48 protein-coding genes and 1 pseudogene (1 of these 49 running past the window's edge) are annotated in these 57,671 nt (G+C 63.2%); 21 read left to right on the top strand and 28 right to left on the bottom strand.

All coding sequences use genetic code 11. The annotated features are described in order from the left end of the window. Both NKI25_RS24735 and NKI25_RS24730 read left to right on the top strand, forming a co-directional pair. Positions 1–21 carry the end of a YjiS-like domain-containing protein gene (locus NKI25_RS24735; RefSeq protein WP_198023510.1) on the top strand. The gene continues 237 nt to the left of window position 1, outside the view, so 21 of the gene's 258 nt are visible here — the last part of the coding sequence; its start codon lies beyond the left edge, outside the window; its stop codon occupies positions 19–21. After that, a complete protein-coding gene (locus tag NKI25_RS24730) occupies positions 18–848 on the top strand; it encodes an alpha/beta fold hydrolase (RefSeq protein ID WP_352999648.1) in 831 nt (276 codons plus the stop codon). The genes NKI25_RS24735 and NKI25_RS24730 overlap by 4 nt, the downstream gene beginning before the upstream one ends. 63 nt (positions 849–911) lie before the next feature. On the opposite strand, the gene NKI25_RS24725 is transcribed toward NKI25_RS24730, so the two are convergent. From NKI25_RS24725 to NKI25_RS24710, 4 genes are all read right to left on the bottom strand, one after another. Continuing rightward, a complete protein-coding gene (locus NKI25_RS24725) occupies positions 912–5,630 on the bottom strand; it encodes an alpha/beta fold hydrolase (RefSeq protein ID WP_352621161.1) in 4,719 nt (1,572 codons plus the stop codon). Positions 5,631–5,865: 235 nt separating this feature from the next. Next, entirely contained in the window at positions 5,866–7,359 is a 1,494-nt protein-coding gene (gene cysK, locus NKI25_RS24720; protein WP_352621163.1) for a cysteine synthase A, read from the bottom strand. A 121-nt stretch (positions 7,360–7,480) separates the two neighbouring features. Continuing rightward, positions 7,481–8,659, bottom strand: a complete 1,179-nt coding sequence (locus NKI25_RS24715; protein WP_352782041.1) for an MFS transporter — start codon at positions 8,657–8,659, stop codon at positions 7,481–7,483. A gap of 393 nt (positions 8,660–9,052) precedes the next feature. Then, entirely contained in the window at positions 9,053–10,390 is a 1,338-nt protein-coding gene (locus NKI25_RS24710) for an aminotransferase-like domain-containing protein (protein ID WP_352590167.1), read from the bottom strand. A 109-nt stretch (positions 10,391–10,499) separates the two neighbouring features. Between NKI25_RS24710 and NKI25_RS24705 the strand changes: the two genes are divergently transcribed. The 5 genes from NKI25_RS24705 to NKI25_RS24685 all read left to right on the top strand — a co-directional run bounded on the left by NKI25_RS24705 (position 10,500) and on the right by NKI25_RS24685 (position 15,293). Next, entirely contained in the window at positions 10,500–11,474 is a 975-nt protein-coding gene (locus tag NKI25_RS24705; protein ID WP_352704689.1) for a substrate-binding domain-containing protein, read from the top strand. Positions 11,475–11,546: 72 nt separating this feature from the next. Then, on the top strand, positions 11,547–12,377 hold the full coding sequence (locus tag NKI25_RS24700) for an ABC transporter substrate-binding protein (protein ID WP_502897429.1): 831 nt from the start codon (positions 11,547–11,549) through the stop codon (positions 12,375–12,377). An 8-nt stretch (positions 12,378–12,385) separates the two neighbouring features. Further along, a complete protein-coding gene (locus NKI25_RS24695; protein ID WP_352455187.1) occupies positions 12,386–13,306 on the top strand; it encodes an amino acid ABC transporter permease in 921 nt (306 codons plus the stop codon). Next, complete coding sequence (locus NKI25_RS24690; RefSeq protein ID WP_352704693.1) at positions 13,293–14,066, top strand: amino acid ABC transporter ATP-binding protein; 774 nt, start codon at positions 13,293–13,295, stop codon at positions 14,064–14,066. The genes NKI25_RS24695 and NKI25_RS24690 overlap by 14 nt, the downstream gene beginning before the upstream one ends. Positions 14,067–14,111: 45 nt before the next feature. Beyond that, positions 14,112–15,293: a M20 aminoacylase family protein gene (locus NKI25_RS24685; protein ID WP_023674015.1), complete on the top strand. Its 1,182-nt coding sequence runs from the start codon at positions 14,112–14,114 to the stop codon at positions 15,291–15,293. Positions 15,294–15,416: 123 nt separating this feature from the next. Here NKI25_RS24685 and NKI25_RS24680 read toward each other — a convergent pair whose 3' ends face one another. The 4 genes from NKI25_RS24680 to NKI25_RS24665 all read right to left on the bottom strand — a co-directional run bounded on the left by NKI25_RS24680 (position 15,417) and on the right by NKI25_RS24665 (position 21,233). Further along, positions 15,417–16,970 (bottom strand): autotransporter outer membrane beta-barrel domain-containing protein, encoded by a 1,554-nt coding sequence (locus tag NKI25_RS24680; protein WP_352621172.1) that lies wholly within the window; start codon positions 16,968–16,970, stop codon positions 15,417–15,419. A 161-nt stretch (positions 16,971–17,131) separates the two neighbouring features. After that, complete coding sequence (locus tag NKI25_RS24675; protein WP_352999644.1) at positions 17,132–19,114, bottom strand: ABC transporter permease; 1,983 nt, start codon at positions 19,112–19,114, stop codon at positions 17,132–17,134. Beyond that, positions 19,111–20,187, bottom strand: a complete 1,077-nt coding sequence (locus tag NKI25_RS24670) for a quaternary amine ABC transporter ATP-binding protein (protein ID WP_352621176.1) — start codon at positions 20,185–20,187, stop codon at positions 19,111–19,113. Before NKI25_RS24670 ends, NKI25_RS24675 begins: the two co-directional genes overlap by 4 nt. Positions 20,188–20,261: 74 nt before the next feature. Then, on the bottom strand, positions 20,262–21,233 hold the full coding sequence (locus NKI25_RS24665) for an ABC transporter substrate-binding protein (protein WP_031211023.1): 972 nt from the start codon (positions 21,231–21,233) through the stop codon (positions 20,262–20,264). A gap of 399 nt (positions 21,234–21,632) precedes the next feature. On the opposite strand from NKI25_RS24665, the gene NKI25_RS24660 reads away from it, so the two are divergent. Both NKI25_RS24660 and NKI25_RS24655 read left to right on the top strand, forming a co-directional pair. After that, positions 21,633–21,761: a hypothetical protein gene (locus NKI25_RS24660; RefSeq protein ID WP_352782026.1), complete on the top strand. Its 129-nt coding sequence runs from the start codon at positions 21,633–21,635 to the stop codon at positions 21,759–21,761. A gap of 32 nt (positions 21,762–21,793) precedes the next feature. Next, entirely contained in the window at positions 21,794–22,870 is a 1,077-nt protein-coding gene (locus tag NKI25_RS24655) for a D-alanine--D-alanine ligase family protein (protein ID WP_352782025.1), read from the top strand. A gap of 56 nt (positions 22,871–22,926) precedes the next feature. Here the strand turns inward: NKI25_RS24655 and NKI25_RS24650 are convergent, their stop codons facing one another. From NKI25_RS24650 to NKI25_RS24630, 5 genes are all read right to left on the bottom strand, one after another. Then, positions 22,927–23,712 carry an SDR family oxidoreductase gene (locus NKI25_RS24650; RefSeq protein WP_352782023.1) on the bottom strand — a complete coding sequence of 262 codons (786 nt, stop codon included), beginning with the start codon at positions 23,710–23,712 and terminating at the stop codon, positions 22,927–22,929. A gap of 8 nt (positions 23,713–23,720) precedes the next feature. Beyond that, complete coding sequence (locus NKI25_RS24645) at positions 23,721–24,485, bottom strand: SDR family oxidoreductase (protein ID WP_352590138.1); 765 nt, start codon at positions 24,483–24,485, stop codon at positions 23,721–23,723. A 127-nt stretch (positions 24,486–24,612) separates the two neighbouring features. Further along, a complete protein-coding gene (locus NKI25_RS24640; protein ID WP_352621184.1) occupies positions 24,613–26,121 on the bottom strand; it encodes a sugar ABC transporter ATP-binding protein in 1,509 nt (502 codons plus the stop codon). 33 nt (positions 26,122–26,154) lie between these two features. Continuing rightward, positions 26,155–27,093 carry a sugar ABC transporter substrate-binding protein gene (locus NKI25_RS24635; protein WP_254820381.1) on the bottom strand — a complete coding sequence of 313 codons (939 nt, stop codon included), beginning with the start codon at positions 27,091–27,093 and terminating at the stop codon, positions 26,155–26,157. 150 nt (positions 27,094–27,243) lie between these two features. Beyond that, a complete protein-coding gene (locus tag NKI25_RS24630; protein WP_502897030.1) occupies positions 27,244–28,227 on the bottom strand; it encodes an ABC transporter permease in 984 nt (327 codons plus the stop codon). A gap of 308 nt (positions 28,228–28,535) precedes the next feature. Between NKI25_RS24630 and NKI25_RS24625 the strand changes: the two genes are divergently transcribed. Continuing rightward, the gene (locus tag NKI25_RS24625; protein ID WP_352621190.1) at positions 28,536–29,498 is read left to right on the top strand and encodes a sugar-binding transcriptional regulator; all 963 of its coding nucleotides are present in this window, start codon (positions 28,536–28,538) and stop codon (positions 29,496–29,498) included. Here the strand turns inward: NKI25_RS24625 and NKI25_RS24620 are convergent. The 4 genes from NKI25_RS24620 to NKI25_RS24605 form a co-directional block, all read right to left on the bottom strand. Then, positions 29,495–30,988 carry a xylulokinase gene (locus tag NKI25_RS24620; protein ID WP_352999643.1) on the bottom strand — a complete coding sequence of 498 codons (1,494 nt, stop codon included), beginning with the start codon at positions 30,986–30,988 and terminating at the stop codon, positions 29,495–29,497. The two genes, NKI25_RS24625 and NKI25_RS24620, sit on opposite strands and share 4 nt — an antisense overlap. 20 nt (positions 30,989–31,008) lie before the next feature. Next, a complete protein-coding gene (locus NKI25_RS24615; protein WP_352590126.1) occupies positions 31,009–32,331 on the bottom strand; it encodes an NAD(P)H-dependent oxidoreductase in 1,323 nt (440 codons plus the stop codon). A gap of 213 nt (positions 32,332–32,544) precedes the next feature. Beyond that, entirely contained in the window at positions 32,545–33,651 is a 1,107-nt protein-coding gene (locus NKI25_RS24610; protein ID WP_352590123.1) for a mandelate racemase/muconate lactonizing enzyme family protein, read from the bottom strand. A gap of 50 nt (positions 33,652–33,701) precedes the next feature. Then, on the bottom strand, positions 33,702–34,427 hold the full coding sequence (locus tag NKI25_RS24605) for a GntR family transcriptional regulator (RefSeq protein WP_352590120.1): 726 nt from the start codon (positions 34,425–34,427) through the stop codon (positions 33,702–33,704). Between the two features lie 251 nt (positions 34,428–34,678). On the opposite strand from NKI25_RS24605, the gene NKI25_RS24600 reads away from it, so the two are divergent. Next, on the top strand, positions 34,679–35,299 hold the full coding sequence (locus NKI25_RS24600) for a TetR/AcrR family transcriptional regulator (protein ID WP_352455172.1): 621 nt from the start codon (positions 34,679–34,681) through the stop codon (positions 35,297–35,299). After that, on the top strand, positions 35,286–35,759 hold the full coding sequence (locus tag NKI25_RS24595) for a cupin domain-containing protein (RefSeq protein ID WP_352590118.1): 474 nt from the start codon (positions 35,286–35,288) through the stop codon (positions 35,757–35,759). Before NKI25_RS24600 ends, NKI25_RS24595 begins: the two co-directional genes overlap by 14 nt. Positions 35,760–36,079: 320 nt before the next feature. Here NKI25_RS24595 and NKI25_RS24590 read toward each other — a convergent pair whose 3' ends face one another. The 3 genes from NKI25_RS24590 to NKI25_RS24580 are packed head-to-tail and all read right to left on the bottom strand — an operon-like array spanning position 36,080 to position 40,696. Beyond that, complete coding sequence (locus NKI25_RS24590) at positions 36,080–37,234, bottom strand: efflux RND transporter periplasmic adaptor subunit (RefSeq protein WP_352590115.1); 1,155 nt, start codon at positions 37,232–37,234, stop codon at positions 36,080–36,082. 16 nt (positions 37,235–37,250) lie between these two features. After that, positions 37,251–40,430: an efflux RND transporter permease subunit gene (locus tag NKI25_RS24585; protein ID WP_352782020.1), complete on the bottom strand. Its 3,180-nt coding sequence runs from the start codon at positions 40,428–40,430 to the stop codon at positions 37,251–37,253. Beyond that, entirely contained in the window at positions 40,424–40,696 is a 273-nt protein-coding gene (locus NKI25_RS24580; RefSeq protein WP_031211028.1) for a hypothetical protein, read from the bottom strand. The genes NKI25_RS24585 and NKI25_RS24580 overlap by 7 nt, the downstream gene beginning before the upstream one ends. Positions 40,697–40,949: 253 nt before the next feature. Between NKI25_RS24580 and NKI25_RS24575 the strand changes: the two genes are divergently transcribed. Continuing rightward, on the top strand, positions 40,950–41,531 hold the full coding sequence (locus tag NKI25_RS24575; RefSeq protein ID WP_352569411.1) for a TetR/AcrR family transcriptional regulator: 582 nt from the start codon (positions 40,950–40,952) through the stop codon (positions 41,529–41,531). Between the two features lie 542 nt (positions 41,532–42,073). Here the strand turns inward: NKI25_RS24575 and NKI25_RS24570 are convergent. From NKI25_RS24570 to NKI25_RS24545, 6 genes are all read right to left on the bottom strand, one after another. Beyond that, a complete protein-coding gene (locus NKI25_RS24570; RefSeq protein WP_352590109.1) occupies positions 42,074–43,096 on the bottom strand; it encodes a LacI family DNA-binding transcriptional regulator in 1,023 nt (340 codons plus the stop codon). 59 nt (positions 43,097–43,155) lie between these two features. Beyond that, on the bottom strand, positions 43,156–43,950 hold the full coding sequence (locus tag NKI25_RS24565; protein WP_023674040.1) for an ATP-binding cassette domain-containing protein: 795 nt from the start codon (positions 43,948–43,950) through the stop codon (positions 43,156–43,158). Between the two features lie 3 nt (positions 43,951–43,953). After that, complete coding sequence (locus tag NKI25_RS24560; RefSeq protein ID WP_352590106.1) at positions 43,954–44,940, bottom strand: ABC transporter permease; 987 nt, start codon at positions 44,938–44,940, stop codon at positions 43,954–43,956. A gap of 107 nt (positions 44,941–45,047) precedes the next feature. Then, complete coding sequence (locus tag NKI25_RS24555) at positions 45,048–45,980, bottom strand: substrate-binding domain-containing protein (RefSeq protein WP_023716807.1); 933 nt, start codon at positions 45,978–45,980, stop codon at positions 45,048–45,050. A gap of 250 nt (positions 45,981–46,230) precedes the next feature. Next, on the bottom strand, positions 46,231–47,025 hold the full coding sequence (locus NKI25_RS24550; protein WP_352621194.1) for an SDR family oxidoreductase: 795 nt from the start codon (positions 47,023–47,025) through the stop codon (positions 46,231–46,233). A gap of 77 nt (positions 47,026–47,102) precedes the next feature. Further along, positions 47,103–48,260 (bottom strand): fumarylacetoacetate hydrolase family protein, encoded by a 1,158-nt coding sequence (locus NKI25_RS24545; protein ID WP_352621196.1) that lies wholly within the window; start codon positions 48,258–48,260, stop codon positions 47,103–47,105. 225 nt (positions 48,261–48,485) lie between these two features. Here NKI25_RS24545 and NKI25_RS24540 point away from each other — a divergent pair. The 7 genes and pseudogenes from NKI25_RS24540 (at position 48,486) to NKI25_RS24510 (ending at position 56,021) form a co-directional block, all read left to right on the top strand. Continuing rightward, a pseudogene (locus NKI25_RS24540) lies at positions 48,486–49,768 on the top strand (NAD(P)/FAD-dependent oxidoreductase). A gap of 84 nt (positions 49,769–49,852) precedes the next feature. Further along, positions 49,853–50,740 (top strand): ABC transporter permease, encoded by an 888-nt coding sequence (locus tag NKI25_RS24535; RefSeq protein WP_352590094.1) that lies wholly within the window; start codon positions 49,853–49,855, stop codon positions 50,738–50,740. Then, complete coding sequence (locus NKI25_RS24530; protein ID WP_352590091.1) at positions 50,737–51,615, top strand: ABC transporter permease; 879 nt, start codon at positions 50,737–50,739, stop codon at positions 51,613–51,615. Before NKI25_RS24535 ends, NKI25_RS24530 begins: the two co-directional genes overlap by 4 nt. Continuing rightward, on the top strand, positions 51,600–52,670 hold the full coding sequence (locus NKI25_RS24525) for an ABC transporter substrate-binding protein (protein ID WP_352590088.1): 1,071 nt from the start codon (positions 51,600–51,602) through the stop codon (positions 52,668–52,670). The genes NKI25_RS24530 and NKI25_RS24525 overlap by 16 nt, the downstream gene beginning before the upstream one ends. Positions 52,671–52,875: 205 nt before the next feature. Then, the gene (locus tag NKI25_RS24520; protein ID WP_352590085.1) at positions 52,876–53,484 is read left to right on the top strand and encodes a cupin domain-containing protein; all 609 of its coding nucleotides are present in this window, start codon (positions 52,876–52,878) and stop codon (positions 53,482–53,484) included. Then, positions 53,474–54,559: an ABC transporter ATP-binding protein gene (locus tag NKI25_RS24515; protein ID WP_352590082.1), complete on the top strand. Its 1,086-nt coding sequence runs from the start codon at positions 53,474–53,476 to the stop codon at positions 54,557–54,559. Before NKI25_RS24520 ends, NKI25_RS24515 begins: the two co-directional genes overlap by 11 nt. A 34-nt stretch (positions 54,560–54,593) precedes the next feature. After that, the gene (locus NKI25_RS24510) at positions 54,594–56,021 is read left to right on the top strand and encodes an aldehyde dehydrogenase family protein (RefSeq protein WP_352590079.1); all 1,428 of its coding nucleotides are present in this window, start codon (positions 54,594–54,596) and stop codon (positions 56,019–56,021) included. 124 nt (positions 56,022–56,145) lie between these two features. On the opposite strand, the gene NKI25_RS24505 is transcribed toward NKI25_RS24510, so the two are convergent. Next, positions 56,146–56,631 (bottom strand): SRPBCC family protein, encoded by a 486-nt coding sequence (locus NKI25_RS24505; protein ID WP_502897426.1) that lies wholly within the window; start codon positions 56,629–56,631, stop codon positions 56,146–56,148. Further along, complete coding sequence (locus tag NKI25_RS24500; protein WP_352590076.1) at positions 56,628–56,978, bottom strand: ArsR/SmtB family transcription factor; 351 nt, start codon at positions 56,976–56,978, stop codon at positions 56,628–56,630. Before NKI25_RS24500 ends, NKI25_RS24505 begins: the two co-directional genes overlap by 4 nt. 169 nt (positions 56,979–57,147) lie before the next feature. On the opposite strand from NKI25_RS24500, the gene NKI25_RS24495 reads away from it, so the two are divergent. Further along, positions 57,148–57,498, top strand: coding sequence for an ArsC family reductase (locus tag NKI25_RS24495; protein WP_352590073.1), 351 nt, complete (start codon positions 57,148–57,150; stop codon positions 57,496–57,498). Positions 57,499–57,671: the final 173 nt, after the last annotated feature.

The following is a 57,671-nucleotide window of genomic DNA, read 5'->3' as shown; positions in this document are numbered from 1 at the left end:
GAGGAGGGCGGGGCTCGATGATTGCCGCATCGACGTCCCACGTCTCGCATAGGGTGTGCCAGGCACCGCTTGTCATCGCCCTGCACTGCTCAGGCGGCAGCGGACGGCAATGGCGCAGCCTGGCGGAGCGGCTCGATGACAGCTACCGGCTCATCGCACCCGATCTGATCGGGGCGCCGGGCGGCGGCACCTGGACTGGTGCCGGCGCTTTCCATCTGACCGACGAAGCCGCCGGTATCCTGGAGATGATCGACCACCATGACGGGCCTGTGCATCTTGTTGGCCATTCCTATGGTGGTGGATTGGCCCTGCATATAGCAGCGGTGCGTCCAGACCGGCTGGCCAGCCTCTCCCTTTATGAGCCGTCTGCCTTTCACCTGCTGCGCGAGCTGGACTGTGAAGGCCACGAGGCGCTCGGCGAAGTCTTGGCGATCGCAGGCACCGTCCATGACGGCCTGATCAACGGCAGTTACCTGACCGCGACAGCTCATTTCATCGACTACTGGGGTGGGGCCGGCATCTTCGCCGCGATGAAGCCGGAACTTCAGGCTGCACTCGTGCGGTTTCTGCCGAAGGCCAGCCTGGACTTCCACGCATTGATCCATGAATCGACGCCAGCAAGCGAATATGCCCGATTTGGCTTTCCGCTCTTGGTATTGCGCGGCGAATTTGCACCAGTTCCGACGCGGCTCATCGCCCGCGAACTCGTTTCCCGCGTTCCGGCCGCAATCGGGGCGATTGTTCCTGGCGCCGGACATATGGGACCGCTGACCCACGCAGACGTGGTGGCGGATCGTTTGGTCCGGCAGATATCGTTCCATGACACCGCGGGGTCGCGAGCTGCGTGACCGCGGCTTGCTTGCCCTACAGGCAGCGCAAACCTTCGAAGCAGATCCCTGGATGCGGAGGGATCAAGCCGTAACCGCCATGGGAACGCGATCGGGCAGGACACTTCCGGTCGGCTCCTCCATGCCGGAGAAATCCTCCCGCATCTGCATTTCTGTGTAGAGCTTGGCCGCTTGCGCGAGAGTTGCATCCGCGCCAGCAATCTTGCCGCGCCGCTTCGCGAGCCCGAGAGCTAGCAAGGAGCGGGCAAGCTCCGGCCGCAATTCAACCCGCCTGGCAAGATTGCAGGCCTGTTCGAGCCAGCCAATGGCCGATCTGGAAGGCTTCAGCTCGGCAAGGCCGCGCAGTACGATGATCTCGCTCCACGGATCGCCGCGTCCCCGCGCAAGCTCGAGCGCATGGCCGAGATTGGCCGCAGCTTCCGGCTCACAGAGGCGCGCACGCACGCATGCGAGCACCGCGCGCGCGTGACATTCGAACTGGGCAAGATCGAGCCGCTCAGCCTCGGTCACCGCCATTTCCAAGGTGGCGCCCGCGTCGTGGTTGCGGCCGAGCAGGAATTCCGCATGCCCGAGCACGGTCAACAGCCATGGCCGGAGTAGGATAGATGCGCTGGTAGCGGCTTCGGAGGACCACAATTGCAGCGCCTCGACAAGCGCCGGCTCGGGGCCGCGCAGGACGCCCACCACACCGGTGAAATAGGCGGCCGCGCAGCTATCGATCGGGCGCGCCACTTCGGCGGCGACCTTCTGCAGTTCGGCAAGCGAACGTTCCGCATCATCGAACCGGCCAAGGCGTGCTTCCGCCTGCGCGCGGTGCCCCAGGTACCAAACCGCACGCGCACCGAGCTGTCCGAAACGCTCCAGACGCCAAGCTTTGGTGAACCTCTCCTCATGCGGAACAAGCCGCTCCAGCACCTGCCGCGCCTCGCTGCGGATCAGAAGCGCCTGTGAGGCGGCCAGGTCCGACTCGCTTATGCAGCGCTGCACGCCATTTGCCGTCGCGCCGCGCTTGAGTGTGTCGGCCGGTTCCAGCGCCTCCTCGTAGCGGCCGTGGGAGCTGTTGAGATAGCTCAAGTGGAGCAACACGTCGGAGATGAGTTGCGGATCGCCCAGTTCCATGGCCAGTTCGCGCGCTTCCAATAGCTGCGGCAGCGCCTTCCGATAGGCACCCAGGGCGCCGTAGGCGGGCCGCATCCGCACCCGCAGGTTGATCGCCTGGGCGAGGGTTTTCGGATTTCGGGGCAGCGCGGCGACTGCTTTGCGGGCGTTTTCGAGGAACTGGACCGCGGCGGAATAGGCCGAGCGTTCCTCGGCCCGGCCCGCCGCTTGCAGCAGATAATCCGCGGCCGGTTCCCAAGCCTCGGCACGAAGCGCGTGTTCGGCCAGTTCCTCGATGTGGTGGTTCAGCGATCCGGCATAGAGTCTGTCCATCGCAACCAATGCAGCCCGATGCAGCCTTTTTCGGTCCTCCGCCAGGAGAGATTCGTAGGTCACCTTGAGCGTCAACGCGTGCTTGAACGTATACTCCACGTGAGGATAGCTCTGGACCTCGAACAGGAATTCCAAACTCTGCAGTTTGGCCAGGCATACCCCCAGCTCCGCCTCCGAGAGCGGCGAGAGCGCCCTCAGCAGGGGATACGGAACATTCTTGCCGATAACCGAAGCGAGTTGGAGTGCCTGCCTTTCCGAGTCACCCAGCTGCTGGATACGTGCGGCGATGAGCGATTGAACTGTCGACGGGATGGTGATGGAATCCACTGGCCTCTTGAGCTCGTAGCGGCCGGACTGGCCGGCAAGTGCACCGTCCGCAACCAATCCGCGCACCATTTCTTCCAGGAATAGCGGCGTGCCCTCGGCCCGCTCGGCAAGCGATTGCCGCAGTTCCCCCAAGCTGGGATCGGATCCCAGCAATTCGGTGAGGAACTGCTCCATTTCGTCCCGCGCGAACCGCTCCAACCTTATCTGCTGGAAATAGCCGCGGCGGTTCCATTCGTGTCGGTACTGCGGCCTGTAGGTGGCGAGCAGCATGATACGGTTGGCGCCCATGACCTCGACCAGCCTGTTCATTACGGCCTCGCTCTCGGCATCGATCCAGTGCAGATCCTCGATAAGCACGGCTACGGGCGAGGCCCGGCTCAAGGCAACGAGAAATGCGCTCATCGCCTCGGATACCCGTGAGGTCCGCTCCCGCGCATCGAGATGCCACCAGGAAGAATCGTCGACCGGCAGGTCCGCGAGGAAGGAAAGCGGCGCCGTATGACTTGGATCCAGGTCCAGTTCAGCCCGTTTGAATGCAAACAGGCGCTGGGCTTCCGCCAAGCCGTCTTCGCCACGAATGCCACAAGCCGAGAGCAGCAGCTTCTTTACAGCACCCAGAGTAACTGATGAATCAAACTCCAGACCGCCACATTCAAGCACAGTAAAACCGGCCACCTCGTCGAGGGAGAGAAATTCATGGGCAAGCCTCGACTTGCCCATGCCGGCGTCGGCGACGATCCCGGCGACCTGGCCGTGGCCCTCCCTGACCCGGCGCCAGATTGCAAGAAGGATTTTCAGCTCGAGCTCGCGCGCCACCAGTCCGGTGAGGCCGCGATTGGCCCTCAGGTGCCAGCGCGACAAAGCGTGATTTTCGCCCAACAGCTCGTAAATGCGTTCCTCGTGGCCAAGTTGCGGATGCTCCGAATGCGCTAAGCGGTGCATCTGCACATAGCCCCCGGCGGCTGCGCGCGCCCGGCCTGTCGCGGCGATCGTCGCACGGTGCAAGGCACGCATCAGCCGGTTGGCCGCACGCGGCGCGGCTCCGGCCAGTTCAACCTTGCTGGCTTTGGTCGTCCATTGCTGCCGCACGATCACCTCGCCGGTGTCTATTCCGGCCCTCAACTGGATCCCGCCCTGGGAAAGCTCCTCCACTGCCAGCTTGGCCGCAAGCGCGGCGCGGCATGCAAGATAAGCGTGATCCTCGGTGGCGCGAGCGAGGCCGAATGCTGCGGTGATTGTCCCGTCAGCAGCCGACGTGACGACGCCGCCATGGCTCTCCACGACGTCTATCACCCGATCCTCGACGGGCTGGAATTCGCGGATCGCCACTTCCGGATCCTCCGTTTCGAGGAGATGCATGGGACTGACCACTTCCGCGGCCAGCACTGTTATGTATTGCCGAGAGCGGTTGATTCCCAAGGACGCCGGAGGGCCTGCCAGTTGCTGCGTCTGTTCGGGGTCGGCAAGGAAACGACGCGTTTCGTCGACGAAGGTCGCGAATGCCGGTTCGTGGCCAAGCAGCACGTGGTTGACGCTGTCTAGCGCAACGAAACGCGCGCCGGGGATTTTCCCAGCCATCGCCTGGCCATGATCGAACGGAATGACCGCGTCTCCCGTAGCATGCATCACCAGGGTCGGGACGCGGACCCGCGGTAACAGCTCGTCAACGTCAATGACGGCGCCTTCCTCGAAGATGCGATGGGCAATCTCCGGCGAGACGGTATTGCGTTGCAACTCGTTATACCAATTCCTCTGTTCCGGCGTTGCTTCCGGAATGAAGAGGGAGGTGAACATTTGCCGGAACACCGGGTCGTCTTGGCCCCAGCCTTCCTGAATCAGCGCTCCCATCGCTTCGCGGCGCGCTATTTCGCGCTGATTGCCCCGTTTGCGCCAACCTTTGGTGAATCCGCCATACAGCACCATCCCCGCCACACGCTCTGGATGCCGGACGGCATAGGCTATCGAAACGGCGCACCCCTGGGAAATGCCAAGCAGGGAAACGCGGCGCAGACCAGCGGCATCGATGATGCTCTCCAGGTCGGCAACCATGGCCTCGAAGGACAGGTCGGCGGGATACCGGTCCGACAGGCCGTTGCCGCGCTGGTCGTAACGTATCAGCTGGTAGTGCGCGGAGAGGCCCTCGATCCAATGCTTCCACACCGGACTGTCCCATTCGAGCTCGAGATGGGACATCCAGTGGGCGGCCCTTACCAAAGGGGGGCCTTGACCACTCAAGGAATAGGCCAAGCGCGCGCCGTCGGGCGTCGTGCACCGGCGAATCTCCTGCGCAAGGATTCGCTCCGGCGGAGAGGCAAGCTGTATCTCCGACGCAGGCAAAACACGCGTCGGAGGGACGTTCTCATCGGCGGGAGCGACCCCGATGTCGCTACTCGAAGCGCGGCTCTGGACCATGGCGGATTGCCGTGCTGCCTCGCTCAGCCGGCGGATGTCCGCTCGAAGAGCCTCGTCCCCAGGCTCCAACCCGTCCAGGACATGCGCGTACGGAAGTGCCCGCGCCGGCTCAAGCCGGTCGACGAGCACCCGAAGGATGCGCAGATGCGTCACGTGCAGTTCGTCGGCGGTCGCAATGCGCCAGGCTTCGAATTCCGGACAGCGCGGCAGTGAAAGATCATCCAGGAAACGGCCGCGGAACGCTCCGGCGAGGGCCTCCAGTTTCTCCGGTCCGAGAGCCTCTATGTCACGACCGCCGAGGCCCCGGAGCGGCGCGATGTCCAGCACGACTTCGCTGGTGTTCAGGCGAACTGCGTTGCGGTCGGCTTGCAGGATCTCGCCGTTCCCGAGGTCGACGACCTGTCGGATCTTCGAGAGACTCCAGCGCAGGGCGCCGCGAGGATCGTCCGGTACCTCCCAGAACATCTCGCAAAGGCGCTCGCGCCGCTGCGGGCGCTCTACGAGCGCAAGATAGGCCAGTAGCGCCCGCGTCTTTTTCGAAGGCGGCAAGGAAACGACCTCGCCAAGGCGAAGGACGGTCAGACCTCCGAGAACGCGAATTTCGAGCGACACTTTGCCAATCCCAGTCGCTGCTAAATTAGCCATGGATTGTATCAAGTCCGTGCCGTTGCCGAAAGCGTTCGTTTCCGGAAGCGTGAGGTTTCCGCCTGCGCTCTGATTTGCCTTCCCTTCGTGGGAAGGCCGACACGGACAAGTCCACATGAATGCCGAGCCGGAACGGGATCACGCCCGTTCCGGCTCGCTTTGATGGTGGCGACCGCACTCTGAAAGGCCCGGAGGCGGGGTCTCACGCTGCCGCGCGCACCCATCGGGGCAGCAGGCTCTCGGGATTTGCGCATGCGCCGGGCGTGTAGTTTGCGCCAACGAACTCCAGCCGGGCGGCGAGCGTGCCGTCCCGCCAGGCCGCAAGCGTCTCCATGCAGCCACCGATATGCTTGCCGCCGACAAAGACCTGCGGAATTGTAGGCGAACCGATCCGGGCCCTCAGAGCCTTGCGGATTTCCCCGTCCCGGCCGTTCTTCTGGAATTCCGGAGCATCGATGTCGATGGACCTGTAGACGATTCCGGCACGGTCGAAGAGCTTTCTTACCGTCCAGCAGAATTCGCACCATGTCAGGGCGAATATGACCACCGGATGCTCCGCATCATAGATCGCCTCATCGACAAACGCATGCGCCGACTGATCGATTTGGATTTCGTTCACGGGCGCCGATGAAAGGGCGAAGGACGGCGGCCGGTCGAAGCGGTAGCCGGGTGTGGAGCGAGAGATCGCCTCTTCGGCCGGCGACATTTCCTCGCTGATGTGATCGAACAGGATCGTGCTGAGATACCGCTCGCCCGTGTCAGGCAACATACAGAGCACGTTGCGGTCCGGTCCGACGCGTCGAGCGATTTCCAGTGCGCCGCTCAAGGTAGCCCCGCCGGAGATCCCCGCCAGTATTCCTTCTTCCGTCGCAAGCCGGCGCGCAGCTTCCAAAGCGCTGGCGCCTGAAACCGGCAAGATTTCGTCCACAAGATCGTCAGCCATCGCGTTGCCGACGATCTGCGGAATGAAATCAGGGCTCCAGCCCTGCATCGGGTGTGGCCGGAAGCGAGTGTGCGCCCGAGTGGGCAGTCCGTGTTCGTCGAAAGTTTGGGGAATGCCACTCGACAGCAGCGCCGAATTGTCGGGCTCGCAGACGATGATCCGCGTTTGCGGGCGCTCGCGCTTGAGTACTCGCGCCACACCGGCCAGCGTTCCGCCGGTCCCGGTGCCGGTGACCCAGTAATCGAGTGGACGGTCCTGGAACGCCGCGAGGATTTCGAGCGCTGTCGTGCGGGCATGGACATCGGCGTTGACGGGCGTCTCGAATTGCCGGCAGAGGAACCAGCCGTGCGCTCCGGCCAGCTCGACCGCCTTGGCGAGCATGCCGCTGCCGCGCTCGACGGCAGGGGTCAACACGACCTTGGCACCGAAGAAACGCATCAGCTTGCGGCGTTCGAGGCTGGCGTTCTCCGGCATGACGATGACGAGAGGATAGCCTTTCCGCGCGCAAACCATGGCAAGTCCGATGCCCGTGTTGCCGCTCGTCGCCTCGATCACCGTCTGGCCGGGCCGAAGTGCACCCGAACTCTCCGCTTCTTCGATGATCGCGGCGGCAAGACGGTCCTTGACCGAGCCGCCAGGATTGAACGCCTCGATCTTGGCATAGAGCGAAGCGGCACCATTGTTGATGCGGGAAAGGCGGACGACCGGCGTGTCGCCGATCGTGTCGAGAATGCTGTCGTAAATACTGCTCATCTCAGCTGTCCTTGCCTGGTGATGACGGTGCTCCGCCCTCTTCGATCTCTAAGGTTGGCAGGAAGGCCGTGGTTTGCAGCGTTCGAACCAACGTGGAATTAAATGGATTTCGACGTTTGAATCAGCGGCTCATCGCAGGACCGGCAAGGCGGCGCATAATGGGACCTGCGCTCTTGCGCCGGATGATGCCGCCAAATACGCCCAGAACCACGAGATTGGCCGCGCCTGCGACAGATGCCACCAGGAAAGCGCGCCCATAGCTGCCAAAGCTGTCATAGACGAAACCGCCGAAATAGCCGGCCACGCCCATGCCCAGCCAGGCGACCAGCATGACGATGCCGAGTGACTGGCCAAAGCGTTCGGCTGGCGCAAACTGGCGCACGCAAAGGATCAGGCACGTCATGTTTCCGGCGAAGCCGAAGCCGAAAACCGCCGACAGCGCCAGCAGGCTCAGCTGCTGGTCCAGCGCGGGAAAAATCGCAACGCATGCCGTCTGAATAAACGACGCCAGGGCATAGGCGGCAAGATTGCTTGTCCGGTCGGCGAGGAGCCCGAACGCGATCCGCCCGACGGCGCCGAACAGCATGGCGGTCAGCAGGCTGAGCGATCCGACATCCGAAGACCCGCACACAGCCGTGACGAAGCTCGTGAGGTGCATCAGCGGGACGCCCATGCAGGCGCAGCAAAGGAAGGCTGCAGCTGATAGCAGCGCCACCGGAGAAAGCCGGCCACTTTGGAACCCTGGCTTTGCTGAAAAACGCACCGGCGCGGGAAGGACCTCACCGACGGGCGGCGCCTGAACCGCCGGCATGAAGATCGCCAGCGCAGCCATCGTCGCCACAGCCATGATCGCGTATGCGAGGCGCCAGCCGACGCCGTCGATCAAGGCATTTGCAGCGTAGGGCATTATGCCCTGGCCCAGGGCTCCGCCTGCTGTGACGATCCCTATCGCCAGGCCGCGGCGGCGGTCGAACCAGAGTCCGGTCACTGCAAGTACCGGCGCGTACAGACAGGCAAAGCCTAGCCCGCCCAAAGCGAAGTTGGCCGCATAGATCTGCCAGAGCGAAGTGGCGGAGGAAAGCGCGGCGAGCGCGATCACCATGCCAGCTGAGCCGATGAATAGCAGGCTTTTGACATTCAGGCGGTCCGACAGCCGGCCCCAGAACAGCCCGCCCAACGCCATGCCGACGCTTGATAGCGTGTAGGCAAGGCTGATGTCGGCTCGCGACCAGCCAAACTCCGCCTCAAGCGGTCTGATGAAGACGGATGTCAGCGCCAGGCTGCCAAATCCGAACGCCATGGCGGTCGTGGCGCCGGCCGCAGCCAACAGGCCGCGTAGCCGTATTGCGCCGTCCCGAACCTCCCTGCCTCCAGTTGGTGGTGATTGACGATTCGACATGTTTCTGCCCTCGAAGGACCTCTTCGAAACTGTCATCGGCCAGCGGTATGGAAGCAGGCGTGTGCGTCAGCGTGGAAAGCTCCAACGCGGGCCGTGGAAACGCCCCGCCTAAGCTTGCAGCCTCCTCTCGGTGAACGGCGGATCAGGGAGATCTTATGATCATCGCCAGCGCCACCATGACGGACTGGTTGACACCGAGCATGATCTCGGGACCGGCCAGCGGCAGTTGAACGCGAAAGAAGACAGGGTCTGTATATGGCCAGTCGCCAACTATCCGTCGGAGTAGCTGACCCTTTAGCTAACCTCCCGCGCCGGATCGGCTGCCAGCGCCAGGGAATTTGCGACGTGCTCGAGGTGCTCCTCGTCCAGAATGCTGGTCGCGACGCGGACAGCGTTCGTTTTTCCCGTCGAAAACTTCGCTCCGGCATGGACCGCGATGCCGTGGGCGGCCAGCGTGACCATCGCGTAAGGTTCCGAAGCAACCGGAATGAGGACGCTGAGACCGTGTCCGGCGTCGATATCGACATTGCGTTTGGCCAGTTCGCCGGCGAGCCGTTCGCGACGGCCGCGGTATACCTCCTTCGCCTGCTCCACCAGGGCGGCCGTGGCCGCGTCTTGCAGCAGCCAGGCGGTGGCTGCCTGCAGGATGCGGCTGGTCCATCCCGAGCTGAAGCTGCGGTAGGACTGGATCTGCTCGACGATCGTCGCCGATCCGGACAGCACGGCGAGCCGCAGATCCGGGCCGTGGGTCTTGGAATAGGACAGGATATGGACGACGCGATCGGGAAAACGCCGGCCAAGCGAAATACGCGGCGCCGAGGCAATATCGCCGACGCCGTCATCTTCGACAATCAGCACGTCGGTGCCGGCGAGCAGGTCGCCGATGACTTCCAGCCGCGCCGACGACATGCAGGCGCCGGTAACCGAATGGACGCGCGGCTGGAACAGGAACGCGACGGGCCGCTGCCGCAGAGCGTTGGCAAGTGCATCCGGCAAGGGACCGTCGCTGTCGCAGTCTACCGGGATGATCGGCACATCGAGATCCTCGAGGATGTCGAGCAGGCGAAGCGCCGTCGGGTTCTCGATGGCCACCGGCGCCCCCGGCGGGACCAGCGCATGCAGCAAGGTGTAGATGGCGTTGTAACCGCCATTGGTGGCCAGGAACGCGCCGGGATCGTACGGCCATGACGGGCGCACTGCGGCCTCCAGCTCGGGCAGGATGCGCACCCGCTCGTAGCTGTTGAGCTTTTCGGCGCGCGCACCATGCGCCAGCGCGATGTCGAGCGGCGGCAAGAGCCTCACATCGGGCTCCGCGATCGCCAGGTTCAGAACATCCTGTCCGTAATTGCCGCCGCTCATGTGGCGCTCGGGCCGGGCGGCAAAGCGGTTGCCCATGATCCAGGTGCCGTTGCGTCCGCGGCCGCCGATGATCTTGTAGCGCCGCAACTCGCTCCACGCCTGCGAGACCGTCGCCGGGCTGACGCCAAGCACATAGGCCAGATCGCGCACCGGCGGAAGCTTTGCGCCGACAGGCAGCGCGCCGCTTCTGATCAGCGCACTGGTCTCGCGCGCGATGCCGCGCATCGTGCGGTCGCCAAGGCGATCAGCGAACCATCCTGCATCGAAATCCATCGGCACCCGCGACCATTAAAGCAAATGTTCAATAACATAATAACATTTGATCGGCCAAAAATAAACATTTACCAATCGCCGGTCAAACATAGCGTTGAAGTTCATGCCGATGCCCGTTTCCATCACTGTAGCCACCCGCGATTGGGACTATCTCACCCCTTTGGTGCTGGGTGACGTCACTTCGAGCCGCTTGTCGGTGAAGGTTGATCGCGTCGCCACGCTCATTCCGGACCTCGGTACCGATCCGAACTACGATGCGGCGGAGGTCTCATTCAGCCGTTATGTGTCGGCGATGGCTTCGGGCGTCGATACGGTGGTTGGATTACCGTGCTTCATCATGCGCGGCTTTCGCCATCGCTGCATCATAACGGTCGAGACCAGCCCGCTGGAACGGCTTTCCGACCTTGCCGGCAAACGCATCGGCGTGACCGGCTGGCGCGATTCCGGTAACACATGGACGCGCGCGGCGCTTCGCCGGGAAGGCGTCGGCGTCGAGGATGCCTATTGGTTCGCCGGCAGGCTGACATCGGGGCACCCGATCGCCGACCGCCTCGACGGATTCGGCAGGCCGGGGCGCATCGAAGCAGCACCGGGCGAGCGCCCGATGATGGAGCTGCTGGCGCAAGGCGAGCTCGACGCCGTTTTCACGCCCTTCATGCCGGACGGCTTTTTCGGCCCGGCTTCCGGCTTCCGGCAAGTGCTGCGCGATTTTCGCGCGGCCGAACGCGCCTATTTCGCCGACGTCGGTTATGTCCCGGGCATGCATCTGGTCGCCGTCAAGGCCGCCCTAGTCAGGGAGCGCCCCTGGCTGCCGCAGGAACTCGCCAGGCTGATCAACGAAAGCCAGCGCGTCTGGACGGCAAAGCGCCGAAAATATGCCGATACCTCGCCCTGGATCCTCGAGGAGCTGCTTCATGCGGGGCGCGACCTGCCTGCCTCCTGGAACGCCAGCGGCCTGCCGGCCAACCGGCGCATGATCGAGGATTTCGTCACCGAGCTCCATGCCCAGGGCATTCTGGCGGAACCGATTTCCGCCGAAGCCTTGTTTCCTTTCGAGGCCAGATCGCGGGCCACCGCAGCCTGACAACGCACAACGAAGAACACGAAGGAGAATGCCATGAGGACAATCAGCTTCATATTCGCCTCGCTCGTCACCATGCTGGCGCAGGCCAGCTTTGCCCAGGATATCCAGAAGCAATCGGTGAACGAGCATTTGCGGGCCCGGCTGCCGGAAGAGATCCGCACGGCGGGAAAGATCACCGCCGTCAACAACGGCTCGTTCCCGCCCTATGAGATCGTCACCGGCACCGAACTGTCCGGGGCGACCAGGGATATTTCCGACGCCATCGGTCAGCTGCTCGGGGTCGAGATCAATCATGCCTCGGTCGCCGGCCTGCCGGCTTTGCTGAGCGGCATCAATGCCGGCCGTTATCAGTTCGCGATGGGGCCTGTCGGCGACTATCCCGACCGCCAGAAATCCAACGACTTCATCGATTGGGTGCGCGAATACGTCGTCTTCGCCGTCGAGAAGGGCAACCCGCAAGGCATCACCTCGCTCGACACCGCGTGCGGCAAGCGCATCGCCGTCATGTCGGGTGGCTCGGCCGAAAAGGTCATCAAGCAGCAGGCGCAGAAATGCACCGAGGGCGACAAGCCGGCCGTCGAGGTGCAATCCTTCACCGACCAGCCGAGCTCGATACTGGCCGTCCGGTCGAAACGCTCCGACGCATTCTTCTCCTCGCAGGCGCCGCTGACCTATTTCGTCGAGCAGGCGAAGGGCCAGCTGGAACTCGCCGGTGTCGGCCAGGCCAACGGCTTCAAGGACATCTATCAAGGCGCCGTCGTCAAGAAGGGCTCGCCGCTGGGCGGCGTGCTGCTCGACGCGTTCAAGATCCTGATGAAGAACGGCACCTACGCCGCGGTCATGAAGAAGTGGGGTCTCGAGAAGAACATGATCGATGCGCCAGGCATCAACCAGGGCCAGTAGAGGCTGCCATGACCGACGCCACCGCTGCCTACGCGGCCGGGCTGCCGCGACGTCCCGACGACGCGCTGCGCGACGTCAAACGAGCCCACCGGCCGTTTCCGCTCGTCCGGCTGGCGCTCTGGGCGTTCACCGTCGCCGTGGCAGCCGGCTTCGCCTATATCGTTGCAGTCAACCCGAATTTCGGCTGGCCGGTCGTCGCCCAGTATTTCTTCGATCCGACGGTCATGCAGGGGCTTTCCGTAACGCTCGGCCTGACGGTCGTGGCGATGATCCTGGGTATCGTGCTCGGCCTGCTGCTCGCCATCGCGCGCATGTCGAACGATAGGCTGGCATCCCTTCTCTCCGGCCTGTTCATCTGGTTCTTCCGGGGAACGCCGCTGCTGGTGCAATTGATCCTGTGGTACAACCTTTCGACGCTGTTTCCGCGCATTTCCATTGGCTTCGCCAGTTGGAACACCAACGACCTGATCACGCCTTTGACGGCCGCCGTTCTTGGTCTGGCGCTGAACGAGGCCGCCTACATGGCCGAGATCATCCGTGGCGGGCTGCTGTCGGTGGACAAGGGACAGGCCGAAACGGCTGAAGCCTTCGGCATGACCCGCGCGCGGGCCTTGCGGCGCATCATCATCCCGCAGGCGATGCGGTCGATCGTGCCGCCGACCGGCAATCAGCTGATCAGCATGATCAAGGCGACGTCGCTTGTCAGCGTCATCGCCATGGCCGACCTGCTCTACTCGGTGCAGTCGATCTACAACCGCACCTTCGAAATCATTCCGCTGCTGATGGTTGCAGTGCTGTGGTACCTGCTGATCACCTCGGTCCTCAATGTCGCGCAAGGCGCGATCGAACGCCACTACAGCCGCGGCGACCGCGGCGCGCGCGAGAAGACCGCGACCGCCACCCTGGAGGCCGCCAATGAGCGCGCATGACACGCCCCTGGTCCGGGCGCGCAACGTTCACAAGGCGTTCGGCCCGCTCGAGGTGCTGAAGGGCATTGATCTGGACGTCGCGCCTGGCGAGGTGGTGGTCATTCTCGGACCGTCCGGCTCCGGAAAGTCGACCTTCCTGCGATGCATCAATCATCTCGAGGCGATCGACCAGGGGTCGATCGAGGTGGACGGCGAGCAGATCGGTTACCGGTTGCACGACGGCCGCCTCGACAAGCTTTCCGACCGCGCGATCGCCGCGCAGCGGCGCAAGATCGGCATGGTGTTCCAGCAGTTCAATCTCTATCCGCACATGACGACGCTGCAGAACGTCATCGAGGCTCCGGTCGGCGTTCACCGGGAGAACCGCAAGGAGGCGATCGGCTACGGCCGCGAACTGCTGACCCGTGTCGGTCTTGCCGACAAGATCGACGCTTATCCGCGCCAGCTTTCAGGCGGCCAGCAGCAGCGCGTCGCCATCGCCCGTGCGCTCGCCATCCGCCCGAAATTGATGCTCTTCGACGAGCCGACGTCGGCGCTCGATCCGGAGCTGGTCGGCGAGGTGCTCGCCACCATGCGCGATCTCGCCAGGCAGGGCTTGACCATGATCGTGGTCACGCATGAGATCGGGTTCGCCCGCGAAGCGGCGGATCGGGTGGTGTTCATGGACGACGGTAATGTGATCGAGGCCGGGCCTCCGGACGAGGTTCTCGCTAAACCCAGGCACCCGCGCACGCGGGCTTTCTTAAGCCGTTTCATCTAAAAGCAAAACCGGCGCGGCACCTGCTCGGCCGGCAAAGGACCTCCCATGCCAAAGACCTCCAACCAGTTCGCCGACATTTCCGACTTCGCCGACAAGGCCGCCGAGCTTGCAGCGGCCCGCCAGCACCTGCACGCGCATCCCGAGCTTTCATTCCAGGAGCAAGAAACGGCTGCATACGTTGCCGAACGGCTCGAAAGCTGGGGCTATGAGGTGACGCGCAATGTCGGCGGGCTCGGGGTCGTCGGCCGTCTGCGCCAGGGCAGCGGCCGCAGCATCGCCATCCGTGCCGACATGGACGCCCTGCCGATCACCGAAGCGACCAATCTCCCTTATGCCAGCCAGGCCAGCGGCAAGATGCACGCCTGCGGTCATGACGGCCACACCACGATGCTGCTCGGCGCCGCCGAATACCTGGCGCGCACACGGCATTTCAACGGCACGGTGAACCTTATCTTCCAGCCGGCCGAGGAAGCCGGCAAGGGAAGCGGGGCGCAGGCGATGATCGCCGACGGCCTGTTCGAGCGCTTTCCCTGCGATGCGATATTCGGGCTGCACAACCACCCGGGCGCGCCGACGGGTTCGTTCCTGATGCGCGCCGGGCCGCTGATGGCGGCGAGCGATACCGTCACCATCAGGATCGCCGGGCGTGGCGGCCACGCCTCGCGTCCGCACCTGACGGTCGACCCGATCGTCGCTGCCGCCAACATCGTCATGACCCTGCAGACGGTGGTGTCGCGCAACGTCAACCCGATCGAGACAGCTGTCGTCACCGTCGGCACGATTCACGGAGGCACGGCCTCCAACGTCATCCCGGAACACGCCGAAATCACGCTGAGCGTCCGCTCCTTCTCGGCCGAGATCCGCGACACGCTCGAGCAGCGTATTCGCAATATCGCAGCACTTGTGGCGCAGGCGCATGGCGCAACGGTCGAGATCGATTACGAGCGCGGCTACCCAGTGGTGGTCAACTCCGAGCGCGAGACGTCCTTTGCGACAGACATCGCTGTCGAACTCGTCGGTCAGGACAAGGTGTCCGTCTGCCCGTTGATCCCCGGCAGCGAAGATTTTTCTTATTTCCTCGAACACAAACCCGGTTGCTTCCTGCGCCTCGGAAACGGCGAGGATTCAGCCATCCTGCACAGCTCGAAATATGATTTCAACGACGGCAATCTGACCGTCGGCGCAGCGCTCTGGGCTCGTTTGACCGAGAGATTCCTGGCCGCTTGATCCATACTTGCGGCTGGGATTGTCGATCGGCCGGTCGAGCATTATTGGGGCGACCGGCCGCGCGACGATGCTCAACGAATTCTCACGCATTCCCCCTCTTCGAATGCGATAAGAGCTTCGCTTTCAGACAAACAAAAAGTCACTCGTCGTCAGCGGGCTTGTAAAGTTTGCGAGAGTAACTTGATCGACTCCTGCGGTAATGATGGTGTCGGTTCCACTTTGCGCAATTGTGAGATCATCGAACGATTGCACGCCCTCCACGCCACTAAATACAATGGTGTCGCCTTGGGTCTGGCTGAAGTCGTAGATGGTGTTTTGGGTTCCGACCGTCATTGAACCATCGTCCTTGAATATGAATTGATCTCTGCCGCCCTGAGCCAGTTCGCTCAGTTGCCCGTCACCCCACATGTCGTTGATGACGGTGCAGCCGGGTGCCGCGCTCCCGGCGTACAGGGTATCGTTTCCGCCCAGAGCCGAACCGGACATTTGCAGGGCGTCGCCGCACAGGAAGTTGCGGACCTGGCCGCTTTCGCTGTTGTGGCCGCCGGTAAGAATGTCGTTGCCGCCCTGGGCGGAACCGGACATGAAAGGTGCGTCGCCATACAACTCGCTTTGAACATCATCAGGACCAGAGCTCTTATTGCCGCCGATCAGAGTATCGTTGCCGCCCAAAGCATTGCCGGCCATCGCACCAGCATCGCCATAGCCGAAATTATTGGTGCCTTGCAGCACGGCCACGTCATCGCCACCGCGAGCATGGCCGGACATGATGCCGGCCGCGTCACCATGGAAACTTATCCCGGACCCACCCACGCTCGTGAAGGTATCGTTGCCGCCCTGAGCAAAGTCGGACATATGTAGGCTCGCGTCGCCAAAGAAGCTTTTGGTCTGAACCGTGCCACCAAAGTCTGTGTAATGGTCGTCGCCACCCTGAGCATGGCCAGACATGCTGCGACCGGTGTCACCGTAGAAAATGTTGTCGGCGTTACTGGCGCCATTGAAATTGTCGTTGCCGCCCTTACTGTAGCCCGACATATCGCCGTTGGCGTCCCCGTAGAAAGCGTTGCTGGAGTCGCTCCTGGCCATGAAACTGTCGTCGCCACCTTGAGCATGGCCAGACATGTTGTTCCCGGCGTCGCCGAAGAAAATGTTGACGGCGACACTGGCGCCCTCGAAGGTGTCGTTGCCGCCCTTGCTGTGGTCCGACATATCGACGCCGGCGTCACCGTAGAAGTCGTTGAAAGAGTTAGGAAGGGCCGTGAAACTGTCATCTCCGCCCTGAGCATGGCCGATCATGTTGCCGCCGGCGTCACCGAAGAAAGTGTTGATGACCTGTGTGGAGCTGCCCTGGAAGGAGTCGTTGCCGCCCTTGCTGTGGTCCGACATATCCTCGCCCGCATCACCGTAAGCAGTGGTGATGGAGAAACTCGACCCCGTGAAGGTATCATCACCGCCTCGAGTAAAATTGAACATGCTGCCAACCGCGTCACCGTAAAGGGTGTAGGTTGAGGGTTCGTTTTCCGTGAAGGTATCGTTGCCGCCCCTCGAGAAATCGAGCAGGCTGCCGCCAGCATCACCGATTAAGATGTTTGTATTTAGATCGCCTGCGAGGGTGTCATTGGTGCCCCATTGACGATCTGCTAGATCACCGGGAGTAAAGGAAACGCGTTTAGACATTGTACGCTCTCCTGTTGAGCCTCCGACCCATCACAGCCTTGCGCTGTGAGCCAAGAGCGAGCAATAATCACAAAGGGCTATATCAGTGGGTATAAGGGGGTCGGCAGCTCATCACCGCCGCGCCATTGGCGACGGCCAGCTAACCGAGTGTTGATTTTTGCCTATCCCAGCCTTGCCCGAGCCTTGGCCGTCCAGGCGTTGAACAGCCGGTCGGCGACGATGCCGATGAAGGCGATGGCCAGGCCGGCGACGATGCCGCGGCCGGAATCGGCCTTGGATAGGGCGATGAACACCTCCTGGCCGAGATCGCGCGTGCCGACCATGGCGCAGATGATGATCATCGCCAGTGCCATCAGGATGGTCTGGTTGACGCCGAGCATGATCTCGGGCAACGCCAGCGGCAGCTGCACGCGAAAGAAGGTCTGGCGCCTGGTGCAGCCCGAAACCTTCGCCGCCTCGATCAGCGCCGACGGCACCTGCCGGATGCCGTGATTGGTGTAGCGGATCGCCGGCACCACGGCGAACGCGACGGTGGCGATCATCGCGGTGACGTCGCCGACCCTGAACAGCATCACCACCGGAATGATGAAGCAGAACGACGGCAGCACCTGCAGCGTGTCGATGACCGGCGTGACGGTCTTTTCGAAGCGGTCGCTGCGCGATGCCATCAGCCCGATCGGGATGCCGATCAGGCAGGCGATAAAGGCCGAGATTCCGCACAAATAGACCGTCGCCATGGTCTTTTCCCAAAGTCCGGTGACGGCGCAGAACGCTGTCAAAGCCGCGACCAGGGCGGCGAGGCGCAAGCCGCCGAGCTGGTAGCCGGCAAGGCCGAGGAGACACACCGCGCCCAGCCACGGAAAGCCCTCGCAGAAGGCGCGCACCGGGTTGAGCACATTGAGGATAAGCACCACGCGGAACGCTTCGATCGTGTCGAAGAAGTTGATGGTGATCCAGTTCACCGCCGCCTTCCACAAAGGCGCGGTGGTCAAGGTGATCGCTTTCGGCACCGCGGCGAACGCTGGCACGAACAGGCCGAGCAGCGTGGTGGCGGCGAGAATGGCGACGGCCAGCGTCAGATTGGGATAGCGTCGCCAGAAACTGGTGCTGGCCTGATGGCGGACATTGCCCTTGGCGTGATTGTGCGCGATCGCCTGGCTCAGCCGGTCGAGTGCAATTGCCAGCGCGACAATGGCGAGGCCAGCTTCCATGGCCTCGCCGACCTTGAGCGCGCGCAACGCCAAAAGCACGTCATAGCCGAGCCCACCGGCGCCGATCATCGAGGCGATGATCACCATATTGAGCGCCAGCATGATGACCTGGTTGACGCCGACCATCAATGTCGGCCGCGCCGACGGCAACAGCACCCGCCACAGCTTCTGCCGTGCCGTGCAGCCGGCCATCTGGCTGAAATCGTCGATCTCCGACGGCACCCGCGACAGGCCGAGCATCGTCGCCCGCACCATTGGCGGCGTCGCGAAAATTGCCGTCGCGATCATTGCCGAGACCGGGCTGTTGCCGAACAGAAGCAGCATCGGGATCAGATAGGCGAAGGTCGGGATCGTCTGCATCAGATCGAGGGCAAGGGAGATCAACAACCTCTCCGCCCAAGGCTTGCGCCATGCCCAGATGCCGGCGAACAGCCCAGTAACAATGCAAAACGGCACGGCGATCGAGATCAAGCCCAGCGTCAGCATGGCGCTGGTCCACTGCCCGAACAGCGCGATGTAGAGAAAACAGCCGCCGACCAGCGCACCCAGCTTCCAGCCGCCGACGGCGCGCCCGGCAAGATAGGCGGTAGCGCAGACGCCGACCCAGGACAGGCGCGGCAAGACGATCATATCCGCGCCATGGCCGATCTTGAAATTCTTGGCCAGAAGAGCGAGCGCGAAATCGAGCGGCACGCCGAGCACCGCGGTGATCGAGCGGGTCAGCCAGGAGAAGTTCGACTTCACCCAGTTCATCAGCGCACCGACCCAGTCTGCGACAGGAACGATCGCGCCGGCCGGGTAATTGACCGCCCAGGGCAGGCTTTCCTGCAGCAGGAAGACGATAAGCACGGCGGCGAGCGCGCAGGCCCAGATCGCCAGCCAGGTTTGAACCGGCCGGGGCCTCGCTGCGCTGGCGCTTGCCGTGACCGTCATGCGCCGGCCCCACGACGCTCGATGCCGGCGAGAAGATCGATCACCGCCTGCGGCGTGACTAAGCCGATCGGCTTGCCGGTGCCGTTGACCACCGCGAAGGGCTTGCCGGCAGAGACGATATCAGCCGAAAAACTTGATATCTTGGCATCCGGCGCGACCGTGCCGCCGTACTCGGCACCGTCGCAGGCGCGCATCAGGCTGCGCGCCGATATCACCTTGGCGCGATCGACATCGCGGGTGAATTCGGCAACATAGTCGGTCGCCGGATTGACCACCAGCTCTTCCGGCGTGCCGATCTGGATGACCTCGCCGTCCTTCATGATGGCGATCCGGTCGGCCAGCCGGATGGCCTCGTCGAAATCATGGGTAATGAAGACGATGGTCTTGTGCAGCATGGTCTGCAGCCGCATCAGCTCGTCCTGCATCTCACGGCGGATCAGCGGATCGAGGGCCGAGAACGGCTCGTCGAGGAACCAGATTTCCGGCTTTGTGGCGAGGCTGCGGGCGATGCCGACACGCTGTTGCTGGCCGCCGGAAAGCTCGCGCGGATAGAAATGCTCGCGGCCGCGCAAGCCGACCAGCTCGATGACTTCACCGGCCCGCTTCTCGCGCGTCGGCCGGTCCTGCCCCTGGATGCCCAAGGGAAAGGCGATGTTCTCCAGCACGTTGAGATGCGGCAGCAAGGCAAAATTCTGGAACACCATGCCCATGCGATGGCGTCGCAGCTCGATCAGCGCGGCATCGGAAATCTTGAGCAGGTCCTTGCCTTCAAACTCGACCTTGCCGTGGGTCGGCTCGATCAGCCGCGACATGCAGCGCACCAGCGTCGACTTGCCTGACCCCGAAAGTCCCATGATGATGAAGATCTCGCCCTGGCGGATTTCGAGATCGACGGCGCGCACCGCGCCAACCAGTCCGGCAGCGGCGATGTCCGCCAGGCTGGCCTTGCCGTCGCGCCGACGGATGAAATTGGCCGCGTCCGCCCCGAACAGCTTCCAGACATTGCGACAGGCAAGCTTTATCGGGCGGGCATCGTTGCCCGCTTTCGCCGCCTGTTCAATCGTATCGGTCATGCGATCGTCCTTCTGGAACACGGGATCGAGACCCGGCCACGGATGGCCGGGTCGTCGGATTTCCAGTCAGACGGTCACTCGGCCCAGGCTTTCCAGTCGGCTTCGTGGGCGGCGATCCAGGCGGCGGCGACGTCTTCCGGCGTCTTGCCTTCGAGATCGATCTCGCCGCTCATCTTGTTGAGCTCGTCGGTGTCGACCGTGTAGTTTTTCGCGACCTTGTAGGCGACAGGCCATTTGTCCTTCATGCCGGCCCAGGAATATTTCCAGATCTCGCCATGCGGCTTGCCGCAGTCATATTTCGCGTCGGGGTTCACACCCCATTTCGGGTCGGTGTAGCACTCTGTCGTATAGTCAGGGAATTCGACCCATTCGCCCTTGTATTTGGCCGGCGCCCAATGCGGCGAATAGATCCACAGCATGATCGGCGCCTTGCGCTGATAGGCCGAGTCCAGTTCGGCGAACATCGCCGCATCGGTTCCGGCATGGATGACGGTGAAGGGCAGTTTCAGCGCCTCGACGCGTTCGTCGTCAAAACCTTCCCATGTCACCGGGCCGCCGAGATAGCGCCCCTTCGGTGTGGTTTCGGCCGTCGAAAAGGCCTCGGCGCATTTCGGATCTTTCAGCGCTTCCCAGTTCGGCAGGCCGGGGCATTTCTCTTTCATATATTCGGGAAACCACCATTCTTCCTTGGCCTTGGGTCCGAGCTTGCCGAGGCGTTCGGTCTGGCCCGTCGCGTCCGAGGCCTTCATCGCCTCGCCGGCCGTCGTGTCCCAGAATTCCAAGCCGACATCGATGTCGCCATTGGTCAGGCCGGTGGTCAGGCTGGAGAGATAGTCGGCGGTCGGATACTCGACGGTATAGCCGAGCTTTTCGAGGATGCCGCCGAGGATCTTGGCGTTCAGATTGACGCTGGTCCAATCGAACAGTGCGATCTTGATCGGGTCGTTGGATTCCGGCGCTGCCGCATAGGCCGAAGATGTCAGTGCGGCTGCGGCAAGTGTTAAGGCTCCCATTGAGAAATTCGAAATCATGCTCCGAAGTGACATGCTTGTTCTCCTGTCAAGCTCTGGTGGACGTTGTCGTTAGTTCCCTTCTTGCGTCTTTTTGATTGTGTTGGAAAAGCTGGTCGTTGCGCAAGGCCGTAGGCGCCACAATGCTGCCGAAGCGGATGCCGGCGCAAAAACGGGGGTGGTGCCCAAATTGGTGAAGATGTGACGGGACCGGCCGCGTCATGACTGCCGAAGGATTGCTGCCAAGGCAGTCATCCACGGATCGATCGCCGGTCTTGAGGGGCAAACCATCAAAGTCCCATGATCTCGTCTGTTGGCTCAGCAACTCGCCCAGAGCCACTTTCATGGGATGAAATTATATATACCAACGTTCACGTCGCGCAACGATTAACGCCGGTGCCAATTTCACGGCCCGTCTTTTGGATGGACCCGTAGATGAGTTTGAAAAAAGCCAAGGTTGCCGGTCATCCCGTATGCGAGCCGCGAGGACAGGGTACCGATACAATGCAGCAGACCAAAATGCCTTACTTCTTCGCCAACCGCGGGATCGCCGCCGGCTTGTGACCTTTCAACACCAGATCATATCCGAGGCTTTCATGACCTCTTCCTTGAACAGACTGCGAATTGCCGTGCTCTTTGGCGGACGTTCCGCCGAACATGACGTTTCGGTGCTTTCAGCAACCAATGTCATGCGTGCGCTGCTGTCCGCCAAATACGATGCCCTCCCAATCTTCGTCACGAGCGAAGGACAGTGGCTGCTGAGCAGCTTCCAGGATGGTACGCTCGCAAAACCTGCGGCCGGCATGGAAGTTTGCCTGGTTCCGGGCGGGCGCGGACGGATGATGGCGATCCCGGCCGACGGCACGCCCTATGATCTGCCGAAGATCGACATCCTGTTTCCTGTCCTGCACGGCCCTCATGGCGAAGACGGCTCGGTACAGGGGGTGGCCGAGGTGGCTCGGGTGCCGCTCGCCGGCTGCGGCATCCTGGGTTCGGCAACCGCGCTGGACAAGGACATCGCCAAACGGCTCCTGGAAGCGGCGGGGCTGCCAATCGCGCGCTCAGTGACGATCCATGAAGGTGCGGCGCCCGCCCTCGCTGCACTGGAAAGCGAACTCGGCCTGCCGTTCTTCATCAAACCGGCGCGTCAGGGATCGTCTGTCGGCGTCGGAAAAGTCCATGCCAGCCAGGAATTCGATGGAGCGCTTGCTGAAGCCTTCCGGCACGATTGCAAGCTGTTGGCCGAGGAATTCATTCGTGGGCGCGAGATCGAATATAGCGTGTTGGAGGACCCGGCAGGCGACCTGTTCGTCTCGCGGCCAGGCGAGATCGTGCCGGCCGAAAGCCACGATTTCTACAGCTACGATGCCAAATACATCGACGAGAACGGCGCGGCACTTAAAGTGCCGGCCGAACTGCCGCCGGAGGTCGAGGCAGCCATGCGGGACGTGGCCGCAAGGGCTTTCAGAGCCGTCGGCTGTGACGGGATGGCGCGCGTCGACTTTTTCCTGACACCGGACATGCAATTCCTGGTCAATGAAATCAACACCATCCCCGGCTTCACCGATATCAGCATGTATTCCAAGGCAATGGCGGCGAGCGGCGTCAGCTATTCCGAAATCATCGACCGGCTCGTGGAGCATGGATTGGCACGGGCCGGCCGACCAGTCTGAACGCAGCGAAGGGGCTTTCAGATCCCGGTGGATGGTACGTTGGCCCGCGCCGCCGCTCACGACATGATCAGGCCGCCATCGACATTGATGGTCTGGCCGGTGATGTAGGCTGCATCGTCGCTGGCCAGAAAGCTGACCAGGCCGGAGACATCCTCGCCGCTGCCGGCGCGGCCCATCGGGATGTTCTTCACCCATTCGGCCATCAACTCGCCGGGCTTGTACTCGCCCATCAACTTGCCCCATGCGGCGTCGTTATAGGCCCACATATCGGTGTCGATGATGCCGGGGCAGATCGCGTTGACGGTGATCTTCTCCTTGGCCACTTCCTTGGCCAGGCTCTGGGTGACGCCGACGACGCCGAATTTCGAGGCCGCATAATGCGGCGTGTAGATAAAGCCCTGCCGCGCCTGGCCGGATGCGGTGTTGATCAGCCGGCCGCCATCGCCATGCTTGCGGATGCGCGCGATCGCCTCCTGGCAGCACAGGAACACGCCCTTGGTGTTGACCGCCATCACCTTGTCCCATTCGGCCTCGGTCATCGCCTCGATCCTGGCGATGGTGATGACACCGGCATTCTGCACGGAGATGTCGATGCGGCCGAATTGTTGCTCGGCCAGGTCATAAAGGGCGACGACCTCGTCCTTCTTCGTCACGTCCATGCGCAGCGATGCGACCCTGGCGCCCGTAGCCTTGAGGTCGGCGGCGACCTCTTCGACGCGCGGGTCGATGGCGCTGACGACGACCGCGGCACCTTCCGCCGCGAAGCGCCTGGCCATTGCCGCGCCAATGCCGCCGCTGGCGCCGGTGATGACCGCCGTTTTTCCCAGGAATCGCTTCTGCATCTTTTCTCCTACCAGCAGACGAAGCCGCCATCGACGATCAGGTCGATGCCGGTGACGAAACTCGAGGCGCGGCTGGCCAGGAACACGGTCGGGCCGACCATCTCCTCCGGCGCCGCCATGCGGCCCATCGGCGTGTCGCGCTCGAAGATTTTGACCTGGTCGGCGACCTCCGGCCGCTTGTTCATCGGCGTCAGCGTGTAGCCGGGGCTGACGACATTGACGCGCAGGCCGCGATCGGCCCATTCCATGGCGAGGCTCTTCGACATGTGGATCACCGCGGCCTTCGACGAATTGTAATGCGCCTGGGTCAGGCCGCGATTGACGATCGAGCCCGACATCGACGCGATGTTGATGATCGAGCCATTGCGCCGCGTCAGCATGGCGCGGGCCTCGGCCTGGCAGGACAGGAACACGCCGCTGACATTGACGTCATAGAGCTTCTGCCATTTCTCCAGCGACAGCATCTCTGCCGGTTCAGCTCCGGCGACGCCGGCATTATTGACGGCGATGGTCAACGCGCCGAGTTCCATCTCCGTACGCTCGATCGCGGCCGCGAGATCGGCCTCTGAAGTCACCGTGCCGTTCAGCACCAGCGCCTTGCGGCCGAGTGCCGTGATCCGGTGCGCGGTCTCCTCCAGCCCGCCTTTCGAGGCGTGGCCGAAGCAGGCTATGTCGGCGCCGGCCTCGGCCAGCCCAATGGCGATTGCCTGCCCGATGCCGCTGCCGGCGCCTGTCACAAGTGCCACGTCACCATGAAGGTCGAATAATTTCATCGTCGGTCCCTCTGCTCCAACCGCCGTCCTCCGGAAATAAAGGGGCGCCAACTCTGTTGCTGGCGCCCCGCGCGGTCTGGTGCCCGGGAGGATACCACCTGCTGCGCTTTGTTTCGATGGGCTGTTCCTAGCTCGTGGCGAGTTCCATCACGGCGATATTGCTTGCTTCGCTGCGGTCGAGAATGCCGCGTTGCCGGCCGCGGCTCACCACCAGCACGCGATGCGACAGGCCGAGAACTTCCTCGAGGTCGGAGCTCACCACCACCACCGCCATGCCGGAGCGGGCAAGGTCGGCGATGACATCATAGATCGCGGCGCGTGCACCGACGTCGATGCCGCGCGTCGGCTCGTCCAGGATGAATACCTTGGGCGGGCGCGACACCCATTTGGCGATGATCACTTTCTGCTGGTTGCCGCCGGAAAGCTTGCTGACCGCCTGGTTCGGCCGGCCCTTGACGCCGAGCCGGCGAATGCCGGCCTCGGCGAATTTCTGCACCGCCTTCGGGAACACCCAGCCATTCGGCGCGACATGGTCGAAATTGCCGATCGCCAGGTTCTCGCCGATCGTCTGGTCGAGCACCACGCCCTGCGCCTTGCGGTCTTCCGGTACCAGGACGACGCCGGCCTTGATCGCCGCCGCCGGGCCATTGAGATGCACCGGCTTGCCGGCGACGCGCACCGATCCCGATGAGATCGGATCGGCACCGGCGATCGCCCGCACCAGCTCCGTGCGTCCGGCGCCGATCAGCCCGGCAATGCCGAGGATTTCGCCGGCCCGCACTGAAAAGCTGACATTTTGAAAGCTGCGTTCCGGCGAGGACAGGTTCTCGACCTCGAGCAGCGTGTCGTTGCCCGGCGCCGATACCGTAGGGAACATCCGCTCGACACTGCGGCCGACCATTTGCTCGACGACAGTGCGCACCGGAATATCGGCGCGCTCATGCCGGGCGACGATGCGCCCGTCGCGCATCACCACCACGCGGTCGGCGATTTGGGCGATCTCGTCCAGCCGGTGGCTGATATAGATGAAGGACATGCCTTCCGCCTTGAGCTTGCGGATTTGCTGGAACAGGAGCTCCGTTTCCTCGCCGCCAAGGGCTGCGGTTGGTTCGTCGAAGATCAGCAGCTCGGCATTGAGCGTCAGCGCCTTGGCGATCTCGACCTGTTGCTGGGCGGCGATACGCAGCGTACGCACCTTGCGCTCGGGCGAGACATCGAGGCCGAGGCGCTTCAACTGGGCCGATGCCCGCGCATTCATTGCCGCGCGGTCGATGCGGCCGCCACGCATCGGCAGGCGCCCGACATAGACGTTTTCGGCGACCGACAGATCGGGCAAGAGCTTCAGCTCCTGGTGGATCATGCCGATGCCGACGTCGATCGCCGCGGCAGGATTGGCGGGGGAATAAGCGTTCCCCCGCCAGGTGATGGTGCCGGCATCGGGTTTCGTCGACCCGGCGATGATGTTCGAGACAGTCGACTTGCCGGCGCCGTTTTCACCAAGCAGCGCCACGACCTCGCCCGGCCGCACCTCGAAGCTCGCATCGGCCAGGACCTGCACCGGCCCGTAGCTTTTGCAGAGGCCGCTGACGACGAGCCCGTTATGGGGGCTGTGCGTGTGGCGAGGATCGGTGGACATCGTTGCGCTCGTCGATTGCCGGACTGGTCTCAATCAGGGATGCTTGGCGATGAACTGCTCGACATTGTCCTTGGTGGTCAGCGTCGCATCCTGCAGCTGTTCGGCGGGAATGGTCTCGCCGGCCACCAGCTTGATTGCTGCATCGACGGCGAGCCGGCCCATGCCCTGGGTCTGCTGCGTCGCGGTCACGTCGAAGACGCCGTCCTTCAGTGCCTTGAGCGCCGCCACGTCGCCGTCGAAGCCGGCAACCCAGACCTTGTGGCCGGGATTGGCGACCTTGACGGCCTGCGCCGCACCGAGCGCCAGCGCGTCGGCCTGGCCGATGACGATCGACACGTCGGGGTGCGACTGCAACAGATCCTGCGTCAGCTTGAAGCCTTCGTCCTGGTGCCAGCCTTCGCTCCACAATTCGCCGACAACCTTGATGTCGGGATAGCCTTTCAGCGCTTCGCCGCAGCCCTTCGAGCGGTCGACCTCGGGCGTCGTGCCCTTCTGGCCGTGGATGATGATCAACTCGCCCTTGCCGCCGGCCTGCTTGGCGATGTAGTCGCAAACCGCCTTGGCCGATGCCACGCTGTTGGTGGCGATGAAGGTGTCGCCGGGCGCGCCGTCGGCGTTGCGGTCGACATTGATGACTGGGATGCCGGCAGCCTTGGCGGTCTTGGTCGGCACGGTGGCGGCGGTGGCGCCGGCTGGAATATAGATCAGCGCGTCGATGTTTTGCGTGATCAGGTCCTGTACCTGGCTGACCTGGGTCGCCGAATCGCCCTTGGCATCGACGGTAACGACCTCTATGCCCTTTTCCTTGCCGTAGGCTTCGACGGACTGCTTGATCTGATTGAAGAAGTCGGCCTGCAGATTGGCGACGGCGAGGCCGAGCTTTTTGGCCTCCTTGGCCGAGGCCATGTCGGACAGGCCAAGCAGCGGGATGACGGCCGCGGCGGCAAGCAGCAATGAACGTTTGGTCAGCATGTTTATTCCTCCGTTGATGTTCAATCTGTCCTGCCCGCGCATCGCGGCGCCCCTTGGCCGAACAACTCCCAGTTTCGGATCACCGATCCGTTTTCGCCCGAATATCGGGGCGAATCTCATTGAGCCCAATTCTTCATTGTGCCCCATTCTTCATTGTGCTCGGCGCCGCCACGTGTCGGTGGCCACCGCCAGCGCGATCACCACGCCGATAACCACTTGCTGGATGAAGGGCGAGACACCGAGCAGGTTCAGCCCGTTGCGCAGCACGCCGATGATGAGGACGCCGATGGCTGTGCCGCCGATCGAACCGACGCCGCCCGACAGGCTGGCGCCGCCGATCACCACCGCCGCGATGGTGTCGAGTTCGTAGCCAAGGCCGGAGCTCGGCTGGACGGAATCGAGCCGGGCGGCAAGCACGATGCCGGCGAGACCGGCCAGCACGGCGCAGATCGCATAGACCCAGTTGGTCAGCGACTTGACTGGTATGCCGGACAGCCGGGCGACTTCGGCGCTGCCGCCGATCGCGTACAGGCTACGGCCGGTAGCGCGATAATTCAGGAAGATCGCGAAAATGACGGCAAGCACGATCATCAGCCCGACGGTGACCGAGAGGAATCCGAAATGGCGGATTATCGACAGGCTGGTGAACCAGTCGGGAAAGCCGACGATCTGCGAGCCGTCGGTGATCATGTTGGCGAGGCCGCGCGCCACCGACATCATCGCCAACGTGGCGATGAAGGGCGGCAGCTTGGTGACCGTCACCAGCAGGCCCGAAACCAGCCCGCAAAGGCCGGCGACGACGAGGGCTGCGGCGATGCCGGCCGGCAGGCCGAGATTGAGATAGTCCGGATGGGCGACGAAGCCCATCACCATGGAAGCCAGCGCCAGTACCGAGCCGACGGACAGGTCGATGCCGCCGATCAGGATGACCAGCGTCATGCCGATCGCCATGATGCCGAGCACGGTGACCTGGTCGAGAACGTTGAGGATGTTGCGGACAGTCAGGAAGGTGTCGGTGGTTAGCGAGAGCGCCACGCACAGCAGAACCAGCCCGATCAGCGGGCCCATGGTTCCGGCAAAGACAGCCGAAAACCTTGCGCCCGCCGTAGCCTGCGCGCCAGAGCCTGCCTTCAACTCGCCTGCCTTCAAATTGCTTGCGTCGTTGCTCACAGCCACTTTGTCTCCTCCACAGCAATCCGGCGCTGCATCACCGGGCCACTTTGTTCACCAGGCCCCTCCCTGTGAACAATTTATCTTTAACATGCAATTTTGTTCAGCTAAACTGTTCGTCGGAAAATTGTCAAGACCTGCCCGCTTCATTCGAGCACGGTTTGCGCTGTTCGCCGGTTTGCCTTACGCAATGTCTCGGAAATCTTGGGCATTTCGAAGTCGCCGGATTGGAATATCATGAGCAGAGCCGGCGACTGCGGCAAGGCAAACAGATGACGATCATAGAGAACGAAAGAGCCTCGCGCTTCCCCGACGCCGAACTCAAGGCCCGCGCCGCCTGGCACTATTATGTCGAGGGTCTTACGCAGGAGCGGATTTCCGAAATTCTCGGCGTCGGCCGCATCAAGGTGCATCGCATTCTCTCGGCCGCCCGCGAAGAGGGTGTCGTCCAGTTCCGCATCCGCGACAGCGTTGTCGAATGCGTGATCCTGGAGGAAAGCCTCAAGCAGCGCTTCGGGCTCAGCCAGGCTGTTGTGGTACCGTCGGCGGCCGACCGAAGCAACGCGCCGCTGATGATCGGCCACGCCGCCGCCGCCTACCTGGCCGACCATGTGAACGCCGGCGATGTCATCGCGCTGGGCTGGGGGCGGACGCTGAAATTCGCCATCAATGAATTGCCACGGCGGCCGATCGCCAGGACAACGGTGGTTTCGATGCTTGGCGGCCTCACCCATGCACAGCCGCTCAACCCGACCGAAAGCGCCTGGGATTTCGCCGAGAAGATCGGTGCGGAGTGTTTCCTGCTGCCGGTGCCGGTCTATGCCGACAGGCCGGAGCAGCGCGATGCTTTCATGAGCCAGCGCAGCGTTCAGGATGTTGTTTTCCGCGCGCGCCGGGCAAACATCGCCGTGCTCAGCGTCGGCTCGTTTTCCAGCGACAGCCCGATCGCCAATTACGGCTTCATCAAGCCAAGTGAACTCGAGGAACTGCAGGCGGCCGGTGCCGTCGGCGATATTCTGTGTCATTTCATCGACGCCGAGGGCCGCCCGGTCGACCACGAGGTCAACCGCCGCGTCTGTGCCTATCCGCTGCAGGATCTGTCGGATATTCCTAGCATAATCCTGGTTTCGGGAGGGCAGGAAAAGATTGCCATCATGCGGGCGGCGCTGGCCAACACCAAGGTATCGGTTCTGATCACCGACGAGGATGCGGCCAAGGGGCTGCTCAACCGCTAGATTTCGTCGAGAGCGCCGAGGCGGGTGTGGATGTCGCGCGTCGCCTGATAAAGGTCGCGGTAGATTTCCTTGCGGCTGCGATAGGCGGCGACAAGCCCGTCGACCGGATCGACATGCCTGGTGGGAGCGGCAGCCATTACCTCTGCTGCGGCTTCCGGCGAGGCAAACCAGCCGACAGCCGCTGCCGCCAGCATGGCAGCGCCGAGTGCGGCGGCTTCGTTGACCGGCGAAACCGAGAGCGGCCGCTCGAGCACGCTTGCCATGATCTGCATTAGCAGCGCGCAATTGGTGCCGCCGCCGGCGGCAATCATCGCCGCCGGTCCGCCGGCCTGGGCTTCCATGGCCTCGGTGGCGACGGCCTGCTCGAAGGCGATGCCTTCCAGGACAGCGCGGAAGAGATGCTCCGGCCGGTGATCGAGCGACAGGCCGACAATGGCGCCGCGCGCCGCACCGTCCCAATACGGGCTCATGACGCCGGCCCAATAGGGCATGATGAGCAGGCCCTCGCTGCCCGCGGCAACATCCAGCGCCACTTTCTCCAGCGCTGCCGCCGAGGGCGAACCGGTGGTTCGCACGATCCAGTCGACCAGCTGCATGCCCGATCGCAGCACGGTCTCCAGCATGAATCCGGAGCCGGTCGGCGAGACCAGCGTGCGAAAGGCGTCCGAGGTTTTCACCTTGCCGGAATAGCAGCCGCTGACCACGCCGGAGCCGAGCGAGAGATAGCTCTTGCCCTCGCCGTAGACGCCCATGCCGAGGCCCATCGCCTGGCCGTCCCCAGCGCCGGCAACGACCGGCGTGCCGGCCCTCAGGCCGGTCAGCTGCGCTATGCTTGCGGAAAGACTGCCGCAGACCACGCCCGGCGCGACCAGCTCGGGCAATTGCTCCATTTGCAGTCCGGCGGCCGCAACGAGGCGGGGATGCCAGGTACCTTTCTCGACGTCGAGCAGCCCGAGCGGATCCGCACTTGCGGTGCTGGTGACCAATCGCCCGGTCAGCCGCTGGACGAAGAAACCGTGCACGTCGACCAGTGCCGCTGCCTGGCGAAGCACTTGCGGCTGGTGCTCGGCAAGCCAGGCAATGGCGTAGAGCGCCGGCGTCGGGTCCGGGGGCTTGCCGCTCCAGTCGCGGATCGCCTCGCGGCCGAGTTCGGCCGAAAGCCTGATAACCTGCGGCCGGGCGCGTTCGTCGAGCCACAGGATCGCCGGCATGAGTGCTTTGCCGGCGCTGTCCACCAGCGTGAAGGTCTCTCGCTGGTGAGCGATGCAGATCGCCGCCACCCGCGTAGCGCCGACCGCCTCGGTGACCTGCTTCAATGCGCCAAGCAGCGCCGTCCACCACTGTTCGGCGTCCTGCTCGAAATGGCCGGGCTTCGGATTTGAAAGCGGGTACGGCTCGCGCGCCTCGAACAGCTCCTCGCCGTCGCGCGCGAAGGCAATCGCCTTCACGGCCGTGGTCGAGGCGTCGATCCCGATTACGACATCGTCCATCAGGCGGAGATCCAGCGGGGTCAGGCTGCGTTTGTAACGAACCGTCCGTCCGACTGGTCGAGACGGCGGCGGATCTGGGTTATCACCATCGAATCGTCGGGTACACAATTTTCATAGGTCAGGAAGTCGCCGGTCTTGAGCGGCTTGACCACCTTGGCGCGTTCGGCAAGGCCGAGCGGCAGGGCGCCGCGGGCGCGCGCATCCCCCCAGGTCATGGCGAAGCCGCGATAGTCGTTCTCGCCGATCATGCCGAGCGACTGGCCAACGCCAAGATCGCTCTTGGCGACCGCCACCGCCTCGGCCACAGGATGGTCGAGCGGCTCCATGTCGGCCCGCTTGTAGACCACGGCGCGCGCCGCCGACAGCGGCACTTCCAGGCTGGTCAGATGATAGGGCCGGAAGATCGTGAAATAGGGGCCCTTGCCGACCTTGAGGTCGATCATGCGCTCCAGCACACGCGGATGCCGGGTCTCGATGATGCAGAACACGCCGGGCGCCACTCCCTTGCCGATCGAGTAATCGACCACGCCCTTGCGATGCAGCACGCCGCCATCCTCGCGCGGGCAAAGCACGCTGGCCAACTCCTCCAGCGTCGCGGTCGGGCCGTGCATGCCCGGCACGTCGGGCACCAGGCCGGTCGCATTGGCGATCGCCACCATCTCGATCGCCGTCTTCGAGCCGTCGACGAATTCGACCAGCATGCGCGCATTCATGTTGCGCTCGGCCGCCTCCTTCTCGTAGTCGGCCGGCATGGCGTCGATCTTCAGCGGATTGTTCTTGCCCTTGCCGGCGGCGATGATGTTGAAGCCGAGGCTTTTGGCAAAGCCGATGATCTCCAGCGTGCAGGCGGGCTCGTCGCCGGCGGCACCGGTATAGACGACGCCGGCCTTGCGTGCCTCCTCCTTGAGGAAGCGGCCGATGGTGATGTCGGCCTCGACATTGAGCATGACGATATGCTTGCCGTTCTTCATCACTTCGAGCGCAAACAGCGTGCCGATATTGGGATTACCCGTTGCGTCGATGATGACGTCGATCCGGCCGGCCGCCGCCAGCGCATGCAAATCTTCGGTCACCGCGATCTTGCCGGCCTCGATGGCGCGGTCGATCGCGGCCGCATTGCCGGCATGGACGATGTCGGAACGGTCATGGCCAGCGAGCAGCGCCGCGTCGATCGCTGCCTGCGGCCTGACTTCGGAAATGGCGCCGATCCGCATGCCCGGCATCAGCGCGACCTGGACGACGATGTCGGTGCCCATCTGTCCGGCGCCGGCAAGCCCGATGGTGATCGGCCCCTGCTGTTCAGCGCGCTGCAGAAGTTCCGCTGCAAATTGCGGATGGGACATGTCGCTTCCTCCAGTTCCTGACGCGCCGCAGCGTCCAAATCAACGGTTTGAACATTTCTATTTGCAAATGAAAAATATTTCAACCGGCAATTGGGCATTGTCGCTCTGCAATCGGCCGAAGACGATTGGAGGAGCGGTCATCCACACGGCCGTGCCTCCGCAGTCAGAAGGACGCGGCATATTCAGGTTGATTGGGTGCAGCCTTGTTGTAGCTCAGCTGCCGATTTCGAAGAAGGGCGCACCAAGCAGGCCGGGAACGACATCGATGCCGAGGCCCGGCCCATCCGGAATGCCCATACGGCTTCCCGAAACCGGCGGCATGTTGGATGCGGTGCGCACCGTCACCCATTCGTGGAAGGCGATGGCGTGCAGCCGGCGCTCCTCCGGCGTCGACAGCGACAGATGCGCCATGGCCGATGTGTCGATCTCGGCGCCGCCAGTGTCTTCGACCGTGATCATGAAGCCGAGGTCGACGGCAAGGTCGCGGATCTGGCGCGTTTTGGTGACGCCGCCGAGGCGCGAGATCTTCAGCGTCAGCCCGTCGGCCGCGCCCTTGCGGTGGATGTCGAGCATATCGTCCAACGAGGCGACGGATTCGTCGAGCACCATCGGCTTGTCGAGCGAGCGGCGCACCGACAGGCATTCGTCGATCGTCGTGCAGGGCTGCTCGAACGTGTAGTCGATGGTGCGCGTCGCATCCACGAACTGGCGCGCCTCGTAAGGGGTCCAGCCGGCATTGGCGTCGCAGAAGATGACGGTGCCCTTCGGCACCGCGGCGGCAACGGCTGTGACGCGTTCGATGTCGTCATGGACGTTGCCGCCGACCTTGACCTGCAGCCGTTGAAATCCTTTCCCGACGATGTGCTTGGCAAGTGCGGCCATCGCGTCGACCGTGCCGTGGGTGACGACCTTGTAGAGTTCCGCCGTCTCGCTCTCGCGGCCGCCAAGCAACGTGACCAGCGGCACGTCGGCGGCGCGCGCCGCGAGATCCGAGCATGCCATGTCGAGCGCCGACTTGATGTAGGGATGGCCCTTGAACACCGTGTCCATCAACCTGTTGATACTGGCAAGCCCGCGTGGGTCATGGCCAATGAGATGCGGCGCGATCTCGACGACGCCGGCGCGAGTACCCGCAGCGAAGGCAGGCGAATAGAAATTGCCAAGCGGCGCCATCTCGCCCCAGCCGGTGAGCCCGCTATCGGCGGTGACGGCGACGATCACCGCGTCGAACGCATCGGCGACACGCCCCTTGGACATGCGGTAGGGCCCGTCCACGAAGGGCTGCACGACATGGTAGGCCTTGATGGTTTTGATCTGCACGTTTTCTGTCCGTTGTCTGTGTTCCGGGATGTCCGTCAAATTTGTCGGGCTCAGCCGCCTTTAGGTCGGCCGGCACGATCGGCGCCGGCGCCCTTTGAGCCGCGCTGTTCCAGCCCGCGCGCATAGGCGAGCAGTTCTTCGAAATCCAGGTCGATATGGTCCTTGGCGTGGCGCTGTGCGGCGCGCATGTCGCTGCCCTTGAGCAGCCGTACATAGGTCTCGTGAGCATCTACGGCAGGCACCGGCTCGTTGCGCGCCCGCTGGTGCAGCGCGAAATACATCTGCAGCCGGCTGGTCAGCCGCTGCCAGGTTTCCAGCAGCACCGAATTGTCGGCCCATTCGTGGATCAGGCCATGCAGTTGCAGCGCTGTTTCGATCTGCCGCGTCGTGTCCAGGCCGCGCGTCGCCTGCTTCACCGCCGCATGGCGCCGGTCAAGCTCGTCGAAGAAGCGCTGGTCGCGAAGCGGCCAGGTCCGCTCGATGGCGAACTCGTCGAGCACCTTGTTGAGCGAATAGGCGTCGTCGATGTCCTTGGCGGTGACGTTGATGACGAAGGTTCCGGCGTAGGGGATGCTGGTCAGGATGCCTTCCTGCACCAGCTCGCGCATTGCCTCGCGCAGCGGCGCGCGGCTCACCCGCATCTGCTCGGAAATCCTGAGTTCGTTGAGCTTCTGTCCCGGTTCCAGCCGGCCGGTCAGGATCGCCCGCCGGAGCAGCCCCACGATCTCGGCCCTGCGTGTCGTATCCGCGATCGGACTGAAATCCAGCTTTGCCATTCGGCTGCTCCAGGGAACCGAAAGCAAGACAAGCAGATTGTCGACAATCTTACAAGAGCTGGATTCTCGATCCTGGAGACATTGGCGCCCTTCCGGCCTCGGCCAGCCTGACCATGCAAGCCGACCAGGTCCCGGCCGCTGAGCGTCAGCTGGCTTCTCGCAGCGGGAAACAACCTGGTGCGTAGCCTTCGCAATGTCCATTGACGACTGGGAAGGTTTGTGTCACTAGCAGTGACATGAATTCACAAACGATGACTCAGAAATACGAGAGCCCGCTGCGGGCAGAGCAGGCGCAGGCCACGCGCGAGCGCATCCTCGCGTCCATTCGAACGATTCTGGAGCAAAATCCGTACAGCCTCCTTGGCTTCGATGAGGTTGCCGAGGTTTCGGGCGTAAACCGACGGACCATCTTCCGCCATTTCCCGACGAAGGAAGCGCTTTTGGAAGCCTTTTGGGCCAGCACCAATGCCTCTCTGGGAGTGCGGTTCTGGCCTGAGCGGGAGCAGGATCTGATCGATCTTCCTCCCGACCTTTTCGCCTCGTTGGACGCAATCGAAGGCGTAGTCAGAGCCTCGCATGCGAGCGCTACCGGGCGCGAGATGCGCCTGCAAGCCAATGGTGAGCGGCAACGTGCCTTTCAGAGCAGCCTTTCGCAAGTCGCAAACGGAATGGACCCGAAGGCGGCGCGCCAGCTTGAGGCCGTGATCCAGCTCCTGTTCAGCGCCACTGCCTGGCAGACGATGAAAGACTACTGGGGTCTTACCGGCCGTGAGGCCGGAGAGGCAGCCGCCTGGGCAATTCGCGCCTTGCTCAATGCGGCAAAATCGCAGCAAGGCGCTGTTCGAAAGGAAAAAGCAAGTGACTTGGCATAAGACCAAAGCGACGGTCCATCCGGCCGATTCGGTTCAAGGCTTCTGGGTAATGGGCGATCAGGTCGCTGTCCGGGCAAAGCTCGCTGGGACGGCACTCAACGTGATCGACGTCACGGTACCTCCTGGAAGCGGCACGCCGCCCCACACGCATCCTTCCGCGGAAATTTTCCGCATTCTCGAGGGCACCCTCACGATATGGACAATGATCGATGGGGTCGCGCAAGAATATGAGGTGGAACCCGGTGATGTCGTCACCATTCCGGGCAACGCGCCCCATGGCTATCGCAATGCTGGTCCCGTGCCGGTTATTTTCATGGCGATCGTCGACGACGAGATGATCGCATTCTTCGAAGAGGCTGCATCCAAGGACGCGCCCTCCGGCCCGCCGACCGCTGGCATGATTAACCGCGTGATCGAGCTTACCGGACGCCACGGGATCCGGATCCTGCAGGCGGCCTGACCGGCGAAACCGTTGCGCCAGGATTTGACCTGGAAGACGGTGCCTTATGCCGCCTAAATCCAGCAGTCCATCCATCCAGGTCGAAGCGGGCGTTCGCGCGAGTGATACGTGTAGCCGCGACAAGCCGTCGGCTGGATGGATGTCTCGTTTGCTGATCCACAAACTGCCTTCACAGTTGGAGAGCGCCTCTATGCTGCCATCGTCGCCAGAGCCGCCGTTCGCACTACGGCTTGAATCGGCCGTGTCGAAAACATCAGCAAAAACGGCGCCCTTGGCGTGGGAGCCGAGGGCGCCGCGGGACCGGAACCTGATGGGGGTTATCAGGTGGCCGGTTTCTCGGGCAGCGGCGAGATCGGCATTCCCGGGCCGATCTTCTGCAGATTGCCGGTAATCACCCGGTCGCCTTCGGCCACACCGCTCAAGATGGCGACCTGATCGCCATTGGTCGGTCCGAGCGAAACGATACGCTGGTCGACCGTGTTGTCCTTGCCGACGACATAGAGGTATTTGCCGAGCTGGCCTGAGCCGAGTGCCGTCTGCGGTACCATCAGCGCATCGGGCTGCTCTTTGACGTGCAGCCGGACGCGGACATATTGGCCGGGCAGCAGCGTGAACTTGCCGTTGCCGACCGTCGCCCGTGCCGTGATCGTGCCGGTCGATCGATCGATCGTGTTGTCCATGAAGGTAAGATCGCCCTTCTGGCGCGGTTCCGTTTCACCGGGAAGCAGGACGTCGACACTGATCGGTCCCGCGGCGCGGGCCTCCTCGATCTGTGTCAGGTCCGTTTCGCTCGGATTGAAGGTGACGTAGATCGGATCGAGCTGCACCAGCGAATTGAGCACCGTGCCGGCGACGCTGACCAGCGTTCCAACAGATGCTTGGCTGCGTCCGATGCGTCCCGCGAACGGGGCACGGATTTCGGTGTAGCTCAAATTGAGCTCGGCGGTCCGCAAGGCGGCCTGGTTCACGGCGAGCGAGGCCTGAGCCTCACGCAAGGTGCTGGTGCGCTGGTCGAACACGTCCTTGGCGAGATAGCCGCTCTTGGCGAGTTCGCTGCCGCGCCCGAGATTGGAGCGCGCATAGTCGAGCGTCGCCGTGTCGCGCTGGATAAGCGCCTTCGCCTGCTCGAGGGCAGCCTGGAAATCCTCAGGGGCGATCTTGTAGAGAAGGTCGCCCTTCGCAACGTCGCTGCCGTCGGTAGCGACCTGCTCCTGCAGATAACCCGGCACGCGCGCCTGCAGCGTGATGCTGCGGATCGGCTCCACCCGGGCGGCGTAGTCGAGATAGATCGGGATCGTCTTCTTGACGACGCTCACCACCGGCACCGGCATGACAAAAGCTTCCGGCTTGGGTGTCGCCGCCCCGGCTGTGCCGGCGTTGAGGCTGAGGCTGCCCATGTCGAGCAGGTGAACGCTCGCCACCGAAATCGCCCCAAGGGCGACGGCCGTTCCCAGCGCGATTTTCCATTTACGCATGATCAATTCTCCAGTCCTATTCGGCCGCTTCGGCCAATGGCTCGAAGGCGGGTTCGGCAGTTGGTTGTTCGGTCGCTTCGGAAACCGGTTCGCTCTCGCTGCGGCGCTCGCGCAGCTGCTCGATCACCGCATAGAAGACCGGCACGAACACCAGCGACAGGATCGTCGCCGCGACCATGCCGCCAAAGACGGTGGTGCCGATCGACTGCCGGCTTGCGGCACCCGCACCCGTGGCGAACATCAGCGGCAGCACGCCGAGGATGAAGGCGAAGGCGGTCATCAGGATCGGCCGCAGCCGCAGCCGCGCGGCTTCCATCGCGGCGTCGACGATGCTGAGGCCTTCTTCGCGCCGGCGCCGGGCAAACTCGACGATCAGAATCGCGTTCTTGGCCGCCAGTCCGATCAGCATGACGAAGCCTATCTGCGAATAGACGTCGATCTGCATGCCGCGCAGCCACAGCACGACGAATGCACCGAACAGTGCGAGCGGCACCGCCAGCAGCACCATGAACGGCATCGCCCAGCTCTCATATTGCGCGGCGAGGATCAGGAAGACGAAGACGATCGCGAGACCAAAGACGACGGATGCGATCGATCCCGCCTTGAGCTCCTGATAGGTGATGCCGGTCCATTCGTAGCCGAAGTCTCTCGGCAACGCCGTGGCAGCGGCGCGTTCCATCGCCGCCACCGCCTGGCCGGACGAAAAGCCGGGGGCGGCGCCGCCATTGATCAGGGCCGACGCATTGTTGTTGTAGTGCGGCACGGTCTCGGGGCCGACGACGGGCACAAGCTTGCCCAGCGTGCTCAGCGGCACCATGCCACCCGACGCATTGCGGACATAGAGCCGCGATATGTCGGCCGGACCGGCGCGAGAGTCCTTGTCGGCCTGTATCGTCACCCGGAAGGTGCGGCCGAACAGGTTGAAATCGTTCACATAGAGCGAGCCGAGATAGATCTGCAGCGTATTGAACACGTCCGGCAGGTTGAGCCCGAGCAGCTTCGCCTTGGCGCGATCGAGATCGTAGTTGAACTGCGGCGTCGAGGTCGAGAACGACGAGAACAATTGCTGTGGGTTGAGCTCGGGCTGCTTGCGCGCCTCGGCAATCACGGCTTGCGTCGCATCGTTGAGCGCCACGCTGCCGCGGCCGGTCAGGTCCTCGACCTGGAACTCGAAGCCCCCGGTGGTGCCAATGCCTGGGATCGACGGCGGGTCGAAGCTCAGCGCAAAAGCCTCTGGAATTTGCAGCAGCTTGTTGCGCACGTCGGCGACGAGCTTAGACGCGCTCTGATCGGGGCCGCGTTCGTCCCATGGCTTCAGGATAGCGAATTCGACCGCCGAATTCGACTGCGCGGCACTGGTCAGGAAGTTCAAGCCGCTGATCGAGCCGACGATGTCGACGCCGGGCGTGTTCTGCAGGATGTCGCGTGCCTTTTGCGCCACCGCGTCGGTGCGTTCCAGCGAGGCCCCGTCGGGGAGCTGGATGACGACGAAGAAATAGCCCTGGTCCTCGACCGGAAGGAAGGTCGAGGGCAGGCGCTGCCAGACGAAATAGGTCGCGACAAGTCCGGCCGCGAACACGCCGAGCATGATCCAGCGCAGGCGGATGAGAATACGGACCCCATTCGCATAGGCATGCGCCAGCCGTTCGAAGCCCATGTTGAACCAGCGGAACAGCACGAACTGCGTTTCCGGCCGGTGGCGCAGGAAGGCGGCGCTGAGCGACGGGGTAAGCGTCAGCGAGACGAAGGCCGAGATGCCGAAGGAGATCGCCACCGTCAGGGCGAACTGGTTGTAGAGCCGGCCGGACACGCCCGGAATGAAGGCGACCGGCACGAACACCGCCATCAGCACGGCGGTCGTCGCGATGATCGGGCCGGTGACCTCCGCCATCGCGGTGCGCGTGGCAGCCAGAGGTTTGAGACCGGCCTCAAGTTGGCGTTCGACATTCTCGACGACGACGATGGCGTCGTCGACGACGAGGCCAATCGCCAGCACCATGCCGAGCAGGCTGAGCATGTTCAGTGAGAAGCCAAGCATATGCATGACGGCCAGCGTCGCCACCAGCGACACCGGAATTGCGATCGTCGGGATGATCGTGGTGCGCCAGCTTTGCAGGAAGATGAACACCACGGCGACGACCAGGACCAGCGCTTCGCCGAGCGTGATCAGCACGTCGTGCATTGAGGCCGAAACGAAACGTGTCGTATCGTAATGCATGGCGTAGCTGACGCCCTTCGGGAAACGGGCCGACAGCTCCTGCATCTTGTCCTTGACGCGCTGCTGCAGATCGAGCGCGTTGGAGCCCGGCATCTGGTAGACCGCGAGCACCACCGTCGGGTCCTTGCCGAAGAAGGCCGACGACGAATATTGCAGCGCGCCGAGCTCGATGCGCGCAACGTCGCGCAGCCTGACCAGCGAGCCGTTGGCGGTATTGGCCCGCACGACGATGTCGCCGAACTCCTTGGGATCGCTCAGCCTGCCGATGGCGTTGACCTGCATCTCGAAGGCAGTGCCGGCCGGAGCCGGTGATTGCCCGATCTTGCCGGCCGCCACCTGGACGTTCTGCTCGGCGACGGCGTTCTGCACGTCGACGGCAGTAATGCCGAGATTGGCTAGCTTGTCGGGGTCGAGCCAGATGCGCATCGAATAGCGCCGCTCACCGAAGATCTGCACGTCGCCGACGCCGGGCAGGCGCTTCAGCGGATCGACCACCTGCAAGTAGGCGAGATTGCTCAGCGCGACCGGGTTGACGGAACCGTCTGGCGAGGTGAGGTCGACGATCAGGACGAAGTTCGGGTTCTGCTTCTTGATCGTCACGCCGCCCTGATTGACGATGGCCGGCAACGAGGAAGCCGCCTGCGAAACGCGGTTCTGGACGTCGACGGCCGCCGTGCTCAGATCGTAGCCGACGTCGAAGGTGATTGTGATCGTCGAGGAGCCGTCATTGGAGCTCGACGACGACATATAGGTCATCCCCTGGACGCCGTTGATCTGCTGTTCGAGCGGCGTCGTCACCGTGTCGGCGACGACCTGCGCGCTGGCGCCCGGGTAATGGGCGCTGACCACGACCTGGGGCGGCGTGATGTCGGGAAACTGCGAGACGGGCAGGAGGAAATAACAGATCGCTCCGGCGAGCACCATGATGATGGCGATCGCCGACGCAAAGATCGGACGATGAATGAAGAAGTTTACCATGAGATGCAAGCCTCGCCCGATGCTCTGGCCCGGCCAAACGCCCTGGCTACCCTGGACAGCCGCCGGCTGCGTGTTGAGCCGGAATCTTCGAGAAAGCCGAAATCTTCAAGGCGGCGCGGCGCATTGCGGCGCTCGGCCTGTTCGTCCGCCAGCGCACGCAGCATCGCCTCGAAAGACCGCGGGTCGACGCGGTCGGCCTTCATCAGCATGCGGATCATCGGATCCCTTACGACTTCATCGATCGTCAGATCATTGCGCTGCGACATCGAAGCGGCTCCTGGTTTTTGGTGATCCGCGGCAAGCCGCGGATCTGGTGTTTTCTTGCTCGCCGGCCGAGGCCGTGAGGTGCGGTTCGTCCCCTTGCCGATCGGGGCGGGGCTGATGGCTGGCACTTGCGAGTTTGACATGATGCAATGCGGGTGTTACAGGTAAGTAACATCTCTAACGTTACAGACCGGTAACACCCTAGTCAAGAGGTGCACCGAGGGAATTTCGGGAAACGCAATCACGGAGGTTTTGATGACAGACGTTGTTGTGGAGCGTGTTCGCCCCCGGGACAGGATCCTGGAGACGGCACGGGACATGTTTCACAAGCATGGCATTCGCGGCGTCGGCATCGACGCCATCACCGAGGCCGCCGGCACAAACAAGATGACGCTCTACCGGCATTTCGAGTCCAAGGACGACCTGATCATCGAATGTCTGCGGGCGACTGCCTGCAGCGCCAACGCGATGTGGGAGAAGTTCGAGGCCGAGAATCCGGGCGACAAGCTGGCGCAGCTGCATGCCTGGGTCCGGATGGCGGCCGATTGCCTGATGTCGGATCGCCGCGGTTGCGACATGGCCAACGCCGCCATCGAGCTGAGCGAGGCCGATCATCCGGCAAGGCAAGTGATCAAGGAGCTCAAGGAAGCGCAGCGCGAGCGGCTGGTCTCGCTGTGTCGCGATGCCGGCATCGGCCAGGCCGAGCTTCTTGCGGACACGCTGTCGCTGTTGCTCGAGGGCGCCCGCGTCAGCCTGCAAAGCGTCGGCGCCGAGGGCCCGAGCGCGCAGTTCGTCCGCATGGCGGAAGGCCTGATCACGTCTTTCAGGGCCAGATAGTCTCGCAAGCGGCGAAACGATACGTGGCGTTTCGATTGCGGCCGCGTCGCCGGGTGATGTCTCGTCCCATCGCGATGTGCCATCTCGCGTCTCCTGTGCCGATCCTCCGCACCATGGCCGGCGCGGCGTTGATCGCTGGTCGTGACGCAGGATAGGGCCGCCGGCGAACCGGTGAGAGTGACAAGTGTGACAGGATTCTGCCCGACAAGCCGCGGCGGTCGCAGCGAGTCGATCCGCGGATCAGCAAACGTGTCCGGTGCTGTCCCGACCGCAAGCATTGGCCGCTATCCCGGAGCTGGAACAAAAAAAGCCCGCTGCCGGGAGGAGGTGGCAGCGGGCTCGATTTCGAATACGGCACGGGAGGAGGTGTACCGCACTCAGCGTCGGCATCGCATCTGGGAGGAGTAGATGGCCGACACCTGCAAAACTATCGATTGCCCAATGATTCGGCAACCACAAAAGTTGCATAGGTGATGTGCAGATTTGCGGTATCAACCGAATTTTAACGATCGAGGCCCGAGCGACCATCGCCTCGCGCGACATCACTGCACCGGGACATTTTCCTTGAAGATCAGGCGCGGCTCGATGAATTTCCGCGTCAGATAGGGCGCCGACGAGGCGATCGAGCCGAGCAGGCGAATGACCGACTGTTCGGCGATCAGCCGCGCATTCTGGTCGATGACGACGTCGAGCAGATCGTCGACGAGATAGCCGCGCGTCTCGCGCGTCAGATCATGGCAGATGAACACCGGCTTCGTCTGCGGCCTGACTTCGAGCAATGCTTTTGCCACGCCCGAGCGCCCGGCGCCGATACAATAGATGCCGAGCAGCTCCGGCGCGTTGTGCAGCGCCTTCATGGTCGCGGTATAACTGACCTCCGGCTCATCGTTGATCTCCACGGCGCTAGTGACGGTTAGGTTGGGGAACTCCTCGCCGAGCACGGAGCGAAAGCCCATCTCGCGTTCCTCATGGCCGCGGTAGGAGCGTGAACCGACGACCATCGCCAGATGGCCCTGGCGGCCGCCGAGGAACCGTCCCATCAGCAGCGCCGCCGTACGGCCGGCCACCCGGTTGTCAATGCCGACATAGGCCGAGCGGGGCGCGCCCGGAACATCGGACACAAGTGTGACCAGGCGGATGCCGGCCTCGACGATCTCGCGCAAGATGTTGCGCGTTCTCGGGTGATCGACGGCAATGACGCCGACACCGTTCGCCTTGAGCGAGAGGTTTTCGACGGCCGCCTGCAAGGCACTCGGCGAGATGCCGGCGAGCTTGTGGATGCGGCAGGAGGCGACCAGCGGCAGGCGCGCCGCATAATCCTCGATGTGCCTGGCCAGATCGGCCATGAAGGCATTGCTGCCTATCGGCAGGAAGAATTCGAGATGCGCCGGCCGCGAGGGCAACGCTACCTGGTCGACCACCGGCAGATAGCCGAGCTGCTTGGCCGCCTCCATCACGCGCTGCCGGTTGGCGGCACTGGCTCCCGCCCGGTTGTTGAGCACACGGTCGACCGTCGCGGTCGACAGGCCGCAGCTCCTGGCAATATCCGAAACGGTGGCTTTCATGTCGCAACCATGTGGCGATGCGATCCAGTGCCTCGACGATCAGGCCGACCCCCGGCTGCTCAGCCGGGCCGTTGCGTGCCCTCGACCAGCGCGTCATGGATCTCCTTGTCCGACATGCCGGTGATGACGCGTTCGACTTCGGCGACGCTGGTCTTCTTCGGGTCGATATCGTCGGCGACCACCTTGCCGCGGCGCATGACGACGATGCGGTCGACCACCTGGAAGACATGATGGATGTTGTGGGCGATGAAGATGCAGGAATGGCCGGAATCGCGGGCACTGCGCACGAAGCTCAGCACGCCTTGCGTTTCGGCGACGCCGAGATTGTTGGTCGGCTCGTCGAGGATGATGAGATCGCTGTCGAAATGCATGGCGCGCGCAATCGCCACCGCCTGCCGCTCGCCGCCGGAGAGCGAGCCGATCGGCGTCGTCGGCGGGATGTTCTTCGAGATGCCGACCTGCTTGAGCAGGTCGCGGGCAACCACGTTCATCGCCTCCTGGTCCATGCGGTTGAGGAAACGCGGCGGCTTGATCGGCTCGCGTCCGAGGAACAGGTTGCGGGCGATCGACAGCTGCGTCACCAGCGCGGAGTCCTGGTAGATCGTCTCGATGCCATGGGCGATGGCGTCGCTGGTGCTGCGCAGATTCACCTTCTTGCCGCGGATGAAGATGTCGCCGCTGGTCAGCGGGACCGCGCCCGACAGCACCTTGATCAGCGTCGACTTGCCGGCGCCGTTGTCGCCGAGCAGTCCAACGATCTCCCTTTCGTTGACATGGAAATTGGCATCAACCAGCGCCTGCACGCGGCCATAGGACTTGCGGATATTTTCCATGCGGACAAGCGGTTCGGCCATGGTTCAAGTCCCTGCCTGATGCCGGCGTTCCAGCCATGAATGGAGCGCCATCATGCCGAGGATGATGGCGCCGATGAAAATATTATAGGCAAGGCCGGGCACACCGATCAGCACGATGCCGTTGCGCATCACGCGCAGGATCAGGATACCGAGCACCGTGCCGATGATTGTGCCGCGCCCGCCGGTCAGCGCCGTGCCGCCGATCACCACCATGGCGATGACTTCGAGCTCGTAGCCGGTGCCGCTGTTGGGGTTGGCCGCAGAGGTGCGTAGCGAGGAGATGACGCCGGCAAGCGAGGCCAGGATCGACGACAGGATGAACAGGCCGATCTTGACGCCGCTGACATTGACGCCGCGCGCCCTTGCAGCACTCGGGTTGCCGCCGGCCGCCTGGATCCAGTTGCCTGTCCGGCTCTGCGTCAGAACGTAGCCGAGCACGATTGCGGCGGCGATGAACCAGAACAGCGACATGTAGATACGGAACGGCCCGATGAAGAAATCGCCGACCAGCGCTTCCGCCAGCCAGCTGCCCTCGGCGCTCCAGGTCCGCTGCGGAAACCCGTTGGTGACGAACAAAGCGGTGCCGCGCACCACCAGCAGCATGCCCAGCGTCACCAGGAAGGACGGGATCTTGAGTTGCGTCACGAAGCAGCCATTGACCAGTCCAATGAATGCAGCGACCACCAGCGAGATGACGAAGGCGGCTTCGAGCGAGGCGACGCCGCTGTTGAACAACGTCCACATCAGGACCGGCGAGAAACCGAACACCGAGCCGACCGAGAGGTCGAATTCGCCTGATGTCATCAACAGCGTCATCGCCAGCGCGATCAGCCCGAGCTCGACCGTGAAGGCCAGCGTGTTCGAGATGTTCTGCGGCGACAGGAAGTCGTGGTTGATGCCCCAGAACACGGCGATCTCGACGACGAGCAGCACAAACGGCCCGAACTCGGGCCGCGCGATCGAGCGTTGGATAAGAGAACGATTTTCCACCTTGGACCCGCGATAGGATTGGATTTGGCCGCGACCGCAACCGGCTTCGGCGGAATGATGAGACGGTCACGGCCGCCGAAGCGGCCGTGGCCAACTCGATCGCGGATTTATTTGCCGGACAGGATCTTGTCGTAGACCGCCGCGGTGTCCTTCTCGTAGAGCGCGCCGGTGATCACGTCGAAGCCAGGCGGGATACCGCTCGCCGCCATGTTGGCGAGCGAGAGCGCGACGTAGCTGGTCGCCTGCGGATCCTGCCATTGGCCGGCATTGACGTAGCCGTTCAGCACTTCCTGGGTGGTGTCGAGCGAGTTGCCCCAGCCGACGACCGGGATTTCGCCCGGCTTGACGCCGACCTGGTCGAACACCCGCTTGATCGAGCCGGTGACAAGGTCGCCGAGACCGATGACCGCCTTGACCTTGGCCCGGTTGGCGGTGAGGTAATCGACCATGCGGTTGATCACTTCGGCCTGGTCGAGCGTCGCTTCGGTGATTTCATAGGTGATGCCGAGCGGCTCGAAGACGCTCTTGATGCCTTCCTCTTCCTGGACGCCATAGGTGGCGCCGGGAATTTCGACCGGCATCCAGACGAAGTCGCCCTTCTTCACCAGGCCCTTGTCGACCAAATACTGCGCCCAATGCTTGCCGAAGGTGACGTTGTCGCCGCCGACATAGGCGTTGAAATCCGCCTTCGGGTCGGGCGTGTTGAAGTTGATGATCGGGATGTTCGCCGCCCGCGCTTCCTTGACGATCTCGACAAGGCTGCCCGGATCGGGGCTGGTCGTGGTGATGCCGTCGGCCTTGGCGGCGATTGCGGCGCGGACGGCTTCCTGTTGCGACGCCACGTCGCCATTGTGGAACGACGTGTTGACGGTGTTGCCGGTGTCCGTCGCCCATTGCTTGGCGCCGGCAAGGAAGTAGGTCCAGACCGGATCGGCCGGGCCGCCATGCGAAATCCAGTAGAACGTCTTGGCCTGTGCCGCGGCCGGAATGGCCAGCGCCACCACCAAGCCAAGTACAAGCAGTCTTAGCCTCGTCAGCATTTGATTTCCTCCCATTTGAACCGAACTCCTCCTCCGACGACGATCGCGGCCAAAGCCGTGCGCGGCCAAAAACCGTGGTCGCATTTGCCAGCGTCGACCTGGGCGCATTAGAGCATTCCCTTTTTCGACCGATGGCAAGCCTCCATCGCCAATGGACGTTGGCGCAAGGCACCACGCCATCAGCAATCCCATCAGATTGCATCAGTTTGGCTGATATTTTCCAGGCGGCCGACGATCGGCCTTGTGACCGTCATGCAATCCCGCGCGGCGGCGCGCCGAGCACGTATTGCTCTAGGTCGATAAGCGTCCCGGTCATCAGCCCGGAGGCGTCGCTGAGCAGGAACAGCGTTAGCTGGGCGACTTCGTCCATGGTCAGCAATCGACCAAGCGGCAGGCCGGCGGCGGCAATCTTTGCCCAGTTTTCGCCCTTGCCCAGCGTGCGCGCCTGCATCTCTTGTTCGGCCGGCGTCGCTACCCAGCCCATGTTGATGCCGTTGACGCGGATGCGATCGGAAAGATGTGCGTTGGCAATGTTTCTGGTCAGCGTCGAAAGCGCGCCCTTGGTTGCGGAATAGATGGCAAGGTCCGGCGCACCGCAATGCGCATTCACCGACAGTATGTTGACGATGGCGCCCGCCGCCCGCCGTGTCTTCATGTCGGCTACGGCCCCCTGCATGAGGAAAAACGGCGCGCGCGCATTGACGGAAAACAACCTGTCCCAGTCGTCGATTGTGCCAGTTTCCAGAGAGGCCCGGTCGGTGAGGGCCGCGGCGTTCACCAGACAATCGATGCGGCCGAGTCTTTTGATCGCTTCCGCCATGACAGCTGCAGGCGCGGCCGGATCTCCAAGGTCGGCCTGGATGAAGACGACGGGCCGGCTTGGTCGTGAAAGCTCTTCGGCGATGCGTCTGCCACGCTCGGCATTGCGGCCGACAATGGCGATCCCTTCGCCGCCGTCGGCTGAGGCCAGCCGGACGATGGTCTCACCAAGTCCTTGCGTTCCGCCGGTAACGACAAGGGTCTTGCCCTCAAGAGCGACGATCAATGGACTCTCCCGAATGCCGACGAGCAGGTAATTTCCAATCAGAGAATTCTAGAATATATCGGATGTAGGGTGGGGGACTAGATGAGGTCGGCCCTTGCGAGGTCACGCATCAGATGGCTGGCGCCGTAGGTCCAGTGTGGGCAGTCGGGCGACAGCCGCACGCGGTTGACCAAGGCGCCGAATTTCTCCGACGAGATGGTGACGATGTCGCCGACCTTGTGGGTAAAGCCCTTGCCTGTTTCGCCGCGATCCTTCGACGGCACGAACATGGTGCCGAGATAGAGCGCCAGCCCGTCCGGGTACTGGTGATGTGGCCCCATGGCGGCGGCGACCAACTCTTCCGGCGAGCGGCTGATCTCGGCCATCGAACTGGCGCCCTCCAGCGAGAACCCATCCTCGCCTTCGACTTTCAGGCGTACGATCGCCTGCTTCACGTCGCCAATGGAAAATGTCTCATCGAACAGCCGGATAAAGGGGCCAAGTGCTGCCGAAGCGTTATTGTCCTTGGCTTTGCCGAGCAGCAGCGCCGAGCGCCCCTCGACGTCGCGCAGATTGACGTCGTTGCCGATCGTCGCCCCGACAATCCTGCCGCTGCCGGCGGCAATCATGGCGATCTCCGGCTCCGGATTATTCCATGTCGAAACCGGATGCAGGCCGACATCGGCGCCGAAGCCGACCGAGGCCATCGGCTGGCATTTGGTGAAGATCTCGGCATCGGGGCCGATGCCGACTTCCAGATATTGCGACCAGGCGCCGCGCGCTATCAGCTTGGCCTTGATCTCCATCGCTTCCGGCGAGCCGGGCTTGAGCTTCGACAGATCGTGGCCGATCAGCCCGGCGATGTCGGCGCGAATGGCGTCGGCCTTTTCCGCCGAACCGCGCGCCTGCTCCTCGATCACCCGTTCGAGCAGGCTGACGACAAAGGTGACGCCAGATGCCTTGATCGCCTGCAGGTCGACGGGGGACAGCAGATACGGTTTCCCCGGATCGCGCGCTGTCTCGAAACTGTTAGCGGCAATGGCATCGAGCGGGCCGATCGGCCGCCCCTTGGCCGAGCGGACGTGCCCCGCCGGATCCGGCAATTCGCAAACGTCGCGCACGGTCGGCGCCACATTTGACGTGATGTCGAAGACCGTGCCGTCACGCACCGTGACCACCAGCGGATGGGAAGCATCGCTCGCCCGGGCGCGGCCCACGAAGAGGCCTTCGGCGGGCAAATGTGTGGCGTTCGTCATGGCTTACATTTCCTGTTGTCTTGTCCTTCGGCCGCGGCACTTTCAACAAATTCCCGCCAAAGGTCTATCCCGCTTGCAGGGCGAGCTTTGTCAATTCTTTCAAGCGGTCTTCGCATCGCTGGACCTTGATCGAGCCTGACGTGCGCCAACGGCGACGGAAAACGCTCTTTCAAAATAATGAAACCGTCGCTAGGGTTTTCACCTACTGAAATCTTCAGGTGACGCTTGCACTTACGGTTTTCCGATCCAATCTGGCAGAAGCCGCGGACAGCCACCGCGTTCCAGTCGCTTTTTCCAGCCGGCCAATGCGTCGATGTCGTTATCGTCGGCGGCGGCATTCTGGGTCTGTCAACGGCCTTGCACGCTGCCCGGCTCGGCCTTGCCGTCCAGGTGCTGGAGGCCGGCGAAATTGGCAATGGCGCATCCGGCCTGAACGGCGGTCAGGTCATTCCCGGCCTGAAATACGATCCGGACTGGCTGCTGGAGCATTTTGGTCTCGAACGCGGCGAAGCGCTCGTCAACTTTGCCGCCTCGACCGCTGACACCGTCTTCGAATTGATCCGCGACGAAAGACTGGCGGTGCCGTTCGTCCGCAATGGCTGGATCCAGGCCGCGCATACCGAGACCGCGCTGAAAGCGGCGGCGAACCGGGATCGGCAGTGGCGCGCCCGCGGCGCCGATGTCCGGCTGCTGAGCAGGACGGAGATCGCGACGATGACCGGCGCGCAAGGCTATCTCGGCGGCTGGCTCGATCGCCGCGCCGGTGTCATCGATCCGCTCGCCTACACGTCGGAACTGGCGCGCGTCGCTGCAGCGGCGGGCGTAAAGATCGCCGAGCGCCAGAACGTGATGCAGATCAGCAAGAATGCTGGCTTTTGGCACGTTTCTACGGAAAGCGGCGCCGAACTCCAGGCCAAGGCGGTCGTTCTGGCGACCAACGCCTATACCGGCGGCCTGCTCCCCGGCCTCGCCGAGACGATCGTGCCGCTGCATTCCTTCCAGATCGCGACAGCGCCGCTATCGTCCAATCTCGCGGCGGCGATCCTGCCGGAAGGGCAGGCGGTGTCGGATTCGCGCCGCATCCTCGTCTATTATCGCAAGAGTGCCGACGGCCGGCTGGTGCTCGGCGGGCGCGGCCGCATGGCTTTCCCGAACGGCCCGGCCGACTGGGCGCATCTGGAACGCGCGCTGCTGCGGCTTTATCCGGCGCTGTCAGACATTGCCATTGAAAAGCGGTGGTTCGGCCGGGTGGCAATGACGCCGGACCATCTCCCGCATATCCACGAGCCAGAGAAGGGCCTGCTGGCGGTCGTCGGTTGCCAGGGCCGCGGCATCGGCCTGATGACCGCGCTTGGCGAGCGCATCGCCTCCTACCTGTCGAGCGGCGACACCAGGCAATTGCCGTTCCGGTCTCGCCGATCCGGCCATTCCCGTTTCATGCGTTTCGGCAGGTCGGCGTTGCCGCGACGATCGCCTGGTACCGGATGCTGGACGCCTTCGAACGCTGACGTTCATGCCCAAGCGTGAAACAGCTTGACAGCTTCACGAATATGAAAAAAGTTTAGTCGATTTCAAATTATGATGGGTAGTCGATGTCGACCATCGCCGCAACGCAGCCGCTGCCGGAAACCCGGTCTTCGCCGGGTTTTCGCTTCGCCATGCTGCTGCCCGGCGGGTTGGTCACCTTCTTGCTGATCCTTTTCGCCCTCGGCCTGGTGTTCTTTCTCGCCTTTCGCGGCAATGACGGCTCGCTGCTGGGGGCTGGTTTCACCCTTGCGAATTTCGTCACTGTGGCCACCGATCCGCTGTACTGGACGGTGACGCTGCGCTCGCTGGGCATCGCCGGCCTGGTGACGCTGGCAACCGTAGTCACCGCCTATCCCGTTGCCTACTATCTGGCTTTCCATGCCGGGCAGCGGCGCGGGCTGCTGCTGTTCCTGCTGACCCTGCCGTTCTGGACCAGCTATCTGCTGCGCGTCTTCGCCTGGAAGATCGTGCTTGCCTATAATGGCGTGCTGAACTCGGCGCTGATCGAAAGCGGCATCTGGTCGGAGCCGACATTGGCGTTCTTGAATACGCCGGCAGCGGTCGTCGTCACGCTCGCCCACGCTTATGCGCCGTTCGCTATCCTGCCCATCTATGTGGCGCTGGACACCATCCCGAAATCGCTGCTCGAGGCCGCTTCCGATCTCGGCGCAAAACCATTCACCAGCTTCCGCCGCATCGTGCTGCCCAATTCGATGCCGGGCGTGCTGGCGGCTGCTCTCGTCGTCTTCGTGCCGACCGTCGGCGATTATGTGACGCCGGCGCTGGTCGGCGGCCCTGCCAGTACAATGATCGGCACGCTGATCCAGGCCGAGTTCGGCAAGGCCAATGACTGGCCGTTCGGCGCCGCACTCGCCGTCGCCGTCATGCTGGTCATTCTCGCCGTGGTGCTGGTGGTGCGCTTCGCCGACCGCCGATACGGCAGCCGCACATGAACACGGCGCGTATCGATGCAAGGCAGGGCGGCGGCTGGCTGGGTGTCTATGTCCTTGCCTATCTGGTGTTCCTGTATCTGCCGATACTGCTGATCCCGCTGTTTTCCTTCAACAATTCGATCCAGGCGGCATTTCCGCTGCAAGGCTTCACGCTGGAATGGTACGGCACGCTGGTCGGCAATTCGGCGCTGTCCGGTGCGCTTGCCACCAGCCTCGTCATCGGCGCCATTGCCGCCACTGGCGCAACACTCTGCGGCATTACCGTGTCCTATATGGACCTTTACGGCCGCTCGCCGCTGGCCGCCACGATCAGTGCCATTGCGCGGCTGCCGATCCTGATCCCCGGCGTCATCGTCGGCATCTCGCTGTTGATCCTGGTCAATCTCGCCGGTTTCGGGCCGTCGCGCATTGCCATTGTGCTCGGCCATGTATTGGTGGCGCTGCCGACGACGGTGGTGGTCATGCGCAGCCGCTTCGCCGCCATCCCGAAGACCATCCGCGAGGCAGCGCTCGACCTCGGCGCCTCTGACTGGACGACCTTCAGACGGGTGATGCTGCCGCTCAGCCTGCCCGCCATTATTTCGGCGTTCATGCTGGCCTTCCTGACCTCGTTCGACGAGTTCATCGTCGCCTTCTTCCTTGCCGGCACCGAGCCGACGCTGCCGCTTTATATCTGGAGCCAGCTGCGCTTCCCGAAATCGCTGCCGACCGTCATGGCGCTCGGCACGGCGATCCTGGCAGTGTCGTTCGTCATCGCCGCACTCGCCGAAATCCTGCGCCATCGCGGGCTTGCCGCCACCCGGCGGCCAGCGCCCGCCAGCCTGTCAAAACCAGAAGAAACCGAAAGAGGAGAACTGCAATGGCATTCGACCTGAAATCGATAACGGCAAAGACAGCGAAAACCGGACTGGCCGCCTTCGCGCTGGCGCTTGCATCGACTGTCGCCTTTGCCGGCGACAAGCTGCAATATTTCACCTGGTCGGGCTATGAACTGCCCGACTTCAACAAGAGCTTCCTCGCCGCGCACCCAGATGGCGTCGAAGCCGCGATGTTCGGCGACGACGATGACGCCTTCACCAAGGTCAAGGCCGGCTTCCGCCCCGATGTCGCGCACCCTTGCTATGACAAGGTGGCGCGCTGGAACAAGGAAGGCCTGCTGCAGCCGATCGACACCAAGCGCATCAAGAACTGGGATTCGATCTTCCCGGTCTTCAAGAACCTGCCCGACCTGCAGGCCGGCGACGGCAAGGTCTGGATGGTGCCGTGGGACTGGGGCAATACCTCGATCCTCTACCGCACCGATCTGGTGAAGAACCCCGAAGCCAGCTGGAACCTGCTCTGGGACAAGCAATATGCCGGGCGCATGGCGACCATCGATGCCGTCCACGACACACCGGTGGTGGCGGCCCTTCTGGCAGGCGTCAATCCGTTCGACATGACACCGGAACAGATGGACAAGGTGGCGGAAAAACTGCGCGAGCAGCGCCCGCTGCTCTCGAACTACACCACCGACATGACCTCGGTCGAACAGGCACTGGCGAGCGGCCAGCTGGTCGCGGCCATGACCTGGAACGCCTCGGCAACCTCGCTGAAGAAGCAGGGCGTGCCTGTAGAGTTCATGAAGCCGAAGGAAGGCATGCTGACCTGGGCTTGCGGTTTCGTCATGCTCAAGGACGCCAAGAACGTCGATCTTGCTTATGACTTCATCAACAGCCGGCTGGAAACGGATTCCGGAAAGTATCTGATCCAGGCCTACGGCTATGGCAGCTCGACCAGCTCGGCTTTCGCCGCCGTGCCAAAGGAGGAGTTGGAGAAACTGCAGCTGCCTTCCGATCCCGAGGTGATGCTGAAGACCACGATCTTCACCGGGCCGATGAAACAGAATGACGAACTCGCCAAGATGTTCGAGAAGGTCAAGGCAGGCGGCTGAGTTCGCTCTTCCTTCTCCCCTTGTGGGAGAAGGTGGATTGGCGCGGAGCGCCAAGACGGTTGAGGGGTGTTGGAAGGAATGAGGCGTTGGTGTTTTCTGGAACACCCCTCATCCGACCGAGCTTCGCTCGGCCACCTTCTCCCACAAGGGGGAGAAGGGAAGACCGCGCGGCGCCGGCCAAAAATACTGTAACAAGGACGAACGAATGGACATGCTGGACGAAGCGGCTGAGAAGCCGAAGGACGACGCCGACGTCAGGGTCGGCCGGCGCGTGCGGGCGCTCAGGCTGGAGCGCAATCTCTCGCTGGCCGAACTTGCCGCCAAAGCCGGTGTCTCGATAGGTGCGCTAAGCCAGATCGAGCGCGGCATGTCGTCATTGCGGGTCCGCGTGATCTGGCCGCTTGCCGCCGCCCTCGATATAGAGCCGTCGGCCCTGATCGCCGACGGCAATGATGTCGGCAACGATCTTTATTGTGTGCGCGCCAACAGCCGGCGTCAGATCCCGGTCAAGTCGGAAGGCACCGCCAAGGCGCTGCTGTCGCCGCCGGCCGCCACGCTGACCGGCATGCTGGTGACCGTGGAAGCCGGCGGCGGCACCGCGGAAGCCTATGCCCATGCCGGCCATGAATTCGGCTTCGTCCTGTCCGGCGAGGTCGAGCTGGTGGTCGATTCGACCAGATACGGGCTGAAGGCCGGTGACAGCTTCGCCTTCAAGAGCACCTTGCTGCACGCCTTCCGCAATCCGGGCAGCGAGCGCTGCCAGATCCTGTGGGTCAACACCACCAAGCCGTCCGAGGTTCGCGATGGCGCCTGATCCTCTCGTCCGGCTGGACAAGGTCTCCAAGATATTCCCCGGCGGCATCGTCGGGCTCGAGTCTGTCGATCTCGACATTGCCCGCGGCGAGTTCCTGACCTTGCTCGGGCCGTCCGGCTGCGGCAAGACCACCAGCCTGCGGGTCATCGCCGGCTTCGAGAGCCCGTCGAGTGGCAGGGTTCTGCTCGAAGGCGGTGACATCACGGCACTCAGGCCCTTCGGCCGTCCCGTCAATACCGTGTTCCAGGACTACGCGCTGTTCCCACACATGAACGTTGCCGAAAATGTCGGCTTCGGCCTGTCGCTGCGCAAGCTCTCCGGTGCCGAACAGGCAAAGCGCGTCGGCGCAGCGCTCGACATGGTCGGCCTTGCCGAGAAGCTCGGCGCCCGCGTGTCCGAATTGTCGGGTGGCCAACGCCAGCGCGTCGCGCTTGCCCGCGCCATCGTCTGCGAGCCGCGTGTGCTGCTGCTCGACGAGCCGCTATCGGCGCTCGACGCGCATCTGCGCGAGCAGATGCAGGTCGAACTGAAGCGGCTGCAGTCGCGGCTTGGCACCACTTTCGTCATGGTCACGCACGACCAGACCGAGGCGCTGTCGATCTCAGACCGCATTGTCGTCATGAACAAGGGCCGCATAGAGCAGATTGCGCCGCCGGCAACTCTTTACGACCGGCCCGCCACCAAATTCGTCGCCAGCTTCATCGGTACCATGAACCTTCTGCAGTCGCGCTTTGTCGGCCGTGACGGCGAGCGCCTGCTGTTCACTGCCGGCGTCCTGCCGCTGGAAGCGATTTCGGATAAAGGCGAGCTGCCTGGCGAGGGCACTGTGCGCACCATCGGCGTGCGTCCGGAGGATATTTTGGCCACGACCGAGGCCGCGGCCGGTACCGCACCGGTGCGGGTGAACAGCATCGTCTTTCACGGCCGCACCTTGCGCCTTCATGCAGAGCTGGGGCAGGGGACACAGGTGGTGATCGACGCGCCACGCCGGGCGGAGGGTTTTCAATTCAGCGTCGGCGACGTGGCGCATATCAGCCTGCGGCGCGGCGCCAACTGCCCTATGCTACCTAGCTAGTCTCACTCATTTTTAGAAAACCGGAGCACGGCCCATGAGCAATCATCTCAATTTTTTCATCGGCGGCAAATGGGTCGGCCCCGTGGTTGCGGCAACGCTGGATGTGATCGATCCGTCCACCGAAGAGGCCTACACCAAAATCTCGGTCGGCTCGAAAGCCGATGTCGACAAGGCCGTGGCGGCAGCCAAGGCGGCATTCCCGGCCTTCTCGCAAACCAGCAAGGCCGAGCGCCTGAAGCTGCTGAAGCGTATCCTCGAAGTCTACAATGAGCGCTACGAGGACATCGCCCAGGCGGTCAGCCAGGAAATGGGCGCGCCGATCAGGTGGGCGCGCGAGGCGCAGGCCTGGGCGGGCAGGGCGCATATGGAAGCCACCATCAAGGCGCTTGAGGATTACGAATTCAGCGAGAAGCGCGGCACCACCATGGTGGTCAAAGAACCGATCGGCGTCTGCGCGCTGATTACGCCGTGGAACTGGCCGCTCAACCAGATCGTCTGCAAGGTGGCGCCGGCGATCGCCGCCGGCTGCACGGTCATTTTAAAGCCTTCCGAAATCGCGCCGATCAGCGGCATCATCTTTTCCGAGGTGATGGACGCCGCCGGCACGCCGAAGGGCGTCTACAATATGGTGAATGGCACTGGTCCGGATGTCGGCCAGGTCATGGCTGGCCATCTCGACGTCGACATGGTCTCGTTCACCGGGTCGACCCGGGCCGGCATCATCGTCGCCAAGACGGCGGCCGAGACCGTCAAGCGCGTCGCGCAGGAGCTGGGCGGCAAATCGGCCAACATCGTGCTGCCCGACGCTGACTTCGAGACGGCGGTGCGCAAGGGTGTCAACGCCTGCTTCGGCAATAGCGGCCAGTCCTGCGATGCGCCGACCCGCTTGCTGGTACCGGCCGCCCGTCACGACGAGGCGCTGACGATCGCCAGGAAGGCCGCCGAATGGCACAAGGTCGGCGACCCGCGCTCGGAGGAGACCAAGCTCGGGCCGGTGGTCAGCAACGTCCAGTTCGACAAGATCCAGCGGTTGATCGAGGCAGGTATCGCCGAGGGTGCGACGCTGGTCACCGGCGGCCCCGGCCGGCCGGAACACCTCAACCGTGGCTATTATGTGCGACCGACCGTTTTCGGCCACGTCAGGCCTGGCATGACCATCGAGAAGGAGGAGATTTTCGGGCCGGTCCTGTCGGTCATCTCCTACGATGACGATGATGATGCGGTGAAGATCGCCAACGACACCGTCTATGGCCTGGCTGCCTATGTGCAGTCCGGGGATATCGACCACGCCCGCAAGATTGCCAGCCGCCTGCGTGCCGGGCAGGTGTCGATCAACTATCCGGAATGGGATACGTTTGCGCCCTTCGGCGGCTACAAGCAGTCCGGCAACGGCCGCGAATATGCCGACTGGGCCATCCACGATTTCCTCGAGATCAAGGGCATCATCGGCTACGGCGCCTGAGCGTTCAACATTGGCATTACGCTAACCGTCAAGTTTGTTGCGAGCGTTGGTGCCTCGGCATCGGCGTTCGGTTGAACGGCCACGACGGCTCCGTGGCCGCAATGTGAGTGCGAAGCAGGTCGCCTCAGATCGTCTTGAGATAGCCGGCCAACTGATCCGCCACCGTGCCCCAGCCGTCGTAGAAGCCCATCTCCTCGTGGCTGTTGCGCGTGGCTTCGTCGCGGTGGATGGCGGTGGCGGTGTAGCGCGTCGTCTCGCCATGCGATTGCAGCGCTATGACGGCTGTGATGAATGGGTCGCCTGACGGCCGGTAGCCTGGCAGCAGCGCATCGGTCCACACCAGCCGCTCGTCCTGGACGATCTCGAGGTAGCAGCAACGCCTATCGTTGACCTCCTTGCCGTCGGGCGACTGCATGCGGGTCCGGAACAGACCGCCGGGCCGCAGATCGATCTCGCAATCGGTGATGATCCACGGCTTCGGCGTGAACCATTGGCGGACATGGTCGGGTCTCGTCAGGGCCATCCACAGCAGTTCTCGCGGCGCCTCGATCGTCCGTTCGAGCACGAGGTCGAGCTTCGGATCGGGTTGGAACAACGGCACCATATTCATCTGTCTGTCTCCTTGAGTTTCAGTACGTAGTCGTCGAACTGGTCGAGACGGCGCTCCCACAGCGCACGCTGCTCGGCCAGCCAGTTTTCCGCGAGCTTCAACGGCTCCGGCGCGAGCCGGTAGGTCCTGACGCGGCCGGCCTTTTCCGAATGCACCAGCCCGTAGCCTTCCAGAACCCTGAGGTGCTCGATGAAGGATGGCAGGGCCATCTCGAACGGCTGGGCAAGCTCGCTGACCGAGGCGGGGCTTCGGTTCAGTCGCTCGACCACGCGTCGCCGGGTCGGATCGGCGAGCGCCCGGAAAATGCCGTCGATCGGCGGGGGGCTTTCGGTCTGCAGGCTCGTCATGGTCGTTTCCTTGCCTCGGCTATTTCGTGAGAAAATTAGCTCGGGAAATGGTTAGGAAAATTCCTTACCATTGGCAAGCGCGGAAATCGCGGAGCCCGGCGAGGCCGCTGGAAAAGTGAGAGGCGCGGTTTTAGGGTGCCGTCAGATTCGACCGGTCCGAGGACGCGTTTTGACGATCACCATGTACGGCATCACCAATTGCGATACGGTCAAGAAGGCGCGTTCCTGGCTGGCGAGCCACGATGTTGCCTATCGCTTTCACGACTACAGGGCAGACGGCCTTGACGCGGATCGGCTGAACGGCTGGTCAGGCAAGGTCGGCTGGGAAATCCTGCTCAACAAGGCGAGCACAACGTACCGTGAACTGTCGGAGGAGGACAGACTGGGCTTGGACGAGAACAAGGCCAAGGCGCTGATGCTGGCCAAACCGACGATGATCAAGCGTCCGGTGCTGGAACTTGGCGATCGCATACTGGTTGGCTTCAAGCCGGACATTTATCAGCAGGCGATGGGTGGTTGAACCCGGTGCAGCGGGACGGCGAGGTTTCGCGGCTTCGTTCCAGCTTGGGTTCCTCGCCCCCACGAAAGTCCTAGGGGATGCACACATCTTTTCGTTGCGTCGATGACTCATCTGTGAGTTGCGGCGTCGGGTTGGTGTGTGATTCTGTAGGCGACGTACTGAGGGAGGCGTCG

Origin of the sequence: Mesorhizobium sp. M0808 (assembly GCF_040320025.1) — a bacterium.
Taxonomy (GTDB): Bacteria; Pseudomonadota; Alphaproteobacteria; order Rhizobiales; family Rhizobiaceae; genus Mesorhizobium.
Note: the sequence above shows the minus strand (reverse complement) of the source record. Positions and strands in the feature narration are given on the sequence as shown.

What these genes read in the sequence shown, in the direction of transcription:
- NKI25_RS24730 (WP_352999648.1), top strand. Translation starts at nt 18, where the DNA reads ATGATTGCCGCATCGACGTCCCACGTCTCGCATAGGGTGTGCCAGGCA.
- cysK (WP_352621163.1), bottom strand. Translation starts at nt 7,359, where the DNA reads ATGAGCAGTATTTACGACAGCATTCTCGACACGATCGGCGACACGCCG.
- NKI25_RS24715 (WP_352782041.1), bottom strand. Translation starts at nt 8,659, where the DNA reads ATGGCGTTCGGATTTGGCAGCCTGGCGCTGACATCCGTCTTCATCAGA.
- NKI25_RS24710 (WP_352590167.1), bottom strand. Translation starts at nt 10,390, where the DNA reads ATGGATTTCGATGCAGGATGGTTCGCTGATCGCCTTGGCGACCGCACG.
- NKI25_RS24705 (WP_352704689.1), top strand. Translation starts at nt 10,500, where the DNA reads ATGCCCGTTTCCATCACTGTAGCCACCCGCGATTGGGACTATCTCACC.
- NKI25_RS24700 (WP_502897429.1), top strand. Translation starts at nt 11,547, where the DNA reads ATGCTGGCGCAGGCCAGCTTTGCCCAGGATATCCAGAAGCAATCGGTG.
- NKI25_RS24695 (WP_352455187.1), top strand. Translation starts at nt 12,386, where the DNA reads ATGACCGACGCCACCGCTGCCTACGCGGCCGGGCTGCCGCGACGTCCC.
- NKI25_RS24690 (WP_352704693.1), top strand. Translation starts at nt 13,293, where the DNA reads ATGAGCGCGCATGACACGCCCCTGGTCCGGGCGCGCAACGTTCACAAG.
- NKI25_RS24685 (WP_023674015.1), top strand. Translation starts at nt 14,112, where the DNA reads ATGCCAAAGACCTCCAACCAGTTCGCCGACATTTCCGACTTCGCCGAC.
- NKI25_RS24680 (WP_352621172.1), bottom strand. Translation starts at nt 16,970, where the DNA reads ATGTCTAAACGCGTTTCCTTTACTCCCGGTGATCTAGCAGATCGTCAA.
- NKI25_RS24675 (WP_352999644.1), bottom strand. Translation starts at nt 19,114, where the DNA reads ATGACGGTCACGGCAAGCGCCAGCGCAGCGAGGCCCCGGCCGGTTCAA.
- NKI25_RS24670 (WP_352621176.1), bottom strand. Translation starts at nt 20,187, where the DNA reads ATGACCGATACGATTGAACAGGCGGCGAAAGCGGGCAACGATGCCCGC.
- NKI25_RS24665 (WP_031211023.1), bottom strand. Translation starts at nt 21,233, where the DNA reads ATGTCACTTCGGAGCATGATTTCGAATTTCTCAATGGGAGCCTTAACA.
- NKI25_RS24660 (WP_352782026.1), top strand. Translation starts at nt 21,633, where the DNA reads ATGAGTTTGAAAAAAGCCAAGGTTGCCGGTCATCCCGTATGCGAGCCG.
- NKI25_RS24655 (WP_352782025.1), top strand. Translation starts at nt 21,794, where the DNA reads ATGACCTCTTCCTTGAACAGACTGCGAATTGCCGTGCTCTTTGGCGGA.
- NKI25_RS24650 (WP_352782023.1), bottom strand. Translation starts at nt 23,712, where the DNA reads ATGCAGAAGCGATTCCTGGGAAAAACGGCGGTCATCACCGGCGCCAGC.
- NKI25_RS24645 (WP_352590138.1), bottom strand. Translation starts at nt 24,485, where the DNA reads ATGAAATTATTCGACCTTCATGGTGACGTGGCACTTGTGACAGGCGCC.
- NKI25_RS24640 (WP_352621184.1), bottom strand. Translation starts at nt 26,121, where the DNA reads ATGTCCACCGATCCTCGCCACACGCACAGCCCCCATAACGGGCTCGTC.
- NKI25_RS24635 (WP_254820381.1), bottom strand. Translation starts at nt 27,093, where the DNA reads ATGCTGACCAAACGTTCATTGCTGCTTGCCGCCGCGGCCGTCATCCCG.
- NKI25_RS24625 (WP_352621190.1), top strand. Translation starts at nt 28,536, where the DNA reads ATGACGATCATAGAGAACGAAAGAGCCTCGCGCTTCCCCGACGCCGAA.
- NKI25_RS24620 (WP_352999643.1), bottom strand. Translation starts at nt 30,988, where the DNA reads ATGGACGATGTCGTAATCGGGATCGACGCCTCGACCACGGCCGTGAAG.
- NKI25_RS24615 (WP_352590126.1), bottom strand. Translation starts at nt 32,331, where the DNA reads ATGTCCCATCCGCAATTTGCAGCGGAACTTCTGCAGCGCGCTGAACAG.
- NKI25_RS24605 (WP_352590120.1), bottom strand. Translation starts at nt 34,427, where the DNA reads ATGGCAAAGCTGGATTTCAGTCCGATCGCGGATACGACACGCAGGGCC.
- NKI25_RS24600 (WP_352455172.1), top strand. Translation starts at nt 34,679, where the DNA reads ATGACTCAGAAATACGAGAGCCCGCTGCGGGCAGAGCAGGCGCAGGCC.
- NKI25_RS24590 (WP_352590115.1), bottom strand. Translation starts at nt 37,234, where the DNA reads ATGCGTAAATGGAAAATCGCGCTGGGAACGGCCGTCGCCCTTGGGGCG.
- NKI25_RS24585 (WP_352782020.1), bottom strand. Translation starts at nt 40,430, where the DNA reads ATGGTAAACTTCTTCATTCATCGTCCGATCTTTGCGTCGGCGATCGCC.
- NKI25_RS24580 (WP_031211028.1), bottom strand. Translation starts at nt 40,696, where the DNA reads ATGTCGCAGCGCAATGATCTGACGATCGATGAAGTCGTAAGGGATCCG.
- NKI25_RS24575 (WP_352569411.1), top strand. Translation starts at nt 40,950, where the DNA reads ATGACAGACGTTGTTGTGGAGCGTGTTCGCCCCCGGGACAGGATCCTG.
- NKI25_RS24570 (WP_352590109.1), bottom strand. Translation starts at nt 43,096, where the DNA reads ATGAAAGCCACCGTTTCGGATATTGCCAGGAGCTGCGGCCTGTCGACC.
- NKI25_RS24565 (WP_023674040.1), bottom strand. Translation starts at nt 43,950, where the DNA reads ATGGCCGAACCGCTTGTCCGCATGGAAAATATCCGCAAGTCCTATGGC.
- NKI25_RS24555 (WP_023716807.1), bottom strand. Translation starts at nt 45,980, where the DNA reads ATGCTGACGAGGCTAAGACTGCTTGTACTTGGCTTGGTGGTGGCGCTG.
- NKI25_RS24545 (WP_352621196.1), bottom strand. Translation starts at nt 48,260, where the DNA reads ATGACGAACGCCACACATTTGCCCGCCGAAGGCCTCTTCGTGGGCCGC.
- NKI25_RS24535 (WP_352590094.1), top strand. Translation starts at nt 49,853, where the DNA reads ATGTCGACCATCGCCGCAACGCAGCCGCTGCCGGAAACCCGGTCTTCG.
- NKI25_RS24530 (WP_352590091.1), top strand. Translation starts at nt 50,737, where the DNA reads ATGAACACGGCGCGTATCGATGCAAGGCAGGGCGGCGGCTGGCTGGGT.
- NKI25_RS24525 (WP_352590088.1), top strand. Translation starts at nt 51,600, where the DNA reads ATGGCATTCGACCTGAAATCGATAACGGCAAAGACAGCGAAAACCGGA.
- NKI25_RS24520 (WP_352590085.1), top strand. Translation starts at nt 52,876, where the DNA reads ATGGACATGCTGGACGAAGCGGCTGAGAAGCCGAAGGACGACGCCGAC.
- NKI25_RS24515 (WP_352590082.1), top strand. Translation starts at nt 53,474, where the DNA reads ATGGCGCCTGATCCTCTCGTCCGGCTGGACAAGGTCTCCAAGATATTC.
- NKI25_RS24510 (WP_352590079.1), top strand. Translation starts at nt 54,594, where the DNA reads ATGAGCAATCATCTCAATTTTTTCATCGGCGGCAAATGGGTCGGCCCC.
- NKI25_RS24505 (WP_502897426.1), bottom strand. Translation starts at nt 56,631, where the DNA reads ATGAATATGGTGCCGTTGTTCCAACCCGATCCGAAGCTCGACCTCGTG.
- NKI25_RS24500 (WP_352590076.1), bottom strand. Translation starts at nt 56,978, where the DNA reads ATGACGAGCCTGCAGACCGAAAGCCCCCCGCCGATCGACGGCATTTTC.